This window comes from Pseudozobellia sp. WGM2, from assembly GCF_017810075.1.
Taxonomy (GTDB): domain Bacteria; phylum Bacteroidota; class Bacteroidia; order Flavobacteriales; family Flavobacteriaceae; genus JADNYK01.
This window is the reverse complement of sequence record NZ_JADNYK010000002.1, coordinates 749,731-793,001: the sequence shown is the minus strand read 5'-3', so window position 1 is coordinate 793,001 and position 43,271 is coordinate 749,731. Positions and strand designations below refer to the sequence as shown.

The 43,271-nt window shown below is 40.5% G+C and carries 31 protein-coding genes and 1 tRNA gene (1 of these 32 running past the window's edge); 19 read left to right on the top strand and 13 right to left on the bottom strand.

The annotated features are described in order from the left end of the window. Positions 1-210: 210 nt before the first annotated feature. The 3 genes from IV512_RS06970 to IV512_RS06960 all read right to left on the bottom strand — a co-directional run bounded on the left by IV512_RS06970 (position 211) and on the right by IV512_RS06960 (position 3,700). Positions 211-284: transfer RNA gene (locus IV512_RS06970), tRNA-Asp, on the bottom strand. 72 nt (positions 285-356) lie between these two features. Further along, positions 357-1,286: a DUF58 domain-containing protein gene (locus tag IV512_RS06965; RefSeq protein WP_209401876.1), complete on the bottom strand. Its 930-nt coding sequence runs from the start codon at positions 1,284-1,286 to the stop codon at positions 357-359. Positions 1,287-1,327: 41 nt separating this feature from the next. Continuing rightward, positions 1,328-3,700: a GAF domain-containing protein gene (locus IV512_RS06960; RefSeq protein WP_209401874.1), complete on the bottom strand. Its 2,373-nt coding sequence runs from the start codon at positions 3,698-3,700 to the stop codon at positions 1,328-1,330. Between the two features lie 210 nt (positions 3,701-3,910). On the opposite strand from IV512_RS06960, the gene IV512_RS06955 reads away from it, so the two are divergent. Together IV512_RS06955 and IV512_RS06950 are read left to right on the top strand one after the other, a co-directional pair. Then, positions 3,911-4,813: a serine/threonine protein phosphatase gene (locus IV512_RS06955; RefSeq protein WP_209401872.1), complete on the top strand. Its 903-nt coding sequence runs from the start codon at positions 3,911-3,913 to the stop codon at positions 4,811-4,813. 131 nt (positions 4,814-4,944) lie between these two features. Then, positions 4,945-5,982, top strand: a complete 1,038-nt coding sequence (locus tag IV512_RS06950; RefSeq protein ID WP_209401870.1) for an AraC family transcriptional regulator — start codon at positions 4,945-4,947, stop codon at positions 5,980-5,982. Between the two features lie 33 nt (positions 5,983-6,015). Here IV512_RS06950 and IV512_RS06945 read toward each other — a convergent pair whose 3' ends face one another. Continuing rightward, on the bottom strand, positions 6,016-7,293 hold the full coding sequence (locus tag IV512_RS06945; RefSeq protein ID WP_209401868.1) for a hypothetical protein: 1,278 nt from the start codon (positions 7,291-7,293) through the stop codon (positions 6,016-6,018). Positions 7,294-7,525: 232 nt separating this feature from the next. Here IV512_RS06945 and IV512_RS06940 point away from each other — a divergent pair, with 232 nt between their 5' ends. The 17 genes from IV512_RS06940 to IV512_RS06860 all read left to right on the top strand — a co-directional run bounded on the left by IV512_RS06940 (position 7,526) and on the right by IV512_RS06860 (position 29,497). Continuing rightward, a complete protein-coding gene (locus IV512_RS06940; protein ID WP_209401866.1) occupies positions 7,526-8,131 on the top strand; it encodes a DUF2652 domain-containing protein in 606 nt (201 codons plus the stop codon). Positions 8,132-8,220: 89 nt separating this feature from the next. Beyond that, complete coding sequence (locus IV512_RS06935; protein WP_209401864.1) at positions 8,221-11,925, top strand: hypothetical protein; 3,705 nt, start codon at positions 8,221-8,223, stop codon at positions 11,923-11,925. 454 nt (positions 11,926-12,379) lie between these two features. After that, entirely contained in the window at positions 12,380-13,762 is a 1,383-nt protein-coding gene (locus IV512_RS06930) for a DUF1593 domain-containing protein (RefSeq protein WP_209401862.1), read from the top strand. Between the two features lie 97 nt (positions 13,763-13,859). Further along, positions 13,860-15,323 carry a DUF4038 domain-containing protein gene (locus IV512_RS06925; protein ID WP_209401860.1) on the top strand — a complete coding sequence of 488 codons (1,464 nt, stop codon included), beginning with the start codon at positions 13,860-13,862 and terminating at the stop codon, positions 15,321-15,323. Positions 15,324-15,366: 43 nt separating this feature from the next. Next, on the top strand, positions 15,367-16,788 hold the full coding sequence (locus tag IV512_RS06920; RefSeq protein ID WP_209401858.1) for a polysaccharide lyase family 1 protein: 1,422 nt from the start codon (positions 15,367-15,369) through the stop codon (positions 16,786-16,788). Between the two features lie 16 nt (positions 16,789-16,804). Continuing rightward, positions 16,805-17,521, top strand: a complete 717-nt coding sequence (locus IV512_RS06915) for a LamG domain-containing protein (RefSeq protein ID WP_209401856.1) — start codon at positions 16,805-16,807, stop codon at positions 17,519-17,521. A 19-nt stretch (positions 17,522-17,540) separates the two neighbouring features. Continuing rightward, on the top strand, positions 17,541-19,130 hold the full coding sequence (locus IV512_RS06910; protein ID WP_209401855.1) for a pectate lyase: 1,590 nt from the start codon (positions 17,541-17,543) through the stop codon (positions 19,128-19,130). Between the two features lie 195 nt (positions 19,131-19,325). Next, on the top strand, positions 19,326-20,957 hold the full coding sequence (locus IV512_RS06905) for a sulfatase (protein ID WP_209401853.1): 1,632 nt from the start codon (positions 19,326-19,328) through the stop codon (positions 20,955-20,957). 86 nt (positions 20,958-21,043) lie between these two features. Continuing rightward, positions 21,044-21,283 (top strand): DUF1059 domain-containing protein, encoded by a 240-nt coding sequence (locus tag IV512_RS06900; protein ID WP_209401851.1) that lies wholly within the window; start codon positions 21,044-21,046, stop codon positions 21,281-21,283. Next, on the top strand, positions 21,258-22,124 hold the full coding sequence (locus IV512_RS06895) for an alpha/beta hydrolase (RefSeq protein WP_245224689.1): 867 nt from the start codon (positions 21,258-21,260) through the stop codon (positions 22,122-22,124). Before IV512_RS06900 ends, IV512_RS06895 begins: the two co-directional genes overlap by 26 nt. Before the next feature lie 79 nt (positions 22,125-22,203). Then, the gene (locus IV512_RS06890; protein WP_209401850.1) at positions 22,204-23,517 is read left to right on the top strand and encodes a gluconate:H+ symporter; all 1,314 of its coding nucleotides are present in this window, start codon (positions 22,204-22,206) and stop codon (positions 23,515-23,517) included. A gap of 6 nt (positions 23,518-23,523) precedes the next feature. After that, positions 23,524-23,988 (top strand): RidA family protein, encoded by a 465-nt coding sequence (locus IV512_RS06885; protein WP_209401848.1) that lies wholly within the window; start codon positions 23,524-23,526, stop codon positions 23,986-23,988. A gap of 5 nt (positions 23,989-23,993) precedes the next feature. Beyond that, positions 23,994-25,109 (top strand): D-TA family PLP-dependent enzyme, encoded by a 1,116-nt coding sequence (locus IV512_RS06880; protein ID WP_209401846.1) that lies wholly within the window; start codon positions 23,994-23,996, stop codon positions 25,107-25,109. Between the two features lie 2 nt (positions 25,110-25,111). Further along, the gene (locus IV512_RS06875; RefSeq protein ID WP_209401844.1) at positions 25,112-26,179 is read left to right on the top strand and encodes a dipeptidase; all 1,068 of its coding nucleotides are present in this window, start codon (positions 25,112-25,114) and stop codon (positions 26,177-26,179) included. Between the two features lie 32 nt (positions 26,180-26,211). Beyond that, positions 26,212-26,955 (top strand): GDSL-type esterase/lipase family protein, encoded by a 744-nt coding sequence (locus IV512_RS06870; protein ID WP_209401842.1) that lies wholly within the window; start codon positions 26,212-26,214, stop codon positions 26,953-26,955. Between the two features lie 55 nt (positions 26,956-27,010). Continuing rightward, a complete protein-coding gene (locus IV512_RS06865) occupies positions 27,011-27,664 on the top strand; it encodes a hypothetical protein (protein WP_209401841.1) in 654 nt (217 codons plus the stop codon). Between the two features lie 93 nt (positions 27,665-27,757). Next, positions 27,758-29,497: an ABC transporter ATP-binding protein gene (locus IV512_RS06860; RefSeq protein ID WP_209401839.1), complete on the top strand. Its 1,740-nt coding sequence runs from the start codon at positions 27,758-27,760 to the stop codon at positions 29,495-29,497. On the opposite strand, the gene IV512_RS06855 is transcribed toward IV512_RS06860, so the two are convergent. The 9 genes from IV512_RS06855 to IV512_RS06815 all read right to left on the bottom strand — a co-directional run. Further along, positions 29,494-29,823 (bottom strand): 2Fe-2S iron-sulfur cluster-binding protein, encoded by a 330-nt coding sequence (locus IV512_RS06855; RefSeq protein ID WP_100869971.1) that lies wholly within the window; start codon positions 29,821-29,823, stop codon positions 29,494-29,496. The genes IV512_RS06860 and IV512_RS06855 overlap by 4 nt on opposite strands. A 195-nt stretch (positions 29,824-30,018) precedes the next feature. After that, entirely contained in the window at positions 30,019-31,077 is a 1,059-nt protein-coding gene (locus IV512_RS06850) for an NAD(P)/FAD-dependent oxidoreductase (protein WP_209401837.1), read from the bottom strand. Between the two features lie 78 nt (positions 31,078-31,155). Further along, positions 31,156-31,398 carry a NifU family protein gene (locus IV512_RS06845; protein ID WP_209401916.1) on the bottom strand — a complete coding sequence of 81 codons (243 nt, stop codon included), beginning with the start codon at positions 31,396-31,398 and terminating at the stop codon, positions 31,156-31,158. An 11-nt stretch (positions 31,399-31,409) separates the two neighbouring features. Next, positions 31,410-32,552, bottom strand: coding sequence for an Mrp/NBP35 family ATP-binding protein (locus tag IV512_RS06840; RefSeq protein WP_209401835.1), 1,143 nt, complete (start codon positions 32,550-32,552; stop codon positions 31,410-31,412). Positions 32,553-32,702: 150 nt separating this feature from the next. Beyond that, the gene (locus IV512_RS06835; protein ID WP_209401833.1) at positions 32,703-33,365 is read right to left on the bottom strand and encodes an ABC transporter ATP-binding protein; all 663 of its coding nucleotides are present in this window, start codon (positions 33,363-33,365) and stop codon (positions 32,703-32,705) included. An 82-nt stretch (positions 33,366-33,447) separates the two neighbouring features. Further along, the gene (locus IV512_RS06830) at positions 33,448-35,847 is read right to left on the bottom strand and encodes an ABC transporter permease (protein ID WP_209401831.1); all 2,400 of its coding nucleotides are present in this window, start codon (positions 35,845-35,847) and stop codon (positions 33,448-33,450) included. Positions 35,848-35,887: 40 nt separating this feature from the next. Next, on the bottom strand, positions 35,888-38,362 hold the full coding sequence (locus IV512_RS06825; protein WP_209401829.1) for an ABC transporter permease: 2,475 nt from the start codon (positions 38,360-38,362) through the stop codon (positions 35,888-35,890). Between the two features lie 87 nt (positions 38,363-38,449). Continuing rightward, positions 38,450-40,882, bottom strand: a complete 2,433-nt coding sequence (locus IV512_RS06820) for an ABC transporter permease (RefSeq protein ID WP_209401827.1) — start codon at positions 40,880-40,882, stop codon at positions 38,450-38,452. A 179-nt stretch (positions 40,883-41,061) separates the two neighbouring features. Continuing rightward, positions 41,062-43,271 carry the 3' portion of an ABC transporter permease gene (locus IV512_RS06815; protein ID WP_209401825.1) on the bottom strand. Its footprint extends 169 nt past the window's final position, so the window shows 2,210 of its 2,379 coding nt (coding positions 170-2,379); its start codon lies off the right edge, out of view; its stop codon occupies positions 41,062-41,064.

The following is a 43,271-nucleotide window of genomic DNA, read 5'->3' as shown; positions in this document are numbered from 1 at the left end:
AACGCTTCGGCAGAATCTTTCAATGCCAAGATAAAAGCATTTAGGGCGCAGTTCAGAGGTGTGAAAAATGTAGAATTCTTCCTATTTAGACTAACAACAGTTTTTGCATAAACACAACAATTGTTCCTGATCCCTCTTGAATGTTTATAAATAGTTTATAAATGGAAAAATAAAAAAGCCCTCACTTCCGTGAGGGCTTGATTTTACTTGCGGTCTGGACGGGACTCGAACCCGCGACCCCCTGCGTGACAGGCAGGTATTCTAACCAACTGAACTACCAGACCGTGGCGTTTAGCGTGTGCAAATATACATCGCTTATTCAATTGCACAAACTTTTTTTTAAAAATAATCTTGTCTCACAAAAAATTTCTGCGTTCTACCAAATACGTATTCAGCACCTTCGAGAAATCGCCCTGTACATCAACTTCGAAGTACTTTATCTTATATTGGGCACACTTCAACTTAAGTGCCTCAAAATAAGCTTTTATGGCTTTTTCGTAATTCTCTTTTACCGAATCACTATATAAATCGATGTGCTCGCCCGTCTCTACATCGACAAATCTCTTGGGCACATTTTCAAAATCAAAAAAAAATTCGGTAGCATGGTCCAACAAATGAAAAAGCACTACTTCATGTTTATTATATTTTAGGTGCCGTAGTGCATCGAATAATTTTTCATCATCGGTTTCAGACTGAAACATATCGGTAAACAGAAAAATTAAACTGCGTCTCTTAATTTTTTCAGCTATCTGGTGCAAATAGGTGTAGGTCTCCGTTCTTTGGGGTGGTTTGGGCTCTAAAGCAAGATCACTTAATTTGTTTAAAAGCATTTGATGGTGGCGTTCACTGCCTTTTTCGGGTGCATAATACTTATATCCATCAGAAAAAATACTAAGGCCAACAGCATCGCGCTGTTTTTTCAATACGTTCATTAATGCCGCTATGGCCAACACCCCAAAACCTATTTTGTTCAAATGAGATATAGATATATTTTCTACTTCAGGATAATGCATCGAAGCCGAATTATCTAGGATCATATGACACCGAAGATTGGTCTCTTCTTCATATCGTTTAGTATAAAGCTTATCTGTCTTGGCAAAAAGTTTCCAATCTATATGCTTGGTGCTCTCACCGTCGTTATAAATTTTGTGCTCGGCAAATTCCGCAGAAAAACCATGAAACGGACTTTTATGAATACCGCTGATAAAACCTTCGACCACTTGATTGGCCAAAAGCTCTAGGTTCTGGAATAATGAAGCTTTATGAAGTTCCGATTGTAAGTTCATACCACTAAGATAGGCATCTTACGATTGATAGGAAGATAAGCTTATGATTGCAATTCTTTCATAAGGTCATCGTAGGTATACGTTTTTTCTAGTGCTTGACCTGACTTCTTATAAAGAATATCGGCTCGTATAGCTTTAAGACCTGAAACACCTTGCAGCCCTTCTAAATCAACAATCTCAACCTTTCCGGTAAAGTACCCTTTAGATTTCAAGAACTTTATATAACGTAAATACTCTAGTTCGTCTTTCTTCTGAGAATAAACGATGACCATTTTACCCGGTTGGGTCAAACGTTCGTCAGTACCCTTGATAAAAGATTTGTCAATTCTCTTCTTAATAACCTCATAGCGGGCGTTATAAGTGCCATCTACATCAAATCGTTTTTCATCCATTCTAAACCGAATGGATAAAGAGGTATTATAGACCAAAATTAAAGAGGCAACATCAAGCGGCACAGGCAACTCTGGTTTAAGCTTGTAATGGGCGTTTTCCATCTCACACATCACCTGCAATTGCCATAGTCTTAAATTATTTAAAAATATAGGATTATACTCCAGTTCACCAGCGATAGAATCACCGATATACATATTATGCTCGACCCCATCAGTTTTGTACCGTTCGAAATAATGAGGAAACATATCTTGTGCATTTCGCTGCTTTCTATCGATAAGTGCTGCCAGTCTTTTATTGATCAACATGACACTTTCATCGTAGTTTCGACGGTGATCATAATAGGAATCGGTACCCATATCAATAGATGACTCATAGGAAGTAACCAAATTACCGACTTCAGTATCAGATTTTTTCAAATGTGCAAATACGGGATGTATTTCATCGGCCACAAAATTGAAAATTGCCTGTTCGCTATTGGTATGCAAGCTTTCCTTGATATTATCCATATGATCATTGACCCTGAACATCAGTTCTTCATATATGGGCAGCTTATTCTTTTGCCAAGCCGCATCTAAAACTTGGTTGACCGTAGAGAGTTGAATCATCAAATCACGCTGAATAGCACTATTTCTAGCATCAGAAGAATTTTTAATATCAATTTGACCGTAAAGCGGATGCACTTCTTTAAAAACAATTTCTTTGAAAGTAGGCTGAATACCTTCGAGGTCGTCTTTGATAAAGCGTTTCGCTTCTTCTTGAAAACGCCAATAGACAGAGTCATGAACCGAAGTACATTCATGTTGAATAACGGCATCAATCAAGTTCTCTTCTTCACTTTTTGATCGTAATACCGCTGAAACTATAAAAGGCATTACATCTTCGAGTTTATTGGCATTTACGCTATTCAATGCATTTTTCTCGGTAGAGACCAATTCCAATACCCCTAGCATCTTATCGTTATCTGCTATCGGGGCGAATATGGCACTTTTAATACCTTGTTTCTTTAAGTTCTTGTAAAAGTAAGCCTCAGACTTTTCTGCATATCTGTCTACGTCAGAAATAGCATAATAAGATTTCTCTTTCAACAATTTATGGTACGAATGCCCACAAAGCATTTCTTTACAGTTATGGGTTTCTTTGTCGCGCAATACAAAGCTTTCCATACCCTTGCCATAAACTGGCTCGAAACAATCGACCTTGGCATTATAAATCATAAACCCCGCCTTAAGGTTTGCTCGGTTGAAAAATGATTGAAAGGTCTCTTGTAGATTTTCTATAAAGCCTTCATTAGCTCTTTTGTCACTCGCAATCAGACTTGATTTAATTTCTGAAATCGAATGTTCAGCCGTAACGTCGAACATATTCGATATTACGAAACCTCTAGAAACAAAGCTATTGGGCGGAATCTTTTCTTTCCAGAGTTCAATATTGTCAAAATTTGCAAGCAATTCATCGATATCGTCTCTAGTAAGTTTTTTAGCCTTTTCTGTCGGCTCTATCTCGATGAAGTCGGCATTATAAAGTATGCGATAATGTCTCATTACCCCATTTGCATCGGGTATATCATAGAAGAATGGGCGTTTAAAGTCTAATGAAAAGCCGTAATAAAAGTTTAGAATTACGGTACAGGCCATCACATAAAGATGTTCTTCAGGCATGTTTCGCATTTCAAGTACAAAATCATCGCCTGCATCTTTTATAATCTTTTTGAACCTTTTCGACGAATTAAATATGATATTATCATACGGCAACGAGGCAGCCTTTATTTCGTTATCGGTCAAAACTTCTGAAAAGAGATCTTGTAAAAGAATCTGAATGAGATCTTTATGCTTTTCGAGCATGCTCTCGTCTGTAAACCCTTCTCGAAGTTCAGGATAGGGAGCTTGGGCAGCCAAGATACGCTTTGCCCTTTCAGCAAGATAGCTATCATCGCTACTTGCCATTTCCTCATACCTCTCCAACAATTTGTTAAAACTGATGAGCTGTGACAACGGAAACTCCTTTTCTCTTACTCCTTTCATACTCGTTATAGTCGTATTCTTGAAGGCAAAATTACAAAAGAAATGCCTCTCTTACAGTTAAAGCATACTCTAAACATCCTTCTTAACGATCCTCTTGGCGATTTTTTTAGCTTAGTTTGTTATTAAGATAAGTTAAATTAATCATTGGCCTTACGTTTTTGGTGTAATGATTAACTGTTTAAATTAGCGACTAAGTTATAATACAAAAGCATGTCATCGAACCAAAGGCTATCTAGAGCATACGAAAAGGCCAAGATTATCGACTTTGATGATAATACCAAATTCATTCTTTTTAGCGATTGCCACAGGGGCGACAATAGCTTTGCCGATGATTTTGCCAACAACAGAAACATTTATTTTCATGCATTGAGCTTTTACTATAAGGAGGGTTTTCAATATTGTGAATTGGGTGATGGTGACGAACTATGGGAAAACCTACATTTTGATTCTATATTCGAGGCACACAAAAATGTCTTTCAACTACTACGAAAATTTCATTTAGAGGGGCGATTGCACATGATATGGGGCAATCATGATATGGTCTACAAAGACCATGAATATGTCAAAACTCATCTGAACAGTTATTTTGAACCGATAGATGGTAAATCGAAAGAACTTTTTGAGGGTATCAGTTTCAATGAAGCTGTAATATTAAGGCATAATTCTACCAATCAAGAGATTTTTTTGGCCCATGGGCACCAAGCCGACTGGTGGAACTATACCTTTTGGCGGTGGAGTCGTTTTCTAGTAAGGGTACTCTGGAAACCTCTTCAAATATGGGGCATTGCCGACCCGACCAGCCCTGCCAAAAACTATACTGAACTCATTAAAATTGAGCGAAGAATAAAAAGATGGATATTACAAAAAGACCTCATACCCACTATAGTAGGCCATACCCATAGACCAAGGTTTCCAGAACCAGGCGATATCCCCTTTTTCAATACGGGAAGTTGTGTTCATCCCAGAAGCATAACCGGTATCGAAATCGAAGGGGGCAAAATCTCGTTGGTCAAATGGCAAATAGCAACAACCGAAGATGGTATTCTGCGCGTGGTCAGAATATTATTAGAGGGCCCTCAGAAACTCATTGATTACCAAAAGCATAAAGAATAAACCGAAGCATATGTTTATCAAATCTAGTCAGTTGCAAGAATCATTTTGTAAAAAAGTTGCATCTTTAACCCCGAAGCCCTCTTTTCTTTTACGCTAACGAAAAAACTAGAAACCTATAATCTACAGGATCCATGATTACTATTGAGGTTAATTCGCTTCCTATTGCCGAGGTAATGAGCGACATATCCGAAGCCTTTAATACTAAAGCGCAAGAAAATTGCGGTGAGTACTATTTAGATTTGCCTAAAGATATTGGCGAAGGGTACATTCGTGGTATTAGTTTTGACGGAGGATTGGGTATTATGCAATATGATTGCCTTTTTAAACAAGATGTAGAGTTTTGTTTTACCGTAAATGAAGTTCATCCTCTTAAATTTTTATATTGTCTAGAGGGAAAACTAAGACATCGATTTGAAAATTCAGACGAAGACCATAATATCGCCCAATATCAAGAAGCAATTGTAGCCAGTGATTTTTTAAACGGACATATTCTGAGTTTCGATGCAGGTTCTCGAACAGTAATCAATAGCCTTGAAATTTCTCGTAAAGAGTTTCAAAAGAAAATTCAGTGCAACTTGGTAACGATGAACGAAACCCTTCAAGATTTGTTCAATGATACCGATGCCTCAAAATCCTTTTATCATGATGGTTTTTACAGTCTCAAACTTGCTGACCTTTTTAGAGAAATGCAATCTTTTGAAAACAAAGATTTTCTTCGAAAACTATTTCTAGAAGGCAAGGCGTATCAAATGTTGACCAAACAGATTCTTCAATTCGAAGATGACCTTTCGGAAATTGGTAACCGTTCTATACTGAGACGTTCTGAAATCGCCCAAATCGAAAAAGCCGTTCAGCTCATCAAGGGTAGGCTCTATCAATCTGATACCGTCGAAGCTATCGCACAAGAGGTTGGTCTCAACGCCAATAAACTTCAAGAAGGCTTTCAAAACCTTTACGGACTAACCGTAAACCGATTTATTCAAAAAGAAAGATTGAACCTCATCAAAGACCTAATACTCAATACCAACTACAGTATCTCAGAGATTAGTGACATGACCGGTATTTCAAGCAAAAGCTATCTATCAAAAATATTTAGAGAAGAATATGGCACCTCCCCATCTGAATACCGAAAACATTTTGTTGAATCTTTACTCAATAGAAAAAAATAAGGTATTCTTTCAAAAAGACTAAAACTACAGTACCTATAGAGCGTTGCAATCAAAACAACTAAAATTAACTTCTTGAGCAGATTTATCTTCAGAACCTTTTAATGGTTCAACTAAAAACTCCCGCTCTTCTAAAATGCCTCTAAAGGCTTGAGCATAATCCAATAAATTATTTCTCCTGCTTTTAATCGTATTGGCGATATCTTCAGCATTTAATTCGCGAACATTATTAGGCCAAACCTCAAAAGCAGCATCAATCGATTCATCAGTAAGCAAACTTTTAAGTTTTTTGGCTTCATTTAAGAACAACTCTAGCTCGGCACCCTTTAGAAAATAGATATCAAAAGGCATGACCAAACCTGGCAAGTAATCGATTTCTTTATCAAAAGACTGTAGGCCCGGTAGAATATGCCTATTAGAAATTAAGGTCGGTAAAATACCCTCGATAGTAAAAAAGGCGTTGTCACGATCTCCCGGCAGTGGTATCGCATTGAATTTTTCGTTTTTTTCTTGTATTACCCAGCCCCATTGCTTAGCATGACGGTCCCAGTCACCAATTAAAATATCGAATAGTCTAGCTCTTATGAGCAATGCTTTATCTATCGTAACCTTCTCGCCATGCTCTTTTCTCAATTCTTGTAAATCATCGGTATCGATTATTTCCTTTACCTGCTCAAAGTCCGTCCAATTGGCGCCTCCCTCCGTTTCACGCTCAAAAAGAAAAAGACGGTCACCATATTTATTATTATACGTACCCAAATGTTCATGTTTAGGCACGAACAGTACTTTTGGTTGTGTATGCAAAATACCTGCCTTATCGGCCAATTGGGCCGCTACAAGTGCTGCATAAGGGTGCTGCGCAGAAATACCGTCGACAATAATATTTTCTAGACCTAGTTGTTTTGCGAATTCAGGAATCAAGGCTTTGGGGTCTTTGTTGACTCCCCTCAGGGAAAATACAAACCCGTCTTTAGAGCGTAGTTTGAGTGAATGGGTTTGCTTTCCACCGCCTTCCTTCAAGATTTCCATGCCCCCTTCCAAAGTGTCAAGAAAAACTATCGGCACTTTGATCGGGGCGGCCCAAACCTCACGATATTGACTACCTTGAAAAATATCTTTGATCAATGTACTCTTGTACAAGGTACTTGCAGCTACCAGAACAGAGTCATGTTCTGTAAAATCAATCTCCTCAATATCCGCTATACCTAGAATCTCACAAGTTGAGAAAACGTTATCCGTTGAAGACAGCGACACATAGAGTAAACCAATAAAAGTTGCTAGTAAAATCCCTATGATTATAAGTGTCTTTCTCATAATGACTAAAATAGTCAAGAAAATGTACCTTCGCCCATTAATGATCAATACATTACGATATTTTTATAACACAAAACACATTCTTATCAACTGCTACTTCCTTCTTAAATCAAATTATAACACAAACATTTTACTTTCGAATAGTACAATTATAAAACCGATAGCACTAACTGTTAGAATGCCCTTGGAATAACTTTGCTCCATGCCCATTGTCAACTAAAAGCACAGGCTTATGAAAGCACTTCCAACTTTACTTTGCATACCTGATATTAGCGGATTCACGCAATTCATGAGTGATACCGACTTCGAACTCAGCTCAAAGGTGATACCATCATTGTTGAACAAAATCATCTATTCTAACGAAATCGGATTAAAAATTTCTGAAATTGAAGGGGACGCTGTCTTGTTTTATAGAACAGGTGATTTACCTGCATTTAGAGAACTAATTGCGCAGTGCAAGTTCTTCTACACCGAATTCTACAAGCAACTATCAAGCCTTCGCGATCAATATATGGGGGAGAACGGCGCATCTAAAATTCCGGAAATTCTTGGTCTTAAAATAATACTTCATTTCGGGGAAGAAATAGGTGTCGTACCTGTAGGCAAGCTGATTAAACTGATGGGGGAAGATGTAATCGTAGCCCATCGCCTTTTGAAGAACGATGTTCCCTTTGATGAATATATTCTGATTTCAGATGACCTTATGGAACAATATGAAAATGGGGTTAAAGACAAGAATTTTGAATGGGGAAATATAAAAAAGGGAGATATGCATGTTGAACATGTGGGTACAGTTGGCTATCACTACATTAACCTTGCTTCTTTAAATCAAGAGTAATCCAGACTAAACAAACTGCCTATAGCTCAGGAGGTCTATCTTAACGACCATCGGCTTAACCTGCTGAACCTAAACGTAAAAACCAAACCATGAATTATTATAAGTCTATCAAAAAAATATGGGCTTTTGGCTCCATATTGCTTCTTTCGGCCTGCGCCACCTACGCACCTCAAACGTCTTCAGATTTAACAGAACCAAAAAAGCATGGTAAGAAAGCTGTGCATACTTTTTATATTGCCGGCGGTATCGGCAATATGGATGGAAAACTAAACGATGAAACATTAGCCGTGCTATCTAACGAACTTAAAAAGGCGGATAGTACAAGTACGCTGATTTTTACTGGGGACAATATTTCTGAGGAAGCAAACAACTGGCCGGCAGATAGGGCCTTTATAGACCAACAGATAGCGTTAACAAAGAATTTTAAGGGAAATACCATTTTTATTCCAGGAAATAATGAATGGAAGAGCTACAACACTGAAAAGATTGAAAAATTTGAAGAATATCTAGATGATAAAAATTTAGATGGTATAAAATTCTATCCGAAGAACGTTTGCCCTATAGAACATAAGGTAATCAATGAAAATCTCGACCTTATACTAATAGATTCAAAATGGTTCATTTCTAACTGGTCTCGTATCGAGAATATTAATAAGAAATGCACAGACATCGTCACGCGCAGAAGGTTTGCCGAAGAACTTGAAGGCTACATAAACGATGGTCAAGGTAAGAATATAGTCATAGCCATGCACCACCCGGTTTTCAGTAATGGAGTCTATTCGGGCAAGCAAAGCTTAAAAAGCAACCTGGTTCCCCTACCTATTTATGGTTCATTTCGTAACGGCATAATGAACTTAGGTGCCTTCTCACCAGAGTTACTCAATTCTAGACGCTATAACTACTTAAGAATATTGGTAAGCTCGCTGGCAAAAGCATCTGACCGAATTACATTGGTTTCTGGTCATGAAGAGAGTCTACAATATCTAACAGGTGGTAACATACATCAAATTATCAGCGGTTCTTTGAGTAAAAAAGCCGAGACCAAAAGATCTAAAGATCGAATCAATACCATTGGCGGTTCATTAGGTTACGAAGGTAAATATACGCATGGCACAAAAGGCTTTGCCAAGTTAAGTTATTTTGAAGATGGCTCATCTCAAGTTACGTTTATCAGTACTGATGGAAAGGAAAAAAGCATACAAGTTCTAGAAGAGTTAAAATCAGAAAATTCAAATCTGAACTATAGCGAACCTAATAAGAAAGCCAAAAGTGATGCCGTTCTAAAAGAGAGTAAAGCCATTAACAAATCGGGGTTTTACAAATTTCTCTGGGGTAATCGATACAGAACATATTTTGGTAAAGAAGTAAGTGCCCCAGTTGCGCTTCTCGATACCTTGTACGGCGGACTAAAAGTCACTAAAAAAGGTGGTGGTCACCAATCGTATTCCATACGATTAGAAGATAAAGATGGTAAAGAATATTCAATGCGTTCTCTGAGAAAAAATGCATTGAAGTTTTTAAAATTTAAAGTGCCCGGGGTGGCTTATACCCAAGATGATTACGACGATACGTTTACCGAAGAAGTTATTTCAGACTTCTTTTCAACGGCTCACCCCTATATGCAGTTGGTTATTAATCCGTTGGCGAAATCAGTAAATGTAAACCACTCAAGCCCATCTTTGTTCTATGTTCCTAAACAAAAAAGATTGGGCGGGTTGAACGCTGAGTTCGGCGATGAACTCTATTTTATTGAAGAGCGACCATCAGATGAACAGTTAAACTTTAGAGGCTATAAACGTACCATTGATGAATCAGGTAAGATCAATGAGTTTGAGAGCACTACCGATATGTTCGAAAAAATTAAAAGCGATGAGTCGTTCACCGTCGACCAGCGTGATTTTGTTCGAGCAAGAATCTTCGATATGCTTATCGGTGATTGGGATCGTCACCAAGATCAGTGGCGTTGGGTCGAATACGAAACCCGAGACGGTGATAAAACCTTTCTCCCTGTGCCCAGGGATCGTGACAATGCTTTTCCAAAATTCGATGGTTCAGCCATGAGATTGATTAAGTTGATGGTACCCAATGCAAGAAGGTGGCAATCTTACGGACCGAAAATTAAAAATGTAAAATGGCTCAATGTGGGCGGTAACCAAGTTGACCGAGCGCTCTTGACCCGTTTCGGGCCAGAGGTATGGGTAGAAGAAGCCAAATTCATTCAAGAAAATCTTTCTGAATCATCCATTGATTCCGCATTTGAGAGACTGCCAATCGAAGTTCAAGATGAAACCGCCGATAACATTCGTGAAAATTTGAAGAAGCGTCTTGAAGATTTGCCTGAATATGCTTTAGCCTATGCGAAATACTTGAACAAACTCGTTGCACTACATGCGACCGAAAAAGATGATAAAATTGAGATTACCAGATTATCCAACGGCAAAACAAAAGTGGTCATGCGTAGATTACTTTCTAATAAGACCAATGAACTTATTTATGACCGCACTTTTAATAGCTCAGACACCCATGAAATATGGATTTACGGCTTAGGTGACAATGATATTTTTGAAGTTTCAGGCGAGGGCGACCATCAAATTCTGGTTCGACTAATCGGAGGCTACGGTAAAGACTTGTATAAAATAACAAGCAAAAAATCGATAAAGGTCTATGATTGGAAACATGAGGATGTTGAGTTTAGCGACGAAACTCCCCAACATCAATTAACAGATGTCTATAAGACCAATACGTACCATTGGCGATTTTTTGAAGAAAACAGCAATGTAGTTAAACCTAATACTGGCTTTAGAACCGATGACGGTTTTTTTCTTGGGGCAACTAACATTTACAAATACAATGGCTTCAATGGGAATAAGTTCAAGCAGAAACATAGTCTTGCGGCGAACTACTACTTTAAGTTCAAAGCGATAGAATTAAAATATGCGGGTATTTACGCCAATATATTTCCGAAATGGAATTTTGAAACGAATGGCTATTATACAAACGATAGTTATTCAAATAATTTTTTTGGCATAGGTAACGAGACCCTTAACCTAGAAGACGATTTGGGTAGGAATTATTATCGCGCCCGGATGCAAAAAATTCATTTTGATGCAGGTATAGCATATCATACTCTAAGATTCAAAGCACTTTATGAGTCCTATAAAGTCAGTGAATTGCCTAGCCGTTTTTTCACTCCCGCCAACTTGAATTCAGATGTGTTTGGCTCACAAAATTATGTTGGTCTTCAGACTTCGGCAAAATATACCTTGGCTAACGCTAAAGACTTCCCATCTAAATCGATTACAATGGAACTTATGGCGGGCTATAAGGCAAATACCAGTATCGGCGACAACAAGTTCGGCTATCTACAATTTAAAGCTGGTTTTAGTCATAAGTTAATACCATCGGGTAATTTGGTATTTGGAACCTTGGGCGAGGTAAAAACAAACTTCGGCGATGATTATTTCTTTTACCATGCACCCACTTTAGGTGGCAATAATGGATTGCGAGGTTTTCGCGACGAGCGATTTACAGGCAAGACTTATTTCTACCAGACTTCTGACATCCGATTAAGGCTAAAAAGATACATTACTGCCATTGCCCCGATTACCATCGGAGTTTATGGTGGTTTCGACTACGGTCGTGTCTGGTCACCCGGCGACTCATCAAATGTTTGGCACACTTCTCAAGGTATTGGTTTTTGGGCAAGTGGAGTAGACTTCATCACCTTAAATGCCGGATATTTCAATTCCGTTGAAGGCAATCTGGTTCAAGTCGGATTCGGTTTTACTTTTTAAAGACTATTTTCAAAAGGGCTAAATTTAAAGAATCAACTTTGAATGGTTAAATCTCATATAACCATTCTTTTTAAATTAGATTTCTCACGTATCTCATAAAGTAGCCATTCTTTACCAATTCTGGTGTATCACTTGCATTTTATTCTTCATGGCATACGGGCTATCAATATTATGTACTTCCTAAATCATGTATTGAACCCTTATTTGAACATAAACCTTCCAACCCATGGATTGTCGTAATTACAATACAGGAATTGAACTAGAGTTCAGATGGATTTTCCTTTAATTGCTTTTTTTATCGTTTATTTTCTATTTTTAATTATCTTAGTAAACTTTCTTATACTTATTATCCATGATTTATTGTTCTAACTACTTCCTAAAAATCAGCTTTCACCTTCTCTTTATGGTGTCTGTAGCTACATGTTTTGGCCAGGTAAAATCTCCTGAAAACTATGTGAAACCTAGAATTATCGTTACCTCTGACGGGGAAATCGATGATGAGTGTTCTATGGTTAGATTTTTACTTTACTCCAACGAGTGGAACGTAGAAGGCATTATTACATCAAGTTCTCAGTACCATTGGCGCGGTCATAGATGGGCTGGTGATGATTGGCTGAATCCGTATTTGGACGCCTATGAGAGTGTCTACTCTAACTTAGTACTACATAGTGAAGATTATCCATCGCCGAGTTATCTACGATCTATAAACCATTTGGGCAATGTGGATGCAGAAGGCGAAATGGATTCGGTAACATCTGGCTCTCAGCATATAGTAAAAGTGATATTGGATGAGACGAAAAATGAGCCGATTTGGATCCAAGCTTGGGGCGGCACCAATACCATTGCAAGAGCATTAAAGACAATCGAAGAAGAACATCCCGAAAAAATGGAGTACGCTGCAAGCAAACTACGTTTTTTCTTTATTTGGGAACAAGACAACACCTATCAATCTTATATCAGACCTCACTGGGGAAAGTATAACATCCCCACGATAATCTGTGATCAATTTTGGGCCATGGCCTATCAATGGGATAAGATATTGCCGACAGATAAGATAGAATATTTCAAGAGCGAGTGGATGAAAGATAATATATTAGATGACCATGGCGCACTATGCTCCTTATACGAAGCGTATAAAGGGGGCAGCGATAACGAGGGCTGGAGTGCCGGCGATGCCAAAACACAAGGTTCTTTTCGTTCAGAAGGCGATTCGCCAGCTTTTATTCATGCTATACCCACTGGCTTGCGATCTTTAGAATCTCCAAGTTATGGAGGATGGGGAGGCCGCTACACCCTCATTCGAGAAAATACGTGGCTAGACCCCGTACCCGAAAAAAATTACACCTATCCAAAGGGGCGCTGGTACACCAAATCCGCTTGGGGAAGAAATTATATGAGAGAAACATACCCAAAAAACGAAGCTTTGATGACAGCCTATTTCAAACCTATTACACGCTGGGTAGATGCACTGCAAAACGATTTTGCCGCACGAGCCGATTGGTCAGTGAAATCTTTTGACGAGGCGAATCACGCGCCAACCGTAAAACTCGATAAACCTTTGGACCTCAATGCAAAAAGGGGAGATACCGTCGTAATCAGTGCAACAGAAAGCTACGACGTAGACAACGATTCTTTAGAAATAAACTGGTGGCAATACGAAGAAGCCGATACCTACACAGGTAAGGTCGAGATTTCAAATGCACAAACTTCGGTTGCCTCAATCAAGATTCCGGCCAACGCCAAAAAAGGAGAAACCATTCACATAATATGTGAAGTAACCGACAATGGCACACCCCAGCTAACAAGGTATCAAAGAACTATTTTAACTATAGATTAAGTAAACCCCTTTTTCAATAAGTCGACCAAAAAATTGAAAATTCACGAATACCATTTCGAAACCCACTCCCCACTATCAAAACTTTAGTACACACTCAATGAAAAAATCAAAAGAACTACTACTATTCACATTTGCACTACTTACAACCTTAATTAATGCACAAGCCCCTTGGGAGAAAGGAAAGCTAGAAGTTTCGGATAACGGACACTATCTTCAACACTCTAGCGGTGATCCTTTTCTATGGATTGGCGATACCGGTTGGGGCATGTTTCAGCAATTGACAAGAGAAGAGATCGACCTCTACCTTGACAATCGTCAAGAACTTGGGTTTACCGTAATTCAAGCCGTTGCCCACTGGTCACCCCACGGTGGCGGAATGAAGAGGAGTCCTGATAACGCGGCAAACGCCTATGGCCACCGCCCTTTCACTGGAACCGAAAAAGACCCTAACACCTCTGAACCCTTAGTAGTGAAAGGGGGAGACAAAAATTCACCAAATGACTATTGGGATAATGCAGACTATGTGGTCGAGGCCGTGAAAAAGCGTAATATGTATTTGGCCCTTTTGCCCCTATGGGCAGCCCAATTGATAACGGGTACAGAACAGTATACGGCAGAAGAAGCTAAAACATACGGAAAATTTTTAGGGAATCGGTATGGTAAAGAACCTCATATAATCTGGGTTTTAGGTGGCGATACCAAAGCACAGTTCGATGCTTATGACAAAAACCAGAATTACAGTTCATATGATAATCTTTCCATATATCGGGCAATGGCCGAAGGTATCGTTTCAGGGGTAACCGGTAAAAGTCCGGCTTGGAACGAACAAAACCCTGCTTGGGACGAAGTTCTATTAACCTATCACCCAAATGGCGATTACCCTTATGGTTCTTCTCAGTGGTTTCACAATGACGTATGGCAAGACGTAAACGGGGTGGAAGTTTGGAAAGAGGTTAACGATGTGTATAGAACCATGCTTCATGACTACCAACTAAAAGAACCTGTAAAACCAAGTCTTTTTCTAGAAGGTTCTTACGAATATGGTACCTATCGCCATGAATGCGGCTGGGTGACCCCTGTGAGAGTGCGTAGGCAATTTTACCAAACTTTTTTTGCAGGAGGAGCAGGCCATACCTATGGCGCTGGGCCTATATGGGCTATGCGCGGCAATGATGGAGATTACAATTGCGGCTACACTTGGCAACAGGCCTTAGATTTTCCGGGCGCCAGACAAGTAGCCGAAATCGGCAAAGAATTTCTGAGGACCCATAAATGGAACGAATGGATACCTAACGGGAGTGTAATTTCAGGAGTTGGCGAAAATGAGAGCTTGAAAACTGCGGTTACCACCTCATCCAAAGATATGGCTCTTATATACTTCTCTAACCATTCAAGCTGTCAAGTAAACAATATATTAGATGGAGATGCCGAAGCATATTGGTTTTACCCTAGAGATGGAGCCAAAGAGAATTTAAAGCCATTTAAACAAAATGAATCGCGCGACATGATACCCCCATCCAATTGGGAAGATGCCGTATTGGTATTAAAAATAAAGGTGTAACCTTATCTCAAACCCTATTCTTAAACTATTATAATCCGCAATTATGAAACGAGTTGTATTTACATGTATTACTATTTTAATCGGTTTAGGATTATCGGGGCAGCAATTGGCTTTTCCAACAGCTGAAGGGTACGGAAAATATACCAAGGGAGGTCGTGGTGGTGCCGTTTACCAAGTAACCAATCTCAATGATTCAGGTGAAGGAAGCCTTCGTGCAGCAGTGGAAGCCGAGAACCCGAGAACCGTTGTTTTCCGAATTTCCGGAACAATTAATCTTGAAAGCGACCTGCGTATTAAAAACCCCTACATTACCATTGCCGGACAAACGGCACCTGGTGATGGTATCTGTTTGAAAGGCTATCCTCTTATGATTGATGCAGACGAGGTGATCATACGTTATATCAGGGTAAGATTCGGCAATGAATCAGGTCAAGATTCCGATGCTATTTCCAGCAGATATGTCAAAAACCTTATTCTTGATCATGTATCTGCCAGTTGGAGCATAGATGAGACTATGTCTATTTATCACGGCAAGTACACCACGGTTCAATGGTGCATGATTTCAGAAAGTCTTTTTAATTCTAACCATGTTAAAGGAGCTCACGGTTTCGGTGGTATTTGGGGCTCGAATTATAGTAGCTATCATCATAACCTCATCGCAAATCATTCTAACCGTAATATACGTTTCGCCTCAGGCAGCGGTAATACCGACTATCGCAATAATGTTATTTATAATTGGGGTTATCAATCTACTTATGGCGCAGAAAACCAACAAGTAGGTAACGATAAGTTCAATTTCTCTAACATCAATATGGTCGCCAATTATTACAAACCGGGCCCTGCAACGAAACCGGGCCAAATATCACAACAAATCGCCGCTCCGTGGTCACGCAATGGTGCCACAGATTATGGCAAATGGTACATTTCAGATAATGTGATGGTAGGCAGTGAGGAGGTTACGAACGACAATTGGAAAGGGGTCGTACCATCATTAACCACTATTAAAGACGTGCAAGAAGGCAACCCAAGTAATGTTAAGGCAATACCGACCTTAAAACTCGATAAACCTTGGCCTGCTATGGCAATCAAACAACAGACTGCCGATAAAGCATACACCTCTGTTCTTGAAAATGCAGGTGCTATTTTACCCAAAAGAGACCCTGTTGACCTACGTATTATCGATGAGGTTCGAAATGGGTATGCCACCTATGAAGGCCCATCATACGAAGAGCACTATGAGGTGGCCGATAAATCTAAAAACTGCGGTATTATCGATTCTCAAAACGATGTTGGTGGATGGCCCGAACTTCTGAGCGAACCTGCGCCAACAGACACCGATAACGACGGTATGCCCGATGAATGGGAAGATATACATAAATTAGATAAAACAAATCCTAAGGATAGAAATAAAATCGGACCGGACGGGTACACATTTTTAGAGGTATATTTAAATTCAATAGAATAATAGTTCAACTACCGTAATGTCTAGAACAGCCAAATCAAGAAGAGGTATTGTATTGAAACCGTACGGTTGCTTAACTAGTTTCGTACTATTGCTTGGTCTGGCCTTTCCATCTTCACTTCAATCGCAAAATGAACAGAAAGTGAAATTCGTAGAATGGTCGATTGTTGACCTTCTTAAATCAAAATCAGATACTGTTCAGATTCATGGATCACCTTCATTTGTCGATGGCCCTTATGGTAATGCAGTATATTTCGACGGAGTCAACGATGCCTTGTTTCTAGATGCCATGCCGATCGATTCGCTAAAGAACTTTACTGTTGAGATGATTTTCAATCCAGCATCCGGCGGACCATTTGAGCAAAGAATACTGCACATGGGCGAGGTATCAGATGACCGTATATTACTTGAAATTAGAGCCTTAGAAAACGATTGGTATTTTGATGGCTTTGCTGCCTCGGGCACGAACAAAACTGCACTAATCGATGAAAATTTTTTGCATCCATTGAACGAGTGGCACCACGTAGCCTTCATAGTGACAACCGATAGCTTGCGGACCTATGTTAACGGCCAACTTGAATTAAATGAGCCTTATTCTTTCAAACCTATATTGAGCGGGCGTAGTTCGATTGGTGTAAGATTAAATAAACGCTCTTGGTATAAGGGTTTCGTTTATAAAATACGTATTACATCAAAACAGCTCAGTCCAGAAGATTTTATGTCGATGAGCCATTAACGCACAATATATCGATCTCATGAAATTTCAAATCTTGATTACTTTTCTATTATCTTTTAGTCTCACTAGCTATACCAAGGCCCAGAGTGATACTTTCAACGACCGAATTCAAGAAACCATGTTAAATGCTACCACCTTTATGGTAGAATCCGTAAGCACCAATGGAGGTTATGTATGGTCGTACTTACCCGATTTTTCTCGTCGATGGGGTGAAATGGAGGCGTATAAAACCATGATTTGGTTGCAAAACCCAGGTACCATAAGTATGGGGCATGTATTTCTCGATGCCTACCGTGCCACTGAAAATGAGTATTATTATCAGGCTGCCGAAAAAGCTGCCTCAGCAATTATCTGGGGTCAATTGAGTGAAGGAGGTTGGAATTATATGGTCGATTTTGCCGGAGATAGGTCTTTAAAAAATTGGTACAAGACTATCGGAAAAAATGGATGGCGCCTAGAAGAGTTTCAAAATTACTATGGCAACGCTACTTTCGATGATGATGTTTCTACCGACGCTACGCGTTTTCTGTTAAGAATGTATCTTGAAAAATTAGACCCAAAATATAAACCTGCCTTGGACAAGGCCATCGGTTTTATTCTTGAAAGTCAATATTCGAATGGGGGGTGGCCACAAAGGTATCCGTTGAGATACGATTTTGAAAAACATGGTTTTCCTGACTACACCTCGTTCTATACCTTCAATGACGATGTAATTTGGGAAAATATAGATTTTCTCATTTATGCTTATTTAGTGTTGGGCGAGAACCGATTTTTAGAGCCGATATACAAAGGCATGGATTTTTACAGAATATCGCAAGATACCAGTGGCGCATGGGGGCAACAGTTAGATATGCAAATGAAAGCAGCGAGTGCACGCACTTACGAACCCACCGCTTTTCTTCCGGGTGCTACGGCGGAAAATGCATTTCTGCTAATGAAATTCTACCAGCTGACGGGTGACACCAAATTTTTAGAGGGCGTGCCAAAGGCAATAGATTGGCTAGAAAAAACACGTTTGCCAGAAGATAAAACTGAAGGCGATCGTACACATCCCACATTTATCGATATAGAATCTCACAGCCCAATATATGTTCACCGAAAAGGTTCTAACTCAAAGTATGGCAGATACTATACCGACACCGATGATAAGAATCTTTTATCTCACTATTATGGCAAAACAAGGGTGCCGCTTCAGAAATTAAAAGCTGAATACCAGCGTATATCAAAGCTTACTAAAGAAGAAGCTACTAAAAACTCTCCATTGATGCCTGCACAGTTTCTTCAAAATGAAACTCCTCAAAAATATTATAGATTAGATGCCAATGATAATCTCTCTAAAATCGATAAAGATGAAGTTCTGAACATCTTAAATGCATTAGACAATGACCATAGATGGTTGTCAAAGCATGTATATATTAGCAATCCTTATATAGGCGATGGTGTAAATAGTGAACCAACTACGGCCTATGCAACGACACGAGTCGGCGATGAAACCGACACGTCTCCTTATATCGACGAATCAGAACAGGAATATATCTCTACTCGAACGTATATATCGAACATGAAATTGCTCATTCGCTATATCAACTCTCAATCAAAAACCGAATAGCGTTACTAGAAAGCCAAAGTCCAAAATACTATATCAATTTGGCTATATTTATGATTTAGTAATTTCTATAGATTCAAACCTCTCTAAAGCTAAAAGTTTATTAATCTCATAATTAATGTTCCCCTTAATTTATAGACAGCTGTCTGATTGTAGATTTAGCGGAAATATTAACCATAAAAGGAACAGTTCGACCTTATGAAGTTTTACAATTTTTTCATTTTATCATTTACAGTTATTTTTATCTCTTTGTTCTCAGGATGCCAAGAGAACGTAACAGCACAAAAGCCTCCGAACATTTTATTTGCCATAAGCGATGACCAATCATTTGGCCATACCAGCTTCGAAGGCAGCAAGTTCATCAATACTCCTGCCTTTGATCAAGTAGCACGTGAAGGGGTGTATTTCTCAAATTGCTATGCTGGTTCACCCGGATGCGCGCCCTCGAGAAGTTCTATCGTAACGGGACGCTATCATTGGCAGAACGAACAATCAGGCCAACATGCTTCTTCCTGGTTAAAAAAACACATCTCGTTTATAGACCTTTTGGAACAAAACGGTTATAAGACTGGAAGAACGGGCAAAGGCGTTGGCCCTTTTAAGTATGCAGAAGAGGCAGGCGATTCTTTATTTCGAACTATTAATGCCGCAGGTGTAGAACATAGCAATATAACATATACCACAGAAAACGATGAACGGTACGCCAGTGGCATAAGCAAAGTCAACTACTTTGAGAACTTCAAACACTTTATGGAAAATACCCGAAAAGAAAAACCCTTCTTTTTTTGGTACGGTGCAACAGAACCCCACAGAAGATATGAACAAGATTCATGGAAACGTCGGGGCAAAAAATTAGAAAGTGTCGAAGTGCCTGAGTTTTTACCCGATAATGGATTAATACGCGGTGATATTCTTGATTATGCCATAGAAATAGAATGGTTCGACCTTCACCTTCAGCGTATGCTTGAATATTTGAAAGAAAAGGGAGAATTGGAAAACACCATTGTAGTGGTCACTGCAGATAATGGCATGCCCTTTCCAAGAGCAAAAGCTAATGGCTACGATCATGGGGTTCATGTTCCTATGGCCATTCGCTACCCCAAGAACTTTCCTGCTGGCAGAACCGTAGAAGATCCTGTAAGTTTTATCGATTTGGCACCGACCATACTAGAGCTCACGAAAACCTCTGATGATGGTATGTTACCCATTGCCGGCCGAAGTTTCTCTAATCTTTTAACAGCCGAAAAAAGTGGAAAAATAGATGATTCAAGAACCTTTGCCCTAGCAGGTCGAGAGCGACATTCTTCTGCGCGCTACCTCAACAAAGGCTATCCGCAGCGAATATTAAAGGGGGGTGACTATTTATACACATGGAATATGAACCCTGAGCTCTGGCCTGCTGGAGCGCCACAAAAATACCATCCCAAAGACAGTACCGAATTAATGCCAATGTTCGGACTCGACAAAAATGGAAATTATATTCCCGATACAGCCTTTATGGATATTGACGACTGCCCTACAAAGACCTTTCTTATCGAAAATCATGATGACAAAGAAATTCAAAAGTATTTCAAATTGGCAGTTGCCAAAAGACCCGAATTCGAACTTTTCAATGTAAAAGAAGACCCTTCATGCATTAAGAATCTTTCCGGTCAAGAACAATACGCAGAAATTGAACAGAAATTGAAAGGGCAAATGATGCGAGAGTTAAAAAGAACAGGCGATCCGAGAGTTACGGGCCCTGATAAAGATATATTCAATACATATAAGCGATATTCGCCCATTCGATACTATCCAAACCCCGAAACATCAAAACAACCGGAGATTTAGTCCTAACTGCTTACGGTATGCGAACGATTTTTTTTATCTTGTATATCCATCTTAAATAATCGGACTCATCAACTAATCAAAACGATATGAAAACAATGACTTGCAAGCAATTGGGCGGAGCATGTGACCATGAATTTCGCGCCGAGACTTTTGAAGAAATTGCGCAGCTAAGCAAAAAACATGGTTCAGAAATGTTTGAAAAGGGTGATAAACCGCATTTAAAAGCTATGGAAGAAATGCAAGGCTTGATGCGTTCACCCGAAAATATGCAGAACTGGTTTGAAAATAAAAGAAAAGAATTTGCAGCACTTCCTGATAATACCTAGAAAAACTATTAGCCTTCTTTCTGTAGTAACAGTTTACTTCTTTACCTATTTTGGTCATGCCCAGACCGAACTCTTATACAAAAAGATAGATACTACCCGACTATTTTTAGAAGTTCATACACCCGAAAAGCCAGATGCTTCCCGAAAATATCCGGCATTTATTTTCTTCTTTGGAGGAGGATGGCAAAAAGGGGATCGTTCACATTTTAAATATCATGCGGAATATTTTAAGCAAAGGGATATGGTTTGTATTCTAGCTGATTATCGTACCGAAAGCAAACATGGCACCTCCCCGTTCATTGCTGTGCAAGACGCTAAATCTGCAATACGATATGTACGCAAGAATGCCGATAAGCTGGGCGTAGACCCCAATCAAATTATAGTCTCCGGTGGTTCCGCAGGTGGTCACTTGGCCGCTTCTACGGCATTGCTAGAAAAATATAATGACCCCAATGATGACTTACAAATTGATTGCAAACCCAATGCTTTGGTACTTTACAATCCTGTTATAGATAATGGCCCTGGCGGATATGGGTACGAAAGAATTGGAGATGCCTATAAAGATTTTTCACCCCTACATAATATTGAAAAAGGAGCACCACCTACACTTTTATTTTTAGGAACAAAAGACCACCATATTCCTGTAGTTACCGCAGAGTATTACAAAATGGTAATGGACAAGGTAGGTAGCCGTTGTGTTTTAAAAATTTATGAAGATAAAGGCCACGGTTTTTTCAATCATCCATTTAAAAAGATGTATAAAAAAACGATTCAGGAAACTGACGAGTTTCTTCAGTCATTAGGTTATATAGACGAGCAACCTCTAATTCAAGTAAATTGAATTACTTCTTCACTGCGCTATATAAAATAATGATCTTCTCAAAATTGTATATTTAAAGCTTATTATTTAAACCTGACCTATGCCTCTCGCCATTGTTATTGCCGGAATCATTCTCTTATTTATTCTAATCGCCCGTTTTCGGTTGAATGCTTTCATCGCTTTCGTTATTGTGTCTCTTCTGGTCGGTGTAGCCGAAGGCATGGACTTTATAACGGTTTCTAAATCGATACAAACGGGAATCGGGAATACCTTAGGCTATCTTATTTTGATTCTTGGCCTCGGTGCCATGTTGGGTAAATTAGTTGCGGATAGCGGAGCGGCACAACGTATTACAACCCAATTGGTAGAGAAATTCGGTAAAAAGAATATTCAGTGGGCCGTAGTGTTGACTGGTTTTATTGTGGGCATACCGATGTTTTACACCGTAGGCTTTGTTATTCTTATACCCCTAGTCTTTACAGTCGCTGCAGCTACAGGGCTTCCATTAATTTATGTGGGTCTACCTATGTTGGCTTCCTTATCGGTTACCCACGGATATTTGCCTCCGCATCCTGCTCCAACGGGCATCGCGGTAATGTTCAATGCCGATATTGGTAAAACGTTACTCTACGGTATCATAGTTGCCATTCCGGCCATAGTTGTCGCTGGCCCTTTGTTTTCACGAACCATAAAAAATGTTGAGGCTACCCCACTAAAAGAATTTTTGAATCCTACCGTGTTGACAGACGACGAGATGCCAAGCACCATGACCAGTATCTTTAGCGCTTTACTACCTGTCATTCTTATCGGCTTACAATCTGTGGTCGCGTTGCTTCTTCCCGAAGAAAATATAATTAGAAAAATAACTGACATTCTAGGTGATCCGGTAATAGCCATGTTAATTTCAGTTTTGGTCGCCATTTACACTTTGGGTATCGCCCGAGGTAAAAAAATGAAAGAGGTAATGGATTCTGTCGCAAGTGCAGTGTCGGGCATAACAATGGTGCTTTTGATTATCGCAGGCGCCGGAGCTTTAAAACAAGTACTTATCGATAGTGGTGTGAGCGAATATATTGGCGATATGCTAAAAGGCTCTACTATTTCACCGCTTGTTCTCGCCTGGCTCATCGCTACGGTGATTCGCGTTTGCGTAGGTTCGGCAACGGTAGCCGGCCTTACAGCCGCTGGCATCGCCATGCCTCTGGTCGGTAATGGGGTGAGCCCTGAACTCATGGTATTGGCTATAGGTTCTGGTAGCTTGATGCTTTCCCACGTTAATGATGGGGGTTTTTGGCTTTACAAAGAATATTTTAATCTATCTATAAAAGATACCCTGCGTACTTGGACGGTCATGGAAACCACCGTAGGTGTTATGGGTCTTATCGGAGTTTTAATTTTAGACACATTTATATAAAAAAATATGAGCGATTCACCATCCGAAAGAATAAAGACTTTGGGTTTAGAGCTACCTCCGGCCCCTCCGCCGGCAGGTCTGTACAAACCGATTTTGGTAGTAGATAATTTTCTGTATATCTCAGGTCAAGGCCCCATGTTACCTGACGGCAACCTTATGAAAGGCCGTGCTGGTCATGATATGACCCTCGAAGAAGCTAAATTGGGTGCGAGACAAGTGGGTTTAACTATGATTTCGACAATACAGACCCATTTTGGAGATATCAACAGAATTAAAAGAATTGTGAAAACCTTGGGTATGGTAAATTCAGACCCTGACTTTGGCGATCAACCTTTGGTCATTAATGGTTTTAGCGAACTCATGGCCGATATTTTTGGGGCGGATAATGGGGTCGGTGTGCGAAGCGCCGTTGGCATGATCTTACCTGGCGGAATACCTGTTGAAGTAGAAGCCATGTTTGAACTACATTGATTTTTATGACAAATAATCTACCGTGGTACGCACTTAAAAATACCGAAAGTGTAATCTCTCCTTCATTGTTGGTGTATTCTGAACGCATAGAACACAACATAAGAACGATGTTGAAAATGTCCGGAGATGTTGATTTTCTAAGGCCCCATATAAAAACCCATAAATCGGCAGAAATAATCAAACTGCAACTACAGCATGGCATTTATAAGTTTAAATGTGCCACAATAGCAGAGGCCGAACTTTTGGCAAAATGCCATGCCCCAGATGTTTTGTTGGCCATGCAACCTGTCGGCGCAAATATCGAGCGTTTCTTTAAACTAACAGAAACATTTCCAAACACAAAATTTTCTACCTTGGTAGACCATCCAAGTATATTGAAGCAGATAACTAAAAAAGCCAATGCAAAAAACAGGAAGGTTTCGCTGTGGATGGATATCAATACAGGAATGAACCGTACGGGCATTCTAACCGATGAAACGGCTATTGAACTTTATCGTCAAATGGAAGCCGACCCCAATATTCGCCCCATGGGGTTTCATGCTTATGACGGCCATATTAGAAATGCCGATGTACTAAAACGTGAAAAAGAATGTGACGTAGCTTTTGAGAAAGTTTTATCCCTAAAGAGTAAGTTAATATCGGAAGGCATCGAAATAAAAAATATTGTGGCCGGTGGGTCACCTACCTTTCCGTTTCATGCCAAAAGAGAAAGTATAGAAGCGAGCCCCGGAACTACATTGCTTTGGGATGCCGGTTATGGAAGTTTATTTCCCGAAATGAACTTTCTTCCAGCAGCAGTTCTATTCACTCGCATTATAAGCAAACCCGCAAAAAATACGATCTGTACCGATTTAGGGCATAAATCTCTAGCTTCAGAAATGCCTTTTCCGAGAGTTCAATTTTTGAATGTAGACGATTGGAACCAGAAGGGTCAAAGTGAAGAACATTTCGTAATCGATTGCGAAAATAGTCAAAACTACCATGTAGGCGATACTGCTTATGCCATTCCCATGCACATCTGCCCAACGGTTGCCAAATATGAATATTTACAGGTCGTTTCAGATGCTGAAATTATCGATTCTTGGAAAGTTGCCGCCCGAAACCAAACCCTAACACTCTAGACATGTTTATTTTCGATGCTCATTTAGACCTTTCCATGAACGCCATGGAATGGAACCGAAACCTGACTTGGTCGGTCGACGATATCCGTGAAAGTGAACAAGGCATGACCGATAAACCTGACCGAAGTAGAAACACCGTTTCTCTTGAGGCAATGCGAAAAGGGAATATTGGACTTTGTATGGCCACCCAAATTGCGCGCTACGTAAAAAAAGAGAACCGTTTACCGGGATGGAACTCACCCCAACAAGCTTGGGCACAGACCCAAGGTCAATTGGCTTGGTATCGAACCATGGAAGATATTGGCGAAATGGTTCAAATCAGAAATAAAGCACAATTAGAAAAGCATCTTGAACTTTGGCAAACTAAAGAGGGCAAAAAACCTATTGGTTATATCTTGAGCCTTGAGGGTGCCGATTCTATAGTTTCTTTAGATTATTTGGAAAAGTCTTATGAAGACGGACTTCGAGCTATAGGTCCGGCACATTATGGCCCCGGAACCTACGCTTTCGGCACCGACTCTTCTGGCAGTATTGGTGTAAAGGGCAAAGCACTATTGAAGGAAATTGAACGGTTGAATCTTATTTTAGACGCCACACATTTGTGTGACCAAAGTTTTTGGGAAACCCTAGATTATTACAATGGGCCCGTTTGGGCCAGTCATAACAATTGTAGAGCACTGGTCAATCATAATCGGCAATTTTCCGATGAGCAAATTAAAGCGTTAATCGAAAGAAGAGCGGTAATCGGAATGGCTTTGGATGCTTGGATGATGGTACCCAACTGGAAGCGGGGCAAATCGACCCCAAAAGCCATGAACTGTTCTTTAGAACAAACGCTCAATAATATTGACCATATTTGCCAAATTGCAGGTAACGCCAAACATGTCGGTATCGGCACCGATTTAGACGGAGGTTTTGGCACTGAACAATGCCCTATGGATGTTGATACCATTGCCGACTTGCAGAAAATTCCTGAACTTTTGCAAGACCGCGGTTACGAGAACTACGACATCGAAGCTATCATGAGCCGAAACTTTTTAAATTTTCTAAAAACGACTTGGGAAGACTAGTTTTTTTAGATTTTTACGTATAAGTTTAAGGCATGAATCGAAGACAGTTCGTCAACAGCTCCGCACTTGCAGTATTGGGCAGCAGCCTAATAGGCTGTTTCGACGGACAAAAATTTAAGCTCGAAAAAAACATGGTCATCGGTTGTTTCGGTGATAGTATTACCAACGCTGGCGGCCACGGATATGTAGAAATATTACAGGAAAAATTTGATGCCGAACATCCTGAACTTAACTTAAAGTTTTTGAATTTCGGTAAAAGTAGCGAAACCGTCTCCGGACTTACCGAAGAGGACCACCCCGGCCCAAGACCTTATCTTTTTGAACGCCTTGATGAAATTCTTACCGAAAACAAGCTTGATGTGGCTTTGTTCTGCTATGGAATCAATTGCGGTATTTATGGTAAACCCTCCGAAAAGCTGTTCAATAGTTTTAAAATCGGGGTGTACTCGTTTCTTGAAAAACTTCGACAGAAAGATATTCAAGCCATTCTTTTGACCCCTCCACCCTTGGCACTGGAGGCAGCTCCCTTGAAGCATCTTTCCAACTCAGTACCCTACGGTTATAAAAACCCCTACCCCAACTACGAAACAGAAGTACTTCTTGAATTTAAGGATATTGTTTTGGGCATGCAGCATCCGATTTCCAAAATGGAAATCGATATTCACAAACCTTTGCTTGCCAAACAACAAGCCTGTTATGATGAAGATCCGATTCACCCCAATGCAACAGGTCATCAGGTAATTGCTGATACGATTTTCCGTAAATTATCGTTTTAACAGAGTGTTAAGCCCCCATGGCAGGGTATTTGTTATCTTTACTTTGCTATATATTATGTTCAGAAAATCGACATACATCAGTTATTTGCTCTTCTTGCTATCCTTTATAGGTATGGCCCAGACTGATATTCCTGCACAAAAAGAACTTAAAATCGATGTTGCCAATAAAATTGATGACACCAAAAAACCCGAGCAGGGCACCTCATTAAAAATACCCTCGGTCGTAAACAACAATCCTGAAGTTAAAATGGATATGAGTGCTCGAAATCCGGTAAAAATGGAAGATGACCGTAATTTGGTGCAGGCGGGCTACGGGATGAAAATTGACCCCAAAGCAGGGCCCAGAAGACCCAAAGAAGGCTCAAAAGAACATTTCCCCGATATGTATTTGGGCGATGTTAAAAGTAATGGCACTTTTGTAGGCATTGTTTGCCGCGACCATGAATATGTAGATGGTGACCGGGTAAAAATCTACGTTAACGAAAAAGTAGCAGACCCGAATATTTTACTAACAGGTTCTTTTAAAGGGGTAAATGTCGATTTAGAAGAAGGGTTCAACCGAATCGATTTTGAGGCTTTGAATGTTGGTTCATCTCCTCCCAATACCGCACAAATCGATGTTTATGATGATCAAGGTAAATTAATCTATTCCAATAAGTGGTTGTTGTCGACGGGATCCAAGGCCTCTTTGATTATTACTAAAGATTAAGCGGATATCAACTCAAATCATTGAATTTCGATTAGTTTACACTTGTCATTCTTTCTACGGAATGCCGTAACTTTGATTGCTCTAAAATCTACTATGTCAGAAAAGAAAGTTAGCATCCTCACTGCCTTTAAAACAATTATTTGGCCAAGAAGAAAATTGGTGTTTCTCGGGTTGCTTTTGATTATCATCAGTAAAGCTGCCAGCTTTGTCGCCCCGGTATCCCTCAGGTATTTTTTAGATGACATCGTACCCAATAAAAACTATGACCTGCTCAAGATTTTGGTAGCGGTAGTTATTTTGGCATTTTTAGTTCAGGCCGTAATGTCATTTCTATTAACAAAAGTGCTTAGTATTCAAGCGCAGTTTATGATTTCAGAATTGAGGGCCCAAGTTCAGAAACAAGTACTTTCACTACCCATTCGTTTTTTTGACAATACCAAATCAGGTGCTTTGGTCTCAAGAATTATGAGTGATGTTGAAGGTGTTCGCAACCTTATCGGCACTGGGCTAGTACAATTGGTCGGCGGTAGCCTTACCGCAATTGGCTCACTTATCTTATTATTACGAATTAGCCCATCGATGACCTTGTTGACATTTATACCGCTTATATTATTTGCTTTTATCGCCCTAAAAGCCTTTAAAATCATAAGACCTGTTTTTAGAGAGCGTGGTAAGATCAATGCCGAAGTTAAAGGCAGATTGACCGAAACACTGGGAGGTATTAGGGTAATCAAAGGGTTCAATGCCGAACATCAAGAAGGAAAGGTATTCGAAGAAGGGGTCGAGAGGTTATATAATAATGTAAAAAAGAGCCTTACCGCCACGGCTTTGATGACCAGTTCATCTACCTTTCTGCTGGGCTTGGCCACAACAGGTATCATGATGGGCTTTGGCGGCTATAAAATGATGCAGGGTGAACTGACGACCGGTGAATATTTTGAGTTTACCTTTTTGCTGGCATTAATGGTCGCGCCTATCGTACAAATGAGCAACATTGGTAGTCAGTTGACAGAAGCTTTAGCGGGATTGGATCGTACCGAAGAACTAATGAACCAGGTTTCGGAAGCTGATGAAAAAGATAGAACCGTTGTTCTAACAGAGTTTAGGGGAGAGATGAGTTTTAACGATGTATCTTTTGCTTACGAAGAAGACAAAGAAGTGTTGCACAACATCAGTTTTGATGTAAAAGCAGGAGAAGTAATAGCCCTGGTCGGAAGCTCGGGTTCAGGAAAATCTACCATTGCCGGTCTCGCCGCTAGTTTTTTAAATCCTGATGGAGGGCAAATAAGTATTGATGGTAAAGATTTATCAAAAGTTGATCTGACCAGTTTTAGACAGTTTCTCGGTGTGGTCTTACAAGACGATTTTCTATTTGAAGGTACTATCAGAGAGAATATTCTGTTTCCAAGGCCCAATGCTTCAGAAGAAGAATTGCAAGCTGCTGTTAAAGCGGCTTATGTAGATGAATTTACCGACCGCTTTGATGACGGATTGGATACCCTTATTGGAGAACGCGGTGTAAAACTTTCAGGAGGGCAACGTCAACGAATCGCTATTGCAAGAGCAGTGTTGGCAGACCCAAAGATTTTGATTTTAGATGAAGCCACCTCAAACCTAGATACTGAAAGTGAGGCCTTGATCCAGAAAAGTTTAGCTGCTTTAACAGAGGGTAGAACTACTTTTGTTATCGCCCATAGGCTAAGTACCATTCGAAAAGCGGACCAGATTTTGGTTATCGAAAATGGTAAGATTGCCGAACAGGGCACGCATGAAGAACTAATTACAAAAGAAGGTAGATATTACAACCTATTTACCTATCAGGCCAGAATTTAACTCTCAGGAGCCAATTCCACCTCGAGACCATTCAAATCTTCGGTCATATGAATTTGACAGCCCAAACGGCTATTATCTTCAACATTGAATGCCTCAGCTAGCATAGCATCTTCATCATCGGACATCTCCGGAAGTTCGTGTTCAGACTTCACGTAGCATTGACACGAAGCACACATGGCCATACCACCACAAACACCGATTGTACCCTCCGGAGCAAGCTCATACGAGCGGACCACTTCCATGAGGTTCATATTCATATCTGTTGGGGCATCTACTTCGTGAGTAACCCCTTCGCGGTCTGTAATTTTTATTTTAATATCGGACATGGCCCTATTTCATTTGATATTATAACTAAGACCAATTTATTGGCCAAGATGGTAAAATTTCCGCAAATATAAGGTAGATTAATCTAAGAATTAGATTCGAACAACATTCTCACAAAAAAAGGGCCTTTCACAGTCTTATAGAACAAATTGTAACGCTGTCGCTAAGTAAACCTATTGCCCCAATTTTCAGGCTATTTAATCGATACTTTTGATTACGGCTTTAGGGGCTTCTTTTTTAGAACCGTCGAATCCGGTCACACCGCCTACGGTCGTGTATTTCATGACATATTTCTTATCAGGATATATGCGTTGATAAGCGCTCTGGCACATCAATGTCGCTTCATGAAACCCACAAAGGATCAATTTTAATTTACCTGGATAGGTATTGATATCACCAATGGCATATATTCCGGGAACATTTGTCTGATAATCAAAAGTATTTACCTTGATGGCGTTTTTTTCGATTTCCAATCCCCAATCCCCGATAGGGCCCAGCTTAGGGGATAGTCCAAAAAGGGCAATAAAGCTATCGACCTCCAAAGTAATATCCTCTACGGCCGTGGTCTTTTTTCTGATTAACACGGACTCCAGCTTATCTTTTCCGTTTAATCCTACAATTTCAGCAGGAGTAATCAAATTGACCTTACCCTCATTTTTTAACTGCTGTACTTTTTCTACGGAATCCAGTGCTCCACGAAATTCATTTCTTCGGTGCACCAAGGTTACTTCAGAAGCGACATCCGCTAGAAAAATACACCAGTCTAGGGCAGAATCTCCTCCTCCGGCAATGACTACCTTTTTACCGCGATAAACTTCAGGGTCTTTCACCATATAGGCCACCCCGTTATCTTCAAATTTCTTAAGGTTCTCTAGCAAAGGTTTCCGTGGTTCGAAACTTCCTAAACCCCCAGCAATAGCTACGATGGGCGCATGATGTTTTGTACCCTTATTGGTGGTTACAATAAAAGACCCGTCTTCTAGCTTTTCGATGGTATCTGCCCTTTCACCCAAGGTAAAACCAGGCTGAAAAGGTTCGATCTGTTTCATCAAATTACCGACCAAGTCACCGGCCAACACCTCCGGAAACCCAGGAATATCATATATAGGTTTCTTCGGATAAATTTCTGAACATTGCCCACCCGGCTGCGCCAGAGCATCTATTAAATGGCACTTTAGTTGTAATAGACCAGCTTCAAAAACGGCAAAAAGACCGGTAGGCCCTGCCCCAATAATCAGGATATCTGTTTGAATCATTAAGATACAGCGTTAAGTATGATGTGAAGACGCTTTCCGAAGATCAATAAAAAAATTTGCTTTTTTTTGATGGATAAGCTACTCGACAATATTTAAAACTTCCTCAATTTGAGGGGCATATTTCTTTATAGTCATTTCAACGCCACTTTTCAATGTCATCTGATTAACCGAACAGCCTATACAGGCACCTTCTAGTTTAACTTTTACGGAGTTCTCGTTATCAATGGACACCAGCGATATATCGCCCCCATCGCTCTGCAAAAATGGCCGTATCTCCTCCAACGCCTTTTCGACGTTCATTCGCAGTTCTTCAGCAGTCATTGTTGTCATACCTACTTTTTCTTCACGGCGGAACAGCCCGCCATTGTTGTTATTTTAATCGCTTCGGTCGGTGGCAGGCTTTTATTTCGGCTTACCACTTCTTGCACCACACTTTTAGTCAATTCTTCAAAAGCTTCCTCTACGGGAGTTGCAGTTTGCAAGGCAGCTGGGCGACCTACATCACCCGCTTCACGAATGCTCTGCACCAAAGGTATTTCGCCTAAGAAAGGTACACCTAAATCTTCGGATAAGTGTTTGGCACCTTCTTTACCAAAGATATAATATTTGTTCTTTGGAAGTTCCTCTGGTGTAAAATAAGCCATATTCTCAACGATTCCTAATACGGGAACGTTAATTGAGTCTTGTTGAAACATAGCTACACCTTTTTTAGCATCGGCCAAAGCCACCTCTTGCGGTGTGCTGACCACAACCGCACCCGTAATGGGCATCGCTTGCATGATACTCAAATGAATATCGCCCGTACCCGGAGGCAAATCAAGTAATAGAAAATCGAGTTCGCCCCATGCCGCATCGAAAATCATTTGATTTAATGCCTTGGAGGCCATAGGTCCTCGCCAAATGACCGCTTGGTTCGGTTGGGTAAAAAATCCGATAGATAGCATTTTCACCCCATAACTTTCAACGGGCTTCATCTTCGATTTACCGTTCACATTGACCGCCAAAGGCTTTTCATTCGCCACATCGAACATTATCGGCATTGAAGGCCCATAAATATCGGCATCGAGAAGACCTACTTTAAAGCCCATCTTTGCTAAAGTTACGGCTAAATTTGCCGTAACCGTTGATTTTCCGACACCCCCTTTTCCAGAAGCTACAGCAACGATGTTCTTTATACCGGGAATTGGTTTCCCTTTTATTTCATTGACTTTGGGTTTGGCCGCCGGCGCATCTACCTTGATATTAATCTTAATTTTAGCTTTTTCATAGACTTCGCTATGAATAATCTTTAAAATCTCTACTTCGGTCTTCTTACGAGCCTGTAAACTAGGGTTGGCAATCGTTATATCGATTTCAACCTCATCGCCAAATATCTGTACATTCTTCACCGCCCCGGCCTCGACCATATTTTGACCTTCACCTGGTACTGTAATATGCTCCAATGCCTTTAAAACTTCCTTCTTATCTATCTTCATTATGTAAAATCATTCTAAACAACAAAGATAGAACATAAGGTCAAGAAACTAAAGCGTTTGTATTGAAATGTGGTATGCTTATATAGGTAAATGTGATCGGGGTGGTCAGTAGTTACTAAAAAAATGAAATTTTAGAAAGCCAGTACTTCTTTATACCCTACGACCATCCAATAAATTAATTATTCGTCTACCATAGGACGCGTTTTTTTCGGAATGGGTCACTTGAACAATGGTCACTCCCTCTTCGTTCAATTCTTTGAACAACTGCATAATTTCTTCCCCTTGAGCAGAATTCAGATTACCCGTAGGTTCGTCGGCAAGAATTAGTTTCGGTTTTGATATTAAGGCTCGTGCCACACCTACCAACTGCTGTTGACCACCACTAAGTTGGGTCGGGAACAAATCTTTTTTCCCCACGATATTAAATCGGTCGAGCATATCGGCAACCATCGCCTTACGTTCAGAACCTGAATGTTTTTTATACAATAAAGGCATTTCAAGGTTCTCGTACACGGTAAGTTCATCTATGAGATGATAGGCTTGAAAAACAAAACCGATATACTGCTTGTACAAATTGGCTCGATGCTTCTCTTTCAATTGATGTACGGGTTCATCAAGAAAACTATATTCGCCCTCATCAAAATTATCTAACATTCCGATTACGTTCAATAAAGTTGATTTTCCAGAGCCTGATGGCCCCATGATGGATATAAATTCTCCTTCTTCAACAGTAAGGTTGATGTCTTTTAAAAGGAACACCCGTTGCCCCCCTTGCTGTACCCATTTGAAAATATTATTTAGTTGTAGTAGCATAGTAGTTAGTAGTTAGTAGTTAGTAGTTAGTAGTTAGTAGAAAATGCATTTTTAATTTTTTATTGTCAATGGCTCAGGATGGTTATTCGGTTCGTAAACTTTTTATAGGATTGGCATTGGCAGCTTTTATGGCTTGAAAACTCACCGTTAAAATAGTAATTGCCAAAGCGCCTACAACCGCAAGAAGAAATATCCACCATTCTAATAATACCCTATACGGATAATCTTGCAGCCAGCCGTTCATCACATAGTAGGCAATGGGTATGGCTATAAAGCAGGAAATTACCACCAACTTTAAAAAATCTTTGGAAAGCATGTTCCAGACGTTGAACACCGAGGCCCCCAACACCTTACGGACGCCTATCTCCTTTTTGCGTTGCTCCGCCACGTACGAAGTGAGTCCGAACAGCCCAAGACAACTAATGAGAATGGCCAAAGCCGTGAAAATAGCCGACAGTGTTCCTATACGCTCTTCGGCGGCAAACTTTTCACCATACTCAGAATCGACAAAATCATATTGAAAGGGAATGTCGGGAAAATGGGTGGTAAACACATTTTCAATCGTAGCGATATTCTCACTGGCACTTCTATCGGGATTCAGGCGAAGGTTATAGAAGCTTTGGTTTCCCCATTTATCAAATGCATATACGGCTTGTTTTACAGGCTCATAGGGCGATTGGGCAATCATATCTTGCACGACGCCAATTATTTTCATGGGCGGAAAAGGGTCTTCCACGTCTTCGTCTTTAATATAAGTTCCTACTGGATCGGTCAAATTCATATATCTTTTTGCCGTTTCATTGATCAACACCGCATTGGAATCAGATGCCAATTCACGATTAAAATTTCGACCCTCCAATAATTTAAGGTTGAGCGATTTAACGTATTCAGGGGTCACTTCCGTCCATGCCATATCTTCTTGAAAACTATCGGGTTTTCCTTCCCAGGTAAATCCTCCTCTATTAGACCATATGGAAGTTGTTGGAGCACTGGAGGCGGACATTTCAACTACCGCTCCAGACTTGATAAATTCACTGCGCATTAAATCGTATTTTCCATCAAAGTCTCTACTCATCACTGGAATTTGCACTAGCCCTTTTGTATCATAACCAACGGGCCTATTCTTAGCGTAATTGATTTGTTGCATTACAATCACCGTTCCGATAATAAAAGCAACTGAAACCGTGAACTGGAGCACCACTAAAATTTTTCTAGGCAAACCAGCATATCTACCTACGGCAAGAGTTCCCTTTAGCACATCAACCGGTTTAAAAGACGATAGATACAATGCAGGATAGCTTCCCGCCAAAAGAGATGTAAACAAAATAAAAGCGAGGGAAATCAACCAAAAGATTCCATTTTTCCAAGGGAAAACAATTTCCTTTCTAGACAAATCGTTAAACCCATCTAGTAACAGCAGTACCGTAATAACGGCCAATACATAAGCGAAAAGGGTAACAAGAAACGACTCGCTTAAAAATTGATTGATAATCTGCCGGCGTTGTGAGCCTATCGATTTTCGAATACCTACCTCCTTGGCTCTTTTCTCTGAGCGGGCCGTACTCAAGTTCATAAAGTTGATACACGCTAAAAGAAGCACAAAGGCCCCAATAATACCGAAAAGCCATACATACTTAATTCTACCGCCCACTTGTTGACCATTTTGAAAACTGCTACGCAAATACCAGTCTTTCATGGGCAAAAGGAATAATTGTGGATTAAATTCGGCTTCATCTCCACTTTCGTCCTTTTTTACGTCTTCAATGGCCGCCGTTACCTGATTCATGGTACTGTTCTCAGGTATTTCAGCGAACAATTGAAAAGAGTTATTGCCCCACTGATCCTTGGCGTTCTTAATCCACTCCTGAACGGTAAGATATTTTTCCCAAGGGAGTATAAATTGTAAATCGTTAAACGAATTATTCGCGGGAATATCTTCATAAACCGCCGTAACCTCAGCATCAAATTGACTATTGACCTTCACTACCTTTCCTATGGGCTCCTCTTCCCCAAAAAGTGCATCGGATACCGATTTTGAGAGCATAATCGCATTAATTTTTCGCAAGCCATCCTTTTCCCCCTTTAAAATATTTAAGTCCAGCATATCAGGAGCTCCCTGTTGCATATAATTGCCTTCTTTAGAAAGGCTTTTTTCACCATAACCGAGATACAAAGGCGTTGTCCAAGAAGCCATGACCAAATGTTTAAAATTATCTCCATAGCCTTCCCTTAAGGCGAATTCCAAAGGGCGAGGTATGGCAGGGCCCGTACCTATCTCGCCGTTAAAAGTCTGCGACTGGAAAATTTGTGCTATCCGGTCTTTCTTTTTAAAGTAATCGTTATGAGACAATTCATCATGCACCCAAAGCCCAATAATCAGGGTAACTGCCATACCTAAGGCCAGTCCGCCAATATTTATAATCGAATACCCTTTATTTTTCATTAGGTTCCTCCAGGCGATTTTTAAATAATTTTTTATCATGATGATTGATTTTTGTTGATGATATGATTGCTGTTTTTAGTCATTCTGTGCGCAGGCTTTTTACGGGGTTGGCGGTAGCGGCTTTAATAGCTTGAAAAACCATCGTTAACATGGCTATGACCAGGGCCATAACACCGGAGCATAAAAACACCCACCACGGAATCTCAATCTTATAGGCAAAGTCTTGCAACCATTTGTTCATAAAATACCAAGCGATCGGTGAAGCAATCAGCATTGCAATTACAATCACTCTAATAAAACCGACAGCAAGTAAGCGTATGATTTCGCCAATACTGGCTCCTAAAACTTTTCTGATTCCTATTTCCTTTGTTTTCTGCTGTGCGGTAAAAGCTATCAAGCCCATCAAACCGATACATGCAATAAATATGGTTAGCACCGAGAAAATACCGAACAAATTTGCCTGTCTTTGATCTGAGAGGTATGCGGAGTTTAAATCATCATCTAAAAATGAATATTCAAACGGAACATCGGGTTGGTAGCTTGCCCATTTATTCTCGATAGCTTCTAAAACCCTTCCTGTATTGTTCGATTTGATTTTTAGGGTTATGTAGGAAGCATCAGAATTATAACTTTCCGAAGCATTGGAAAACAAAGCAAAGGGCGTGATGTGACTATGTAGTGATTCTAAATTAAAATCTTTTAAAATACCAATCACCTTATACGATTCCATTTTACCACCTGGGTATTGAATCATACTACCGATAGGGTTATTCCATCCTATTTCTTTGGCCGCCGCTTCATTAACTATTACCGATAAAGAGTCATTGAATTTGGAATCAAAACCTCTCCCTTCAATAAGCTTTAAATCTAATGTTGACATAAAATGTTCATCAACCAAGTAAGATTGTAAAATAATATCCTTTGCAATATTATCGTCCGAATTAATTGCTTCTGGAAAGTAAAAATCTCCAAAGGCATCTTTAGTTATCATACCTGAAGAAATTGAAGCACTTTTTACTTCTGATAACCCTGCGATTTCTGATCTAAAGCTTTCTTCGCTACCTTCCAACTTTTCGGTGTTCCGCAGTATCACTAAATTTTCTTTATCGTAACCGAGGTCTCGATTCTGTGTATAGTTTAATTGCAGGTAAACAATACTTGTTGCGATAACCATGGTAATGGCGATAGTGAACTGAAAAACTACGAGCCCGTTTCTGATAAATCCGCTTTTATTGTTTGCTACTCCGGTCAGACCTTTCAAAACATTGACTGGCTTAATGGAGGTAAGGTAGAGAGCTGGATATATGCCTGCCAAAAGTGCGGTCAGAATACTCAAACAGACAACGAACAACCAAATGCCATCTTCAAAGATTGATTGAAAAGGGAGAGTTTTACCTGATACCTGATTGAAAAGGGGTAGCAAGGCCCAGGCCAATAAGACTGCCAGTAATGTTGAAATGATCGTGTAAAAGACAGCCTCTGAAAGAAATTGTTTTACAAGCTGAATTCTGTACGAACCCAAAACCTTACGAACACCAATTTCTTTACCTCTTTTTGAGGCTTGTGCAGTGGCTAAATTGACGAAATTAACACAGGCTAAAACGATTATAAAAAATGCGATTACCCCGAATATGTACAGGTTTTTAATACTATTCTGTTCAGTTATTACGCTTGTTATCTCGCCAGAATGTAAATGGATATCGGTTAAAGGCTGTAAATGCAAATTCCATTTATTTCCATTTTCTAGAAAATCTTCATAGGGCTGACCAATTCTATCAAACGCATTCGCAGCGTGTACCTTTATCATCTCGGGAAATTGAGATTCAAGATGATTTAAAATATTGGGGTCAGCAGCGGCTTTATCGTTTAATTTTACATAGGTTGCCATTTGAAGCCACACCCAACTCCAATTAAAGTAGGTTACACTTTCGAAGTTTTTGACCGGAATCAAAATATCAAATTTTACAGAAGCAGGTAGGTTGGCCATATCTTTCAATACACCCGTAACCTTTAACGGTTTTCTATCTTTTCCATAGAAAAGTATTTTATTCATAGGGTCGGTATCTCCAAAATACTTTTGGGCGACACTTTTGGTAATGACCACACTATTGATTTCTGCAAGACAGCTTTTAGGATCTCCTTTTATCAAGGGATAACTGAGCACTTCGAGAAAATTTGAATCTACCGCATATACTCTATTTTCATTAAAAATTTGTTTTTCGTTACCACTGCTATATTCAAGAACATCAACTCCCGGTCTATATATTCTGGTAAAGCTCTCTATTTCAGGAAAATTTTCGACAAGTGTTTCACCTGCCGGGGGGGGTGTATAACCCGCATAAAACTCACCGTCACCCATCTTGCCTTTAATATTTACCCTATATATCTGGTCGGCATCGTTAAAGAATCGGTCATAGCTCAATTCATCGGTCATAAAGAGGGCTATTAAGATTACGCAGGTCAGCCCTATTGCAAGACCCGATATATTGATAAGGCTGTTGCTCCTGTATCTTATCGCATTTCTGAATGCTATCTTAAAATAGTTCTTGAACATGATTCTTGTTTTAAATGTTGTACGTTCGAGCGCAGTCGAGAACTAAATGACTTCTCGACTGCACTCGAGGAGGAAACACTAATAATTTCATTCTGTACGTAAACTCTTTACCGGATCCGAAATCGCTGCTTTAATACTTTGAAAACTTACTGTAACCACTGAAATAAATACCGCCACAAATGCTGCCAAAGCAAGTATCCACCAGGGAATATCAATTCGGTAACTAAAGTCTTGCAGCCATCGGTTCATGGCGAACCAACCCAAAGGCAATGCGACCAATACGGAAATCCCCACGAGCTTTAAAAAATCCAATGTCAACTTATAGGTTATTTGTGCTACGCTGGCACCCAAAACTTTTCTAACCCCAATTTCCTTTGTACGTTTTTGAGCATTGAAAGCTGCCAATCCAAAAAGTCCCAAACAGGCAATAATGATGGACAAAATGGTGAATACAATAAAAATATGCCCTAATCTTTGCTCCATTTGATAGGTATCATTGAAAGATTCGTTCATAAAATAATAGTCGAAAGACTGGCCGGGCACCAATTCGTTCCAAACACTTTCTATCTGGGCAATACTCGAACTAAAATCCCTCGGTTTCAACTTAACCACCATGGAATTGGAAAAATCACCCAACACCATATTCCACGCTCCAATTTCATTGCGAAGGGATTCAAAATGAAAATTCTTGACCACCCCAACTACGGTGTAAAACGAAGCGTCTTCATTTCCTAAATCGCTTGAAAATCTCTTTCCTAGTACCTCATCCGCCGTTTTACCCATTTTGGCCAAAGCACTTTCATTGATAATCATAGCTAGGGAATCAGTAGGAAAGTCTCTGCTAAAATCCCTGCCGACCACGACTTCTAAATCTAAGGTAGACGCGTAATCGTGGTCTACAAACCACCGTTGCATTTGTACGGCATACTCTTGATCGGTTATTCCCTCCTCAAAATAAGAATTATCACTTCTGCTGGAAGGTGTTGGCAAATAGCTGCTCAATGTCGCGTTTTCGACAGAAGTAAGCTTTTTGACCCGCTCTTTGAACGCCTGTCTTTGATTACCAAGGGTAAAAACATCATTAAGCACCAATACTTGTTCTTTGGAATAGCCCAAATCCTTACCTTGAATGTATTGCAGTTGACGATAGATCACCAAAGTGCCCACAATGAGAAATACCGAAATGGCGAATTGGGTGACGACCAATGCACTTCTTACCCGGCTTCCACCGATACTTTGCTCCCCGCTACCTTTTAGAACTTTCACAGGTTTAAAGCGCGACATAAAAAAGGCAGGATACCATCCGGAAAGCAACCCAAGAAAAACACTACCCATCAAAAGAAGTAACCAAAAAACAGGGCTGTTAAAAGGCATCGCTATTTCTTTACCTGCCAACTCATTAAAATAAGGCAATGCTGAAATAGCCAGTAGCAATGCGACTACTAAAGAAGCAAAACTGATGAGACCCGCCTCTGTTAAAAATTGGCTGACCAGACTTTGTTTTTTTGAACCCAGGGTTTTTCGAATACCTACTTCTTTGGCCCTTTTTAAAGAATGGGCCGTTGATAAGTTCATAAAGTTGACACTCGCTAATATGAGTAAAAACAAACCAATGGAAGCCAGGATATAAATGTTTTCAATTCTACCGTTCTGACTTAATTCTATATGCCGATTGGAATACAAGTGAATATCTTCCAATGCCGTTGTACTATAGCGAACGTAATTGCCCGAGGCCAGGAAAGACTCTTCGGTAATCCCGGGATAATAGCGTTGGACGGAAGGTATCATATGTGAAGACACCAACGATTGCAGAGGGGCCTGAAAATTCTCAATAGAATAACCGGGAAGCATTTTTACAAACGTAAAGTAGTTATGACTACCCCATTGGGTTGACCGGGAGTCTTCAAAACCCAACATGGACATAAAAACCGTGTGTTCACGTAGCAATGAATTTTTGGGCATATCCTCAACCACGCCGTTCACCGTATAGACTTCTTCATTGTTCAATCGGATGGTTTTACCCAAAGCTTCGGAATCTTTAAAATACTTCTGGGCCGTACTTTTGGTCAGCACCAAGGCATTGCTATTTTCCAAGGCGGATTGCACATCTCCTTCCAGAAATTGCAGACCGAAAAACGCAAAGAAATTAGGATCTACGTAAGCGGACCTATCTTCTTTACCATCGTCTTTGGAGTTCTCTCTTGAAACCAATAAGCTTCCCCAATTTCGTATACGGGTTACCGTTTCTACCTGATCAAAATCTTTCTCCAAAACGGAAGCCATGGGAGCCGCCGTTTCAGCCATATTCATTTCTGCGCCCCCAAATTTTATATCGGCATTGACTCTATAAATTCTTTCTGAATCTGCGAACATGGTGTCGTAATTCAGTTCGTCATAGATGTAAAGGGTTATCAAAATGGCTCCCGCCATACCAATAGCCAAACCGAACACATTTAAGGAGGTGATAAAGGGTTGCTTTTTAAGACTCCTCCAAGCGATTTTTATATATATTTTGAACATGGTTTTCGTTTTATGATGATGATGGTTTCGTTGTTCGTTGTTCGTTGTTCGTTGTTCGTTGTTCGTTGTTCGTTGTTCGTTGTTCGTTGTTCGTTGTTCGTTGTTTGTTGTTTGTTGTTTGTTGTTTGTTGTTTGTTGTTTGTAAGGAAAAAAGCAACTTTTAACTATTAACTATAGATTCACTCCGTTCGTAAACTCTTCACCGGATTGGTCACCGCCGCCTTAATGCTCTGGAAGCTCACCGTAGATATGGCCACGGCCAAAATAGTAATTCCGGAAAGGGCAAAGACCCACCAGTTCAGTTCAATGCGGTAGGCAAAACCTTGCAACCACGTATCGGCCAAGAAATAGGCTGCCGGAAAACCGATCACCAGGGCGACTATGATTAATCGAGCAAAATCTTTTGTCAGCATTTGGGCAATCCTTGGCACCGAGGCGCCCAAGACCTTTCGAATGCCAATTTCCTTGCGACGTTGTTCCGCCATGTAGGCCGAAAGTCCCAAGAGGCCAAGGGTGGCCACAAAAATGGCCAGCAAACAAAACAACATGGTCGTCTGTCCGGTTCGTTTTTCACGTTCGTAGAGTTTGGCCAAATTTTGGTCCAACAGCGAATAATTAAAATCAAGATAGGGCACCACTTGGCCAAACTTTCCCTTGAGCATGGCCAAGACTTCCGATTCTTCATTTCCCTTGAACTTCGCCAACAAATATCCCTTCGATTCGCTGGCCGCATTATGAAAGGCATAGGCTCCAATGGGCTGGTGCAGGCTTTCATAATTGAAATCTTCGACCACACCGACCACCGTTTGTGGCACACCGATAAAAACCTCTTTGCCCACGGCCTCTTCCGGCAACAGTCCCAAATAATCCACGGCCTTCTTGTTGAGCACTACCTGCATGGTGGTGTCCGTGGCCATTTTGTTCTTGGGCAGGGAAGTACCGGCCAGCAATTTAAGATCAAGCACCTCAACAATGGACGACTCGGCGACATTGGTCTTGATGTTCAGGCCATGTTCATCGGTCGGTTTTTTGCGCAGCGAACGCCCACTTACATCCCTTCCCGGGAAGCCTTGGGAATAGCCTACGGCACTTATTGCGGCCATCTTTTCAATCTCTTGGGCCAGGGCAGTCTTGGTGGCCTTGTCCCGAATCCCGTTCACGGAAACCGCAACAACATTGTCTGGCGTGAATCCCAATTTTTTGTCTTGAATGTATTTCGTTTGTAAATAAATGGTTAGTACGCCCACGAGCAAGATTACCGAAACGGCAAATTGCATTACGACCAAACCCTTTCTCAACACTACATTGGCCGCACTGTTATTGGCATTGGATAGGGCAGCCCTAGGGGCAAAACGAGACAGGTAAAACGCCGGATAGGCACCGGCCACCAAGGCAATGGCCAACCAAAGCAAACCAACACCGACCATAAAGGGCATAATTTCGGTAGTGCCAAAACTAATTACACGCCCCACCAAGCTCTGGAAAATGGGCAGGAACAAAATGGCCAATACCGCACCAAGAACCACCGAAACCCCTGTAATCGTGGCCGCCTCGACATAAAACCGGGCCAATAGGCTTTTTCGAGATGCCCCCAAGGTCTTGTTGACTCCCACTTCCTTGGAGCGTTTCAAGGATTTTGCCGTAGTAAGGTTAATGTAATTCATGGCGGCGATCAGCAATACGACTAAGGCTAAAACGGCCATAGTGCGCACCTCACCGGCATCACCGATATGGGCGGCATAGGAATTGCCATAATCCGAAGAATATAAATGGACATCCCCCAAAGGCTGTAAGGACAAACTGTACCATTGTTCCTCCTTGGGCGTATGGGCATCCAACATTTTGCCCATTTGGGCGATGGTCGTCTTTTTGGAAACCTTGTCCTTGAGCAAACAAAAGGTCTCGAAACTGGCATTGGACCATGCTTCGTTTTCATAAAACCAAGTGCCATTGCTCGAGGCCAGCATATTGGCATTGATCGAACTGTTGGGCGGAAAATCGGCAAACACCCCAGTGACCGTGAGTTCATTGTTGTTATCGACCAAAAGGGTCTTCCCCATGGGGTCTACCGAACCAAAGTATTTGCGTGACGTAGCTTCCGAGAGGGCTATCGTATTGGGTTCGGTCAATGCCGTTTGGGGATTTCCCTTGAGAAAAGGGATATCAAAAATATCGAAGAGCTCCATATCCACCCAAAACAAATCGTTTTCGGTGAAATTTTGTTCGTTTGCCCGAATGTTTGCCGAGCTCCCAAAATCGTGTTTTAGCATACGGGCGGCAGTTTCCACATTGATAACTTCCTTGCGCATGGTAGCCGCCAAAACCGGAGGCGCCGTGGCCCAGGTGCCGTAGCCAAAATCCCCATCGGTTTCTACGAGCACCCGATGGA

Excerpts from the sequence above, each read along its gene's own strand:
- IV512_RS06965 (WP_209401876.1), bottom strand. The coding sequence starts at position 1,286 with ATGAACTTACAATCGGAACTTCATAAAGCTTCATTATTCCAGAACCTA.
- IV512_RS06960 (WP_209401874.1), bottom strand. The coding sequence starts at position 3,700 with ATGAAAGGAGTAAGAGAAAAGGAGTTTCCGTTGTCACAGCTCATCAGT.
- IV512_RS06955 (WP_209401872.1), top strand. The coding sequence starts at position 3,911 with ATGTCATCGAACCAAAGGCTATCTAGAGCATACGAAAAGGCCAAGATT.
- IV512_RS06950 (WP_209401870.1), top strand. The coding sequence starts at position 4,945 with ATGATTACTATTGAGGTTAATTCGCTTCCTATTGCCGAGGTAATGAGC.
- IV512_RS06945 (WP_209401868.1), bottom strand. The coding sequence starts at position 7,293 with ATGAGAAAGACACTTATAATCATAGGGATTTTACTAGCAACTTTTATT.
- IV512_RS06940 (WP_209401866.1), top strand. The coding sequence starts at position 7,526 with ATGAAAGCACTTCCAACTTTACTTTGCATACCTGATATTAGCGGATTC.
- IV512_RS06935 (WP_209401864.1), top strand. The coding sequence starts at position 8,221 with ATGAATTATTATAAGTCTATCAAAAAAATATGGGCTTTTGGCTCCATA.
- IV512_RS06925 (WP_209401860.1), top strand. The coding sequence starts at position 13,860 with ATGAAAAAATCAAAAGAACTACTACTATTCACATTTGCACTACTTACA.
- IV512_RS06920 (WP_209401858.1), top strand. The coding sequence starts at position 15,367 with ATGAAACGAGTTGTATTTACATGTATTACTATTTTAATCGGTTTAGGA.
- IV512_RS06915 (WP_209401856.1), top strand. The coding sequence starts at position 16,805 with ATGTCTAGAACAGCCAAATCAAGAAGAGGTATTGTATTGAAACCGTAC.
- IV512_RS06910 (WP_209401855.1), top strand. The coding sequence starts at position 17,541 with ATGAAATTTCAAATCTTGATTACTTTTCTATTATCTTTTAGTCTCACT.
- IV512_RS06905 (WP_209401853.1), top strand. The coding sequence starts at position 19,326 with ATGAAGTTTTACAATTTTTTCATTTTATCATTTACAGTTATTTTTATC.
- IV512_RS06900 (WP_209401851.1), top strand. The coding sequence starts at position 21,044 with ATGAAAACAATGACTTGCAAGCAATTGGGCGGAGCATGTGACCATGAA.
- IV512_RS06890 (WP_209401850.1), top strand. The coding sequence starts at position 22,204 with ATGCCTCTCGCCATTGTTATTGCCGGAATCATTCTCTTATTTATTCTA.
- IV512_RS06885 (WP_209401848.1), top strand. The coding sequence starts at position 23,524 with ATGAGCGATTCACCATCCGAAAGAATAAAGACTTTGGGTTTAGAGCTA.
- IV512_RS06880 (WP_209401846.1), top strand. The coding sequence starts at position 23,994 with ATGACAAATAATCTACCGTGGTACGCACTTAAAAATACCGAAAGTGTA.
- IV512_RS06875 (WP_209401844.1), top strand. The coding sequence starts at position 25,112 with ATGTTTATTTTCGATGCTCATTTAGACCTTTCCATGAACGCCATGGAA.
- IV512_RS06870 (WP_209401842.1), top strand. The coding sequence starts at position 26,212 with ATGAATCGAAGACAGTTCGTCAACAGCTCCGCACTTGCAGTATTGGGC.
- IV512_RS06865 (WP_209401841.1), top strand. The coding sequence starts at position 27,011 with ATGTTCAGAAAATCGACATACATCAGTTATTTGCTCTTCTTGCTATCC.
- IV512_RS06860 (WP_209401839.1), top strand. The coding sequence starts at position 27,758 with ATGTCAGAAAAGAAAGTTAGCATCCTCACTGCCTTTAAAACAATTATT.
- IV512_RS06855 (WP_100869971.1), bottom strand. The coding sequence starts at position 29,823 with ATGTCCGATATTAAAATAAAAATTACAGACCGCGAAGGGGTTACTCAC.
- IV512_RS06850 (WP_209401837.1), bottom strand. The coding sequence starts at position 31,077 with ATGATTCAAACAGATATCCTGATTATTGGGGCAGGGCCTACCGGTCTT.
- IV512_RS06845 (WP_209401916.1), bottom strand. The coding sequence starts at position 31,398 with ATGACTGCTGAAGAACTGCGAATGAACGTCGAAAAGGCGTTGGAGGAG.
- IV512_RS06840 (WP_209401835.1), bottom strand. The coding sequence starts at position 32,552 with ATGAAGATAGATAAGAAGGAAGTTTTAAAGGCATTGGAGCATATTACA.
- IV512_RS06835 (WP_209401833.1), bottom strand. The coding sequence starts at position 33,365 with ATGCTACTACAACTAAATAATATTTTCAAATGGGTACAGCAAGGGGGG.
- IV512_RS06830 (WP_209401831.1), bottom strand. The coding sequence starts at position 35,847 with ATGATAAAAAATTATTTAAAAATCGCCTGGAGGAACCTAATGAAAAAT.
- IV512_RS06825 (WP_209401829.1), bottom strand. The coding sequence starts at position 38,362 with ATGTTCAAGAACTATTTTAAGATAGCATTCAGAAATGCGATAAGATAC.
- IV512_RS06820 (WP_209401827.1), bottom strand. The coding sequence starts at position 40,882 with ATGTTCAAAATATATATAAAAATCGCTTGGAGGAGTCTTAAAAAGCAA.